This is a genomic window from Gordonia jinhuaensis (genome assembly GCF_014639795.1).
Taxonomy (GTDB): domain Bacteria; phylum Actinomycetota; class Actinomycetes; order Mycobacteriales; family Mycobacteriaceae; genus Gordonia_B; species Gordonia_B jinhuaensis.
Genome location: NZ_BMGC01000016.1, coordinates 1 through 56,395 on the forward strand (window position 1 = coordinate 1; position 56,395 = coordinate 56,395).

55 protein-coding genes and 2 pseudogenes (1 of these 57 cut by a window edge) are annotated in these 56,395 nt (G+C 67.3%); 28 read left to right on the forward strand and 29 right to left on the reverse strand.

The window, feature by feature from the left end:
• Positions 1–107 precede the first annotated feature (107 nt).
• A pseudogene (locus IEW22_RS11740) lies at positions 108–917 on the forward strand (MFS transporter); the annotation flags it as partial.
• Between the two features lie 12 nt (positions 918–929).
• Here the strand turns inward: IEW22_RS11740 and IEW22_RS11745 are convergent.
• Together IEW22_RS11745 and IEW22_RS11750 are read right to left on the reverse strand one after the other, a co-directional pair.
• The gene (locus IEW22_RS11745; protein WP_373284179.1) at positions 930–2,297 is read right to left on the reverse strand and encodes a DUF4185 domain-containing protein; all 1,368 of its coding nucleotides are present in this window, start codon (positions 2,295–2,297) and stop codon (positions 930–932) included.
• Between the two features lie 77 nt (positions 2,298–2,374).
• Positions 2,375–3,445, reverse strand: coding sequence for a DUF4185 domain-containing protein (locus IEW22_RS11750; RefSeq protein WP_229742522.1), 1,071 nt, complete (start codon positions 3,443–3,445; stop codon positions 2,375–2,377).
• Here IEW22_RS11750 and IEW22_RS20105 point away from each other — a divergent pair.
• Positions 3,444–3,680 carry a hypothetical protein gene (locus tag IEW22_RS20105; RefSeq protein WP_229742524.1) on the forward strand — a complete coding sequence of 79 codons (237 nt, stop codon included), beginning with the start codon at positions 3,444–3,446 and terminating at the stop codon, positions 3,678–3,680. The genes IEW22_RS11750 and IEW22_RS20105 overlap by 2 nt on opposite strands.
• Positions 3,681–3,966: 286 nt before the next feature.
• On the opposite strand, the gene IEW22_RS11755 is transcribed toward IEW22_RS20105, so the two are convergent.
• Both IEW22_RS11755 and IEW22_RS11760 read right to left on the reverse strand, forming a co-directional pair.
• Positions 3,967–4,731, reverse strand: a complete 765-nt coding sequence (locus tag IEW22_RS11755) for an HAD-IIA family hydrolase (protein ID WP_229742546.1) — start codon at positions 4,729–4,731, stop codon at positions 3,967–3,969.
• 156 nt (positions 4,732–4,887) lie between these two features.
• Positions 4,888–5,715 (reverse strand): alpha/beta fold hydrolase, encoded by an 828-nt coding sequence (locus IEW22_RS11760; RefSeq protein ID WP_229742526.1) that lies wholly within the window; start codon positions 5,713–5,715, stop codon positions 4,888–4,890.
• Between the two features lie 106 nt (positions 5,716–5,821).
• On the opposite strand from IEW22_RS11760, the gene IEW22_RS11765 reads away from it, so the two are divergent.
• Together IEW22_RS11765 and IEW22_RS11770 are read left to right on the forward strand one after the other, a co-directional pair.
• Complete coding sequence (locus IEW22_RS11765; protein WP_188586801.1) at positions 5,822–7,558, forward strand: ABC transporter ATP-binding protein; 1,737 nt, start codon at positions 5,822–5,824, stop codon at positions 7,556–7,558.
• Positions 7,555–9,546, forward strand: coding sequence for an ABC transporter ATP-binding protein (locus IEW22_RS11770; RefSeq protein ID WP_188586802.1), 1,992 nt, complete (start codon positions 7,555–7,557; stop codon positions 9,544–9,546). The genes IEW22_RS11765 and IEW22_RS11770 overlap by 4 nt, the downstream gene beginning before the upstream one ends.
• On the opposite strand, the gene IEW22_RS11775 is transcribed toward IEW22_RS11770, so the two are convergent.
• From IEW22_RS11775 to IEW22_RS11790, 4 genes are all read right to left on the reverse strand, one after another.
• On the reverse strand, positions 9,536–10,396 hold the full coding sequence (locus tag IEW22_RS11775) for a DMT family transporter (RefSeq protein ID WP_188586803.1): 861 nt from the start codon (positions 10,394–10,396) through the stop codon (positions 9,536–9,538). The genes IEW22_RS11770 and IEW22_RS11775 overlap by 11 nt on opposite strands.
• Entirely contained in the window at positions 10,396–11,352 is a 957-nt protein-coding gene (locus IEW22_RS11780; protein WP_229742527.1) for a MurR/RpiR family transcriptional regulator, read from the reverse strand. Before IEW22_RS11780 ends, IEW22_RS11775 begins: the two co-directional genes overlap by 1 nt.
• Positions 11,353–11,394: 42 nt before the next feature.
• A complete protein-coding gene (locus IEW22_RS11785; protein ID WP_188586804.1) occupies positions 11,395–11,844 on the reverse strand; it encodes a hypothetical protein in 450 nt (149 codons plus the stop codon).
• A 148-nt stretch (positions 11,845–11,992) separates the two neighbouring features.
• Complete coding sequence (locus IEW22_RS11790; protein ID WP_188586805.1) at positions 11,993–12,601, reverse strand: MarR family winged helix-turn-helix transcriptional regulator; 609 nt, start codon at positions 12,599–12,601, stop codon at positions 11,993–11,995.
• 54 nt (positions 12,602–12,655) lie between these two features.
• Between IEW22_RS11790 and IEW22_RS11795 the strand changes: the two genes are divergently transcribed.
• Together IEW22_RS11795 and IEW22_RS11800 are read left to right on the forward strand one after the other, a co-directional pair.
• On the forward strand, positions 12,656–13,810 hold the full coding sequence (locus IEW22_RS11795; protein ID WP_229742529.1) for an FUSC family protein: 1,155 nt from the start codon (positions 12,656–12,658) through the stop codon (positions 13,808–13,810).
• Between the two features lie 90 nt (positions 13,811–13,900).
• Positions 13,901–14,665 carry a DUF2127 domain-containing protein gene (locus IEW22_RS11800; protein WP_188586806.1) on the forward strand — a complete coding sequence of 255 codons (765 nt, stop codon included), beginning with the start codon at positions 13,901–13,903 and terminating at the stop codon, positions 14,663–14,665.
• Between the two features lie 59 nt (positions 14,666–14,724).
• Here IEW22_RS11800 and IEW22_RS11805 read toward each other — a convergent pair whose 3' ends face one another.
• The 5 genes from IEW22_RS11805 to IEW22_RS11825 form a co-directional block, all read right to left on the reverse strand.
• Positions 14,725–16,365, reverse strand: coding sequence for an AMP-binding protein (locus IEW22_RS11805; protein WP_188586872.1), 1,641 nt, complete (start codon positions 16,363–16,365; stop codon positions 14,725–14,727).
• A 104-nt stretch (positions 16,366–16,469) separates the two neighbouring features.
• Complete coding sequence (locus tag IEW22_RS11810; RefSeq protein WP_188586807.1) at positions 16,470–17,258, reverse strand: sulfite exporter TauE/SafE family protein; 789 nt, start codon at positions 17,256–17,258, stop codon at positions 16,470–16,472.
• Positions 17,255–17,791, reverse strand: a complete 537-nt coding sequence (locus tag IEW22_RS11815; RefSeq protein ID WP_188586808.1) for an SRPBCC family protein — start codon at positions 17,789–17,791, stop codon at positions 17,255–17,257. Before IEW22_RS11815 ends, IEW22_RS11810 begins: the two co-directional genes overlap by 4 nt.
• Positions 17,788–18,291 carry a DUF5709 domain-containing protein gene (locus IEW22_RS11820; protein WP_188586809.1) on the reverse strand — a complete coding sequence of 168 codons (504 nt, stop codon included), beginning with the start codon at positions 18,289–18,291 and terminating at the stop codon, positions 17,788–17,790. The genes IEW22_RS11815 and IEW22_RS11820 overlap by 4 nt, the downstream gene beginning before the upstream one ends.
• 88 nt (positions 18,292–18,379) lie before the next feature.
• Complete coding sequence (locus tag IEW22_RS11825; protein ID WP_188586810.1) at positions 18,380–18,865, reverse strand: NUDIX hydrolase; 486 nt, start codon at positions 18,863–18,865, stop codon at positions 18,380–18,382.
• A gap of 336 nt (positions 18,866–19,201) precedes the next feature.
• On the opposite strand from IEW22_RS11825, the gene IEW22_RS11830 reads away from it, so the two are divergent.
• On the forward strand, positions 19,202–20,158 hold the full coding sequence (locus tag IEW22_RS11830; RefSeq protein ID WP_188586811.1) for an alpha/beta hydrolase: 957 nt from the start codon (positions 19,202–19,204) through the stop codon (positions 20,156–20,158).
• 131 nt (positions 20,159–20,289) lie between these two features.
• Here IEW22_RS11830 and IEW22_RS11835 read toward each other — a convergent pair whose 3' ends face one another.
• Entirely contained in the window at positions 20,290–20,646 is a 357-nt protein-coding gene (locus tag IEW22_RS11835) for a hypothetical protein (protein WP_188586812.1), read from the reverse strand.
• Between the two features lie 225 nt (positions 20,647–20,871).
• Positions 20,872–21,015 carry a hypothetical protein gene (locus IEW22_RS11840; protein ID WP_188586813.1) on the reverse strand — a complete coding sequence of 48 codons (144 nt, stop codon included), beginning with the start codon at positions 21,013–21,015 and terminating at the stop codon, positions 20,872–20,874.
• 552 nt (positions 21,016–21,567) lie between these two features.
• Here IEW22_RS11840 and IEW22_RS11845 point away from each other — a divergent pair.
• Both IEW22_RS11845 and IEW22_RS11850 read left to right on the forward strand, forming a co-directional pair.
• A complete protein-coding gene (locus IEW22_RS11845) occupies positions 21,568–22,317 on the forward strand; it encodes a DsbA family protein (protein WP_188586814.1) in 750 nt (249 codons plus the stop codon).
• Between the two features lie 26 nt (positions 22,318–22,343).
• Positions 22,344–23,036 (forward strand): vitamin K epoxide reductase family protein, encoded by a 693-nt coding sequence (locus IEW22_RS11850; protein ID WP_188586815.1) that lies wholly within the window; start codon positions 22,344–22,346, stop codon positions 23,034–23,036.
• A 23-nt stretch (positions 23,037–23,059) separates the two neighbouring features.
• On the opposite strand, the gene sigC is transcribed toward IEW22_RS11850, so the two are convergent.
• Positions 23,060–23,614 carry an RNA polymerase sigma factor SigC gene (sigC, locus tag IEW22_RS11855; RefSeq protein WP_188586816.1) on the reverse strand — a complete coding sequence of 185 codons (555 nt, stop codon included), beginning with the start codon at positions 23,612–23,614 and terminating at the stop codon, positions 23,060–23,062.
• 124 nt (positions 23,615–23,738) lie between these two features.
• Between sigC and IEW22_RS11860 the strand changes: the two genes are divergently transcribed.
• Together IEW22_RS11860 and IEW22_RS11865 are read left to right on the forward strand one after the other, a co-directional pair.
• The gene (locus IEW22_RS11860) at positions 23,739–26,114 is read left to right on the forward strand and encodes a heavy metal translocating P-type ATPase (protein ID WP_188586817.1); all 2,376 of its coding nucleotides are present in this window, start codon (positions 23,739–23,741) and stop codon (positions 26,112–26,114) included.
• A 44-nt stretch (positions 26,115–26,158) separates the two neighbouring features.
• Positions 26,159–26,623 (forward strand): hypothetical protein, encoded by a 465-nt coding sequence (locus IEW22_RS11865; RefSeq protein ID WP_188586818.1) that lies wholly within the window; start codon positions 26,159–26,161, stop codon positions 26,621–26,623.
• A 53-nt stretch (positions 26,624–26,676) separates the two neighbouring features.
• Here IEW22_RS11865 and IEW22_RS11870 read toward each other — a convergent pair whose 3' ends face one another.
• Together IEW22_RS11870 and IEW22_RS11875 are read right to left on the reverse strand one after the other, a co-directional pair.
• Positions 26,677–28,872, reverse strand: coding sequence for a cytochrome c oxidase assembly protein (locus IEW22_RS11870; RefSeq protein WP_188586819.1), 2,196 nt, complete (start codon positions 28,870–28,872; stop codon positions 26,677–26,679).
• A 49-nt stretch (positions 28,873–28,921) separates the two neighbouring features.
• Positions 28,922–29,731 (reverse strand): zf-HC2 domain-containing protein, encoded by an 810-nt coding sequence (locus tag IEW22_RS11875; RefSeq protein WP_188586820.1) that lies wholly within the window; start codon positions 29,729–29,731, stop codon positions 28,922–28,924.
• 290 nt (positions 29,732–30,021) lie between these two features.
• Here IEW22_RS11875 and IEW22_RS20110 point away from each other — a divergent pair.
• The 5 genes and pseudogenes from IEW22_RS20110 to IEW22_RS11895 all read left to right on the forward strand — a co-directional run.
• A pseudogene (locus IEW22_RS20110) lies at positions 30,022–31,059 on the forward strand (glutamate-cysteine ligase family protein); the annotation flags it as partial.
• A gap of 282 nt (positions 31,060–31,341) precedes the next feature.
• Positions 31,342–32,718, forward strand: coding sequence for an ergothioneine biosynthesis protein EgtB (gene egtB / locus IEW22_RS20115; RefSeq protein ID WP_229742548.1), 1,377 nt, complete (start codon positions 31,342–31,344; stop codon positions 32,716–32,718).
• A gap of 1 nt (position 32,719) precedes the next feature.
• Positions 32,720–33,475 carry an ergothioneine biosynthesis protein EgtC gene (egtC, locus tag IEW22_RS11885; RefSeq protein ID WP_188586822.1) on the forward strand — a complete coding sequence of 252 codons (756 nt, stop codon included), beginning with the start codon at positions 32,720–32,722 and terminating at the stop codon, positions 33,473–33,475.
• A 43-nt stretch (positions 33,476–33,518) separates the two neighbouring features.
• Positions 33,519–34,490, forward strand: coding sequence for an L-histidine N(alpha)-methyltransferase (gene egtD / locus IEW22_RS11890; RefSeq protein WP_188586823.1), 972 nt, complete (start codon positions 33,519–33,521; stop codon positions 34,488–34,490).
• Positions 34,491–34,560: 70 nt separating this feature from the next.
• Positions 34,561–35,517, forward strand: a complete 957-nt coding sequence (locus IEW22_RS11895) for an NADP-dependent oxidoreductase (RefSeq protein ID WP_229742531.1) — start codon at positions 34,561–34,563, stop codon at positions 35,515–35,517.
• Between the two features lie 18 nt (positions 35,518–35,535).
• Here IEW22_RS11895 and IEW22_RS11900 read toward each other — a convergent pair whose 3' ends face one another.
• A complete protein-coding gene (locus IEW22_RS11900) occupies positions 35,536–36,909 on the reverse strand; it encodes an NADP-dependent succinic semialdehyde dehydrogenase (RefSeq protein WP_188586824.1) in 1,374 nt (457 codons plus the stop codon).
• 265 nt (positions 36,910–37,174) lie between these two features.
• Here IEW22_RS11900 and IEW22_RS11905 point away from each other — a divergent pair, with 265 nt between their 5' ends.
• The 3 genes from IEW22_RS11905 (at position 37,175) to IEW22_RS11915 (ending at position 41,429) form a co-directional block, all read left to right on the forward strand.
• The gene (locus IEW22_RS11905) at positions 37,175–39,424 is read left to right on the forward strand and encodes a heavy metal translocating P-type ATPase (RefSeq protein ID WP_373284176.1); all 2,250 of its coding nucleotides are present in this window, start codon (positions 37,175–37,177) and stop codon (positions 39,422–39,424) included.
• The gene (locus IEW22_RS11910; protein ID WP_188586825.1) at positions 39,421–39,666 is read left to right on the forward strand and encodes a DUF2630 family protein; all 246 of its coding nucleotides are present in this window, start codon (positions 39,421–39,423) and stop codon (positions 39,664–39,666) included. The genes IEW22_RS11905 and IEW22_RS11910 overlap by 4 nt, the downstream gene beginning before the upstream one ends.
• Positions 39,667–39,788: 122 nt before the next feature.
• Entirely contained in the window at positions 39,789–41,429 is a 1,641-nt protein-coding gene (locus IEW22_RS11915) for an L-aspartate oxidase (protein ID WP_229742532.1), read from the forward strand.
• Here IEW22_RS11915 and IEW22_RS11920 read toward each other — a convergent pair.
• Positions 41,400–42,947 carry an ABC1 kinase family protein gene (locus tag IEW22_RS11920; RefSeq protein WP_188586826.1) on the reverse strand — a complete coding sequence of 516 codons (1,548 nt, stop codon included), beginning with the start codon at positions 42,945–42,947 and terminating at the stop codon, positions 41,400–41,402. The genes IEW22_RS11915 and IEW22_RS11920 overlap by 30 nt on opposite strands.
• Positions 42,948–43,239: 292 nt before the next feature.
• Here IEW22_RS11920 and IEW22_RS11925 point away from each other — a divergent pair, with 292 nt between their 5' ends.
• On the forward strand, positions 43,240–44,130 hold the full coding sequence (locus IEW22_RS11925; protein ID WP_188586827.1) for a hypothetical protein: 891 nt from the start codon (positions 43,240–43,242) through the stop codon (positions 44,128–44,130).
• A gap of 11 nt (positions 44,131–44,141) precedes the next feature.
• Here IEW22_RS11925 and IEW22_RS11930 read toward each other — a convergent pair whose 3' ends face one another.
• A complete protein-coding gene (locus tag IEW22_RS11930; RefSeq protein ID WP_188586828.1) occupies positions 44,142–45,224 on the reverse strand; it encodes a threonine aldolase family protein in 1,083 nt (360 codons plus the stop codon).
• Between the two features lie 180 nt (positions 45,225–45,404).
• On the opposite strand from IEW22_RS11930, the gene IEW22_RS11935 reads away from it, so the two are divergent.
• From IEW22_RS11935 to IEW22_RS11945, 3 genes are all read left to right on the forward strand, one after another.
• Entirely contained in the window at positions 45,405–45,746 is a 342-nt protein-coding gene (locus IEW22_RS11935) for a metal-sensitive transcriptional regulator (RefSeq protein ID WP_188586829.1), read from the forward strand.
• Between the two features lie 72 nt (positions 45,747–45,818).
• Entirely contained in the window at positions 45,819–46,025 is a 207-nt protein-coding gene (locus IEW22_RS11940) for a heavy-metal-associated domain-containing protein (RefSeq protein ID WP_188586830.1), read from the forward strand.
• The gene (locus tag IEW22_RS11945; RefSeq protein ID WP_188586831.1) at positions 46,025–48,310 is read left to right on the forward strand and encodes a heavy metal translocating P-type ATPase; all 2,286 of its coding nucleotides are present in this window, start codon (positions 46,025–46,027) and stop codon (positions 48,308–48,310) included. Before IEW22_RS11940 ends, IEW22_RS11945 begins: the two co-directional genes overlap by 1 nt.
• 5 nt (positions 48,311–48,315) lie before the next feature.
• Here the strand turns inward: IEW22_RS11945 and IEW22_RS11950 are convergent, their stop codons facing one another.
• The 7 genes from IEW22_RS11950 to IEW22_RS11980 all read right to left on the reverse strand — a co-directional run bounded on the left by IEW22_RS11950 (position 48,316) and on the right by IEW22_RS11980 (position 51,588).
• Complete coding sequence (locus tag IEW22_RS11950) at positions 48,316–48,891, reverse strand: Asp23/Gls24 family envelope stress response protein (protein ID WP_188586832.1); 576 nt, start codon at positions 48,889–48,891, stop codon at positions 48,316–48,318.
• Positions 48,888–49,523 carry a DUF6286 domain-containing protein gene (locus IEW22_RS11955; protein ID WP_188586833.1) on the reverse strand — a complete coding sequence of 212 codons (636 nt, stop codon included), beginning with the start codon at positions 49,521–49,523 and terminating at the stop codon, positions 48,888–48,890. Before IEW22_RS11955 ends, IEW22_RS11950 begins: the two co-directional genes overlap by 4 nt.
• Positions 49,524–49,635: 112 nt before the next feature.
• Positions 49,636–50,037, reverse strand: coding sequence for an Asp23/Gls24 family envelope stress response protein (locus IEW22_RS11960; protein ID WP_188586834.1), 402 nt, complete (start codon positions 50,035–50,037; stop codon positions 49,636–49,638).
• Entirely contained in the window at positions 50,030–50,209 is a 180-nt protein-coding gene (locus IEW22_RS11965; RefSeq protein ID WP_373284177.1) for a DUF2273 domain-containing protein, read from the reverse strand. The genes IEW22_RS11960 and IEW22_RS11965 overlap by 8 nt, the downstream gene beginning before the upstream one ends.
• A 71-nt stretch (positions 50,210–50,280) precedes the next feature.
• On the reverse strand, positions 50,281–50,646 hold the full coding sequence (locus IEW22_RS11970) for a hypothetical protein (RefSeq protein WP_188586835.1): 366 nt from the start codon (positions 50,644–50,646) through the stop codon (positions 50,281–50,283).
• Entirely contained in the window at positions 50,643–51,044 is a 402-nt protein-coding gene (locus IEW22_RS11975) for a hypothetical protein (RefSeq protein WP_229742534.1), read from the reverse strand. Before IEW22_RS11975 ends, IEW22_RS11970 begins: the two co-directional genes overlap by 4 nt.
• Before the next feature lie 10 nt (positions 51,045–51,054).
• Entirely contained in the window at positions 51,055–51,588 is a 534-nt protein-coding gene (locus IEW22_RS11980) for an Asp23/Gls24 family envelope stress response protein (RefSeq protein WP_188586836.1), read from the reverse strand.
• Between the two features lie 239 nt (positions 51,589–51,827).
• Here IEW22_RS11980 and IEW22_RS11985 point away from each other — a divergent pair, with 239 nt between their 5' ends.
• Positions 51,828–52,631, forward strand: a complete 804-nt coding sequence (locus IEW22_RS11985; RefSeq protein WP_229742536.1) for an RNA polymerase sigma factor — start codon at positions 51,828–51,830, stop codon at positions 52,629–52,631.
• Positions 52,628–53,119 carry a hypothetical protein gene (locus IEW22_RS11990; protein WP_188586837.1) on the forward strand — a complete coding sequence of 164 codons (492 nt, stop codon included), beginning with the start codon at positions 52,628–52,630 and terminating at the stop codon, positions 53,117–53,119. The genes IEW22_RS11985 and IEW22_RS11990 overlap by 4 nt, the downstream gene beginning before the upstream one ends.
• 28 nt (positions 53,120–53,147) lie before the next feature.
• Here the strand turns inward: IEW22_RS11990 and aqpZ are convergent, their stop codons facing one another.
• Positions 53,148–53,891 (reverse strand): aquaporin Z, encoded by a 744-nt coding sequence (gene aqpZ / locus IEW22_RS11995; protein ID WP_188586866.1) that lies wholly within the window; start codon positions 53,889–53,891, stop codon positions 53,148–53,150.
• A gap of 179 nt (positions 53,892–54,070) precedes the next feature.
• On the opposite strand from aqpZ, the gene IEW22_RS12000 reads away from it, so the two are divergent.
• The 3 genes from IEW22_RS12000 to IEW22_RS12010 all read left to right on the forward strand — a co-directional run.
• Positions 54,071–54,817, forward strand: coding sequence for a hypothetical protein (locus tag IEW22_RS12000; RefSeq protein ID WP_188586838.1), 747 nt, complete (start codon positions 54,071–54,073; stop codon positions 54,815–54,817).
• Between the two features lie 254 nt (positions 54,818–55,071).
• The gene (gene sigK, locus IEW22_RS12005) at positions 55,072–55,602 is read left to right on the forward strand and encodes an ECF RNA polymerase sigma factor SigK (RefSeq protein ID WP_229742550.1); all 531 of its coding nucleotides are present in this window, start codon (positions 55,072–55,074) and stop codon (positions 55,600–55,602) included.
• A protein-coding gene (locus IEW22_RS12010; protein WP_188586840.1) for an anti-sigma factor crosses the window boundary here: on the forward strand, positions 55,595–56,395 show its 5' portion. Its footprint extends 108 nt past the window's final position; 801 of the gene's 909 nt are visible here — the first part of the coding sequence; the start codon lies at positions 55,595–55,597; the stop codon falls past the right edge of the window. The genes sigK and IEW22_RS12010 overlap by 8 nt, the downstream gene beginning before the upstream one ends.

Genomic DNA, 56,395 nt, shown 5'->3' on the forward strand with positions numbered 1-56,395 from the left:
CCCACTGCCGGCGGGCACCCACCGGCGCCTGGCGTGTCTGCTTGTTGCTGCGTCCCATCGCACACCTCCGTCATCGAGGTGTTGCGACGACCGATTGAATCCACCCGGTGTTCCTCGGTCAGTACTTCCAGATCGCCCGCGGGTACTCCCCGACGGCGGCCGGTCTGCTGACGCTGCCGATGATCATCGGCTCGATGCTCGCCGCCACCGTGTCGGGTGCGCTCATCACCCGGTTCGGCCGGTGGAAGGGCTTCCTGGTCGCCGGTGGCGTGCTGATGACCGTCGGATTCTTCCTGCTGTCGACCATCGACGCGCACACCGACATGGTGATCATCGGGGTGTTCCTGTTCATCCTGGGTCTGGGCATGGGTATGACCATGCAGAACCTGGTGATGGCCGCCCAGAACAACGTCGCCCCCGATGACCTCGGTGCCGCGACGTCGACGGTCACGTTCTTCCGCTCCCTCGGCGGTGCGGCCGGTGTGTCGGTGCTTGGCGCGGTGCTGGCCAGCCACGTCACCGACCTGATCTCCAAGGGACTGAGCGCTGCCGGGGTCGATCCGGCGCAGAGCGGCGGCTCGGGTGCCGGATTGTCCAACCTCAAGGATCTGCCGGGGCCGATCGCCGAGATCGTCCGCAGTGCCTACGGCGACGGGATCGCCCGCATCTTCTTCATCGCCGGGGTGATGGCCGCGATCAGCCTGGTGGCCATCCTGTTCATCCACGAGGTCGCGCTGAAGACGCAGAGCTTCGACGAGCAGCGATTCGCCGCCGCATCTGCAGCTGAGGCAGAACCGGCTGACGAATCGGTTCCCGACACGAGTGAGGTGGTCGTCGGCGCGGCCGAAGCGATCGCCGGGGTACCTGATGTGACCGGCGGTATCGACACCTCCGAGTCGGGTGATCACCGAAAGTGATGTGTTCTCTGGCTATGTCAGATGCAGCTTCGACAGATCGCTGCCGAGCAACATCACGTTGTAGTCCGACCACCGAGACGCGTTGAAGTACAGCTCGTTTCCGGTGCCGAGTAGTGCCGGCGAGGTCGGCTGCATCATCGGGCCGTACAACACGATCGCGCCCGGCGGCACGAGATAGACCGGCGCACTCCACGGTCCGGTGGGGGTGGTCGCGGTGCGCAGCCGGATCCCGTTGTCGCCGTCGAGCATGACGAACTTGCCGAGCTTGCGGCTGTAGGCCACCGACAGTTCGGTCACCGGTTGGTTGATCACGCGCGCCGACCCGTCGTCGGGGATCGCGTCGATGGTGTCGGACCACACCTTGCCGGTCCAGTACTGGTATTTGGTGAAGTCCATGATGTCCCCGGGCCGGAATCGCGCGAGGTAGGCGGCGCCGAAACGTCCGTTGGGGGTACCGAACTGGTAGATGTACCCGTCGGCCGGATCTTCCACGTAGGCGCTCTGCTGGAACTTGCCGTCGTTGTAGTGCACAGACGGCAGTCCGGTGGGCGTGGGGATGGTGATCCCCGCGTTGACCCGGATCGTGTTGAGATTGGTGGCATCCCACGTCTGACCGTTGTCGTGTGATGTCGCGATGCCCGAGAAATTGGTGACCCAGTTGCCGGCCGATCCCCAGGACCGCACCGACATGTAGTTGATGTACTGGGTGTCGCCGATCGAGATCGCCGCGGTGGGGATGTCGGTGACCTCGACCTGGGCGATGCCCAGCGACGGGATCAACTGCTGAGCGAAGTTCGGGCGCCCGGCGATGACGGTGCCTGACGTCGTGTCGCCCTCGACACCGTCGGGGACAGAGATGCCATCGGCGAGGTTGGTGTCATTGCTGCGCAGCAGGACGTTGTGTCGCCACTCCTGGCCGCTCACACTGCAATTGCCGAAGGTGTCGCCGAACGCCATCAGCGTCTGGCCGGAGGAGTTGAGCCAGCTGATGCCCAGATCGGTACCGGAGATACCGAACCGGCTGAACGTGGCGTTGGGGCTCTGGGGACCGGTCACCCACGCGATGGTGTGGGTGCCGTTCGCGTTGAACCCCGGCAACGGACCCTGCGGTCCGGTGGCGGGTGAGGACCCACTGGACCCGCTCGAGCCCGAGCTACCGCTGGAGCCTGAGCTGCCGCTGGAGCCTGAGCTGCCGCTGGAGCCTGAGCTGCCGAACAGTGATCCCAGGCCGCTCGAACCGAACGGGTCGTTGCGCCCGCAGGGTGACGCCGTGGCCGGACCGGCGAGCACAGTGGCGGTGGTGTAGGCGGTGACGACCAGTGTCGCCGCCAGAACCGGTCCGAACAGCCGAGGACAGACATGTGTTGCCGTGCGTGACACCTTCACGGAGAACCCCCGAAGTATGTGACTGGTGTGACGGATGTGACTAATGAGACCACATCATCGCCACTCCGGGGTCACGAAACGGGGATTCGTGCCAGATTCGTGTGCAGCAGCATCACGTTGTAGTCGCCCCAACTCGAGGCGGTGAAGTACAGGTTCGGGCCGCTCGCGTTCGGATAGATGAACGGTGCGTAGATCCCGACGATCGCGTTGGGCGGCACCAGTGTGCGCGGCGGGCTCCAGGGACCCCACGGGTTCTTCGCGGTGTTCATCACGATGGTGTTCCCGTCGCCCACACCGTGCAGCATGATGTAGCGCCCCAGGTAGGAGTTCCAGGCGACCGACAGCTCACCGATCGGCGGAAGGACGATCATGCCCCGGTCGCTCACCTCGTCGACCTTGTTCGTCCACGGCTTCTTGGGGTCGCCGGTCCAGTACTGGTACTTGGTCGCGTCGAGGATGTCGGCCGGCTGGAACCGTGCGAGGAACACGCCGCCGTAACGGCCGTTCGGCGTGCCGTACTGATACACCCAGCCGTCGGTGCCCTGGGCGTAGGCGTTCTGCTGGAACTTGCCGTTACCGCCCGCGTTGAGGCGGATCGACTTCGGATCGGCATGCCAGGTCTGGCCGTTGTCTCCCGAGACGGCGATACCAGAGAAGTTGGTCTGCCAGCGGCCGGGTCCGACACCCCACGTGCGCACCGACATGTAGTTGATGAACTGGTTGGGTCCCAGCGCGATGGCCGCGGTCGGGATGGTGGTGATCTCCACCGAGTTCAGCCCGAGCGAGGGGATCATGTTCTGTGCGTAGTTCGGTGCGAACCCCGAGATCGACGCACCCGAGGTGATCGATCCCGGTACGCCATTACCGATGGTGATGCCGTTGGCAGGCGAGGTGTCATTGGAACGAAGCAGCACGTTGTGGCGCCATTGCTGATCGCCGGCGCCGCAGAAACCGTAGGTGTCGCCGAAGGCCATGAGCGTCTGTCCGCGTCCGTTGTCCCAGGCGATGCCCAGGTCGGTTCCCGAAATACCGAAGCGGTTGAACGTCGAATTGGGGCTCAGTGGGCCGGTCACCCACGAGACGGTGTTGGTGTTGGCGCCGCTGAACCTGGGCAGCGGCCCCTGGGTTCCGATGGGTCGCATGGTGGATCCGCTGTTGGAGCCTGCTGATCCGCTCGATCCCGTCGAGCCCACGCCGATGGCCGAGAGAAGGCTCGATCCGGTGCCGCCGTTGCCGCACGGTGATGCCTGCGCGGTGCCTGTCGCTGCGATGAGACCGGCTGCAGCCATCGAGATCACGGTGGCCGCAGTGGATGCGGATCTGAACAGGCGCATATGGGACAACTCCGTTGTATCGACAGAAATCTCGCTGGCATGAACCCGGGACCCCCGTACCCATCACGAATCGTGACCCATATGAAAAGTATTTGCAACGGCAACCATTGGCTATGTCGCGATCGAATTGTAATATCCGACTGTGTAATTGGACATCTCCGACACAAAAGACACTGACATGAAAGAGGATTCGAGTCCGTGTCCGAACGGCGCGTACCAAACAATTCGGGCCCGCCTGCCAGGCGGGCCCGAATTGTGTTCAGTTGTCTGAGTGCAGTTGCCTGTATGGCTGCAGTTGCCTGAGTACCTGCACGCAGTCGAATTACGTGTCAGTCGTCGAAGGGATGCTGGGTGCGGCCGACGAGGCCGGCGATCGAGTTCATGACGGTCGTCGGCCGGTACGGGTAGGTCTCGATCGATTCCTTGGTCGAGATGCCCGTGAGTACGAGCACCGTCTTCATCCCCGATTCGAGGCCGCCGATGATGTCGGTGTCCATCCGGTCACCGATCATGACCGTATGCCCCGAATGCGCGCCGATCTTGCGTAATGCCGTGCGCATCATCAGTGGATTCGGTTTGCCTACGAAGTACGGATCCTTCTCGGTGGCGTTGGAGATGAGCGCACAGACCGATCCGGTGGCCGGCAGCGGCCCGTTCGGGGAGGGGCCGCTCGCATCGGGGTTGGTCGCGATGAATCGCGATCCCTTGGCGATCAGCTGGATGGCCTTGGTGATCGCCTCGAAGGAGTACATCCGGGTCTCGCCGACCACGACGTAGTCGGGATCGCTCTCGGTGAGGATGTATCCGGCCTCGTGCAGCGCCGAGGTGAGCCCGGATTCGCCGACGGTGTAGGCGGTTCCGCCGGGGCGCTGATCGGAGAGGAAGGTCGCGGTCGCCAGACCCGAGGTCCAGATCGACTCCTCGGGGATGTCGAGGCCGATGGCCAGCATCCGCGCACGCAGATCGCGCGGCGTGCGGATCGAGTTGTTGGTGATGACTGCGAACGGCGTGTTGTTCGACTTCAATTCCTCGATGAACTCGTCGGCACCCGGAACGATCGAATCCTCGTATACGAGAACGCCGTCCATGTCCATGAGGTAGCACCACTGACCGTCTTCGGTCGTGATGGCATCCGGTGTCGGATCGCCCGGTTGTGTGGTCGCCGGTGTTGTGTCCATCGCCCGTCTTTCTCGTCGACTTGCCCGTGCACTCGATCCCCCGTCATCCGATTATGCGTGTGTCCGCGGTGATCATGTGTCGAGATGGGCGTCTTGTCCGGACTCGGTTGCCGGAGAGCGCCGGATGCCTCGCGATGACCGGTGTTGCCGGTGGGCTGACAGGAAAGCCGCCACGGTGTCGCCGAACGCTCGTGGCTGGTCGCGATGCACGCTGTGACCTGCGGCGATCTCGACGAAGGCGCCGTTGCGCAGATGGTCGGTGAGCGTGCGCAGATGGTGCGGCGGAAGGAAACTCGCCGATCCGCCGGAAATGACCAGTGTGGGGCGGTTGACCGCTTCGAGCGTTTCCCACCAGGCCGGATCGGCCACCTCGAACTGTTCGCCGACCTCGGGACCGACCGCACGGTCGTAGCGCAGCAACGGTCCGGGGTTGGCGGCGATGGCCAGCAATCCGCGCGCGGCCGCGCCGAAGGACTGTGACGGCGCGATCTTCTCGTCGAGGTCGGACTGATCGCGGGGCATCGGTGGGACCTCTTCGAGGACAATCGAATTCAGTCGATCCGGATACTCCATCGCATAACGCAGAGCGGTGTGTGCGCCGAGGGAATGGCCGATCAGGTCGAAGTCGTCGAGGCCCAACTGGTCGACCACAAACGCCAGGTCATCGCGGAATCCGTTGAGCGGGTAGTGATCCGAATGTCCGCTGTGCCCGTGGCCGCGCAGATCGACGGCGATCACCGGACGTCCGGTCGAGGCGAGTCGGCGGCTCAGTCGACGCCAGGTGTGGTGGTCGTTACCCATCCCGTGCACCATCACCGCTGGGCGTTCGCGCCGGCCCTCGGTACACCGGGCGGCGAGGGTGAGTCGTCCGCCCTCGTGGTCGCGCGAGAAGTATTCCACTGGGGTGACAATACTGACGGGCGCAGCCCCCTCTGGCGTTGCTACCGTCGACAGGTGCGCGAGGTGCGGAAGTGAATCGGTCAATGGCCGCGATGAGCGGGACGCCATGCTGATCCGGCTGTTGCGCACCTACCTCGGTGCCTACCGGCTAGAGCTGGCCGCGGTCGTGATCCTGCAGGTGGGCGCCACCATCGCGATGCTCTACCTGCCATCGCTGAACGCCGACATCATCGACAACGGGGTGGCCCGCGGCGACACCGGCTACATCGTCGGCACGGGCGTGTGGATGCTCGTCGTGTCGGTGCTGCAGGTGATCGCGACGATCATCGCGCTGTTCTTCGGTGCACGGGCGGCGATGGGTGCCGGCCGCGACATCCGCCGCGACCTGCTGCGCCGCGTCGACGAGTTCTCCGCGCGCGAGGTCGGTTACTTCGGTGCCCCCTCGCTGATCACCCGCACCACCAACGACGTCCAGCAGATCCAGATGCTCGCGGTGATGGCCACGACGATCCTGGTGATGGCACCGATCATGTGTGTCGGCGGCATCGTGATGGGTATCCGCGTGGGTGGTCAGCTCGCCTGGGTGCTGGCGATCGCGGTCCCGCTGCTCGCCGGGGGAATGGCGGTGCTGATCAGCCGGATGATCCCGGGGTTTCGCGCGATGCAGAAGCGCATCGACACGGTCAACCGCATCCTGCGTGAACAGATCACCGGCATCCGGGTGGTGCGTGCCTTCGTCCGTGAGGACTTCGAACGAGCCCGGTTCGGCCGTGCCAACGACGAGCTGACCGACGCCTCGCTGCGTGTCGGCCGCTACATGGCGGTGATGTTCCCGCTGGTGCTGGGCCTGTCGAATCTGGCGATCGTGGCGATCATCTGGTTCGGCGGACACCTGATCGCCGACGGCAAGACCCAGATCGGCGCGCTCACGGCGATGATCGCCTACGTCATGCAGATCATGATGTCGGTGATGATGGCCTCGTTCCTGGCGATGATGGCGCCGCGGGCCAGCGTGTGCGCCGAGCGGATCTGCGAGGTGTTCGACACGCACACCTCGGTGGTCCCGCCCGCCACGCCCAAGCCGTTCACCACCACGCCCGGCCACGTCGAGCTGCGTGACGTCGAGTTCCGCTACCCGGGCGCCGACCGTTGCGTGCTCTCGGGAGTCGCTTTCACCGCACGTCCGGGCACCACCACCGCGATCGTCGGATCGACCGGATCGGGCAAGACCACGCTGCTGTCGGTGATCCCGCGGCTGATCGACGTGACCGACGGTTCGGTGACCGTGGGCGGTACGGATGTGCGCGATCTGGACTTCGACACGCTGCGGTCGCAGATCGGTCTCGTTCCGCAGAAGCCGTACCTGTTCGCCGGGACCGTCGAGTCGAATCTGCGTTTCGGCAAGGACGACGCGACCGAGGAACAGATGTGGGAGGCGTTGCGGATCGCGCAGGCTGCCGACTTCGTCGCCGAGATGCCCGACGGCCTGGCGACCCCGATCGGACAGGGCGGCACCACGGTCTCGGGTGGTCAGCGGCAGCGCCTGGCGATCGCCCGTGCGGTGATCCGCCGCCCGTCGATCTATCTGTTCGACGACTCGTTCTCCGCACTCGACCTGGAAACCGACGCCCGGCTGCGGGCCGCACTGGAACCGGTGACCGCTGACGCCTGTGTGGTGATCGTGGCCCAGCGCATCTCCACCATCCGTGACGCCGAGCAGATCGTGGTGCTCGACCGGGGCGAGGTGGTGGGGCTGGGCACGCATGACGAGCTGATGGACTCCTGCGAGACCTACATCGAGATCGCGCAGTCGCAGTTGTCGGCGGCCGAGGGGGCACGGTGAGTCGCGGCGGCGGGCCGGCGGCCGCGGCGGGGCGCGGCGGTTCGGCCGGCCGGGCGCCGGGTGAACGGGCGCGCAACTTCGGTCCGTCGGTCAAGCGGATCGTGACCCTGCTCGGCGAGCACCGGCTGGCGATCGTCGCGGTGTTCGTCTTCGCACTCGCCTCGGTGGTGCTGACCGCATTCGGCCCCAGGGTTCTCGGCCATGCCACGAACCTGATCTTCGAGGGGGTCGTGGGATCGCAACTGCCCGCCGGCCAGACCAAACAGCAGGCGGTCGACGCGCTGCGTGAGCAGGGCCACGGCACCTTCGCCGACATGGTGTCGTCGATGAACGTGACCCCCGGGCGCGGTATCGACTTCCATGCTATCGGTATGACCCTGCTGCTCGTGGTGGTGCTCTATGCCGCGTCGGCGTTGCTCAGCTGGTTCGTGGGTCTGGTGCTCAACCGGGTCACCCAGGCGACCGTCCGCACGTTGCGTACCCAGGTGGAGGACAAGATCCATCGCCTGCCGCTGAGCTACTTCAACCGCACCGAACGCGGTGAGCTGCTCAGCCGCGTCACCAACGACCTCGACAATCTGTCGCAGAGCATGCAGCAGACCATCTCCCAGCTGGTGAACTCGGTGTTCACCGTGATCGCGATCCTGGTGATGATGCTGACGATCTCGCCGCTGCTGTCGCTGGTCGCGCTGGCGACGATCCCGCTCGCGGTGATCGCCACGGCACTGGTGGCCAAGCGGTCGCGCCCCCATTTCATGGCGCAGTGGGCGGCGACCGGATCGCTCAACGCCCAGGTGGAAGAGGCCTACACCGGGCACGAACTGGTGAAGGCGTTCAGTCGCCAGCACGCTGTCGAGACGCGCTTCGACGATCAGAACGAGAAGCTCTACGCGGCGAGCTGGCGAGCCCAGTTCACCTCGGGCATCGTGATGCCGACGATCATGTTCCTCGGCAACGTGAACTACGTGCTGGTGGCGATGGTCGGCGGACTGCAGGTGGCCTCGGGATCGCTGAGTCTGGGGTCGGTGCAGGCGTTCATCCAGTACTCGCGGCAGTTCACCCAGCCGCTCACCCAGATCGGGTCGATGTTCAACCTGATGCAAAGCGGTGTGGCCTCGGCCGAGCGGATCTTCGACATCCTCGACGCCGACGAACAGAGTCCCGACGCCGACCCGGCGCGCACCCCCGACACCGACAGCGGCCGGATCGTCTTCGACCATGTGGCCTTCAGTTACACCTCGAAACGCCCGCTGATCACCGACCTGTCGCTGGTCGCCGAGCCGGGCAACATGGTGGCCATCGTCGGACCCACCGGGGCGGGGAAGACCACGCTGGTGAACCTGATCATGCGGTTCTACGAGATCGACAGCGGGACCATCACCCTCGATGGCGTGGACACATCGCAGATGACGCGGTCGGATCTGCGTGAACGCACCGGCATGGTGTTGCAGGATTCATGGCTGTTCGGGGGCACCATCCGCGACAACATCGCCTACGGGGACCCGACAGCGACCCCGGAGCAGATCCTCGAGGCCGCGCAGGTCAGCCATGTCGACGATTTCGTGCGGGTGCTGCCTGATGGATACGACACCGTGATCGACGAGGAGGGTGGGGGTGTCAGTGCCGGGGAGAAGCAGCTCATCACGATCGCCCGCGCATTCCTCGCCCGGCCCACGGTGCTGATCCTCGACGAGGCGACCAGTTCGGTGGACACCCGCACCGAGTTGCTGATCCAGAAGGCGATGGCGAATCTGCGCACCGACCGGACGAGTTTCGTGATCGCACACCGGCTGTCGACTGTCCGAGATGCCGACACGATTCTGGTGATGGAACACGGCGACATCGTGGAGCAGGGCACACACGACGAACTGCTCGCCATGCACGGCGCCTACTACCGGCTCTACATCAGTCAGTTCGCCGGACCTGCCGACACCGACGACGAGACGGGCCTCGCGGAGGGGATCAACTCCGGTGGAGTCAGAAGCTGATTGCCGCGATGCCGGTGAGGACGACTGCGGCTCCGACGATGCGCCGGGGCAGATGGGATTCGCCGAACAGCCGCCACGCGAGGAGAGAGCCGATGACGATGGACGATTCGCGCAGTGGCGCGACCAGCGCGACCGGTGCGTGCTGCATGGCGACCAGCACCAGGATGTAGGCGATCGGCGAGAGGACCGCGATGGTCGCGATCGGCGCGGTGTTGTCGCGGAGCACCGGTGCGATCTCGCTGCGCCGCCGCAGGGCCCCGGGTGTGAGGATCAGCGCTTCGAGCAACATGGTGGCCGCGTAGTAGGTGAACGGCGACAGATGCAGCGTGGTCACGCAGTAGCTGTCCCAGAGGGTGTACGAGGCGATGGCGATGCCGGTGGTCATCCCCCAGGCAACTCCCCGGGCTGGTTGATTCTTGTTGCCGCCGAACGGATTCCCGGTGCCGACCATGATCCCGGCGACGACCACGAGGGCGCCGATGACCGCCGCGGCGGTGAGATGTTCGCCGAGTAGAACGATGGCCGCCACCATCGTGAGCACCGGTCCGATGCCGCGTGCCACCGGGTAGACCACACCGAGTTCGGAGGCGTCGTAGCCGGCTTGTAGTGACAGCGAGTACGCCACGTGCAGCACCGCCGAGACGACTGCGCCGATCGCCAGATGCCCACTGAGGGTGTCGTTTCCGACCACCATGACCACGATGCCGATCGGCACGAACAGCAGCGCCGACGCAGCCGAATAGGCCCAGACGAACACCACCGTGTCGCCTCGCTTGTACTTGGACACGGTGTTCCACACCGCATGTGCGGCTGCTGCGATCAGCACGATCGCGATGGCGGCGGCCGGCATCAGCCGATGTCGGGCAGGTCGATACCTGCCCGTTCCGCGCGGGTGTCGTGCTGTGGATCGCGTAGGGCCAGAGCCGTTGCGAGAGAATCGATCACGACAAGGTGTGCCAATCGGCTCCCCGCGGCGGCCATCTGGGTGGGCAGCGGGGAGCCGCCGACCACCAGGGCGATGTCGGCGAGGGTGGCCAGCGGGGTGTCGTACTGGTCGGTGATCGCTATCAGTGTCGCGCCCGCCGAGGACGCGGCGTCGGCGACGTCGAGTGTGGAGGTGGTGCGGCCGGTCGCGCTGACCGCGACCACCACGTCGTCGTTGTCGAGCAGGCGCGCGGCGATCATCGCCGATTCGTGGTCGGTGATGTGGAATGCTCTGGCGCCCAACACACGTAGTCGGAATGCGGCATCGGCGGCGATCGCCGACGAGGTGCCGGCCCCGACGCTGAGTACCTGGCCGGCACCGCGTACGGCGTCGACGGCCTCGTCGAGAGCGCCGAGGTCGATGGCGCCGGCGATCGCGGTGAGCGCGTCGGTGCCGGTACGGATCGACGCCTCCACGATGGTCGCCGCAGACGCATCGGCGGTGAGTGCCGTCGGGGGAGCGAAGAACTCGGTGGTGCCGCGCGCACGGGCGATCTCGAGCTTCAGCTCGGTGAACCCGGTGAACCCGATGGCGCGTGCCGCGCGGACCACGCTCGGAGCCGACACCCCGGCGCGCGCGGCGACCTGCGCGGTGGTGGCCGCGCCGACGAACAGCGGGTCGGTCAGGATCAGATGGACGACCTTGGCCTCGCTGGCGGCCAAGTCGCTGCTGCGGGCCTGTAGCGCGCCGAGCCATCGGGTCAGTGCACTGTCCCCCGAGGAGGCACTGTCCCCTGAGGAGGCACTGTCCCCTGAGGAGGCACTGTCCCCTGAAGGCCCGTCGCCGGCACCCGTAATGGAATTACCGTCAGTATCTTCCACACGTAACAGAGTAACGCCCCGGGGTGGAGCGGACGGTGCCGGTCACCGTTGGCTGAAAGCCTCCGGCGCCGACGCGGCCGCGCGCCGCAAGAGCTGCGGGTCGTCGGAGGCGCCGAGGACTGCGGTCAGCCGGGTCTCGGCGGATTCCCGCTGCTTCACCACGCGCTTCTTGCCCTCGGAGCCGAACCAGAATCCCATCAGCACGGTGATGAACGGCAGGATCAGCTGCGCGAGATCGACCGCTCGCCGGTACTGGTCGACGATGACCGTGCCGTGCGCGTCGATCACCGGCGGCGTCGCCAGCGAGTTCCAGGCCGCGACGAATGCGTAGACGAGCAGTCCGCACAGGGCCAGCGACAGCAGTGCGCGGATCACGGTCGCGGAGTCGAGCGCGGTCAGCCGGTCCCAGGACGTCGATGTCGCGCCGGGAGTCGACGTGGCCGCGGATTGCGCGACCGGTGTCGAGGCGGTCGGGGGTGTCGTTGCGGTCATGGTGACTCCTCGAGTGTGGCAGTGGCGAAGATGCCGCGGTCGCGATCCATGGTCGTGACCGTGCCGAGGTGTCACATGCGTAGTCGACTACCCGAAAAGTGCGCGGCGCCCGGTGGTACGCCCCTCGAGAGTTGCTGCGAGGGCGGACTCAGTGCAGGCGATCGGCGCCGTCGAGGTCGCGGGTGATCTTGGTCAGCAGTGCGGTGAGCTGGTCGCGTTCGGGACCGGTCAACGCGGACAGGACGTCGTTGTCGCCGGCGAGGCGGCGGGGGAGCACCCGGTCGATCAGCGCCCTGCCGTCGTCGGTCGCGGCGAGTAGGACCACCCGTCCGTCGTGTTCGGAACGGCGGCGTTCGATCAGTCCTCGAGCGGCCAGCGCCTCGGTGAGCTTGGTGATGGACGCGCCGGAGAGCATCGTCGTCGACACCACGTCGCTGGCGCGCAGCGGTCGCTGTGCGCGGACCAGCGCGCCGAGGACCTCGAACTCCGACCGCGAGATGCCGTGTTCGTCGAGGTTGCGGTCGAGGCGATGGGTGACCACCGACGAGATCCGCTGGATACGCCCGAGGATGGCGATGGGGGTGGTGTCCAGATCGGGGTGGCTGCGCTGCCACTCGGCGTGGATCCGGGCCACCACATCGGTGCCGGGTTCGCCGCTGCCGGCCACAAAAGCCTCTTCGGCGGCGGCCTGACCGGCGGCGACCTGACCTGCGTCGCCGTGTGCGGTCGGCGGCGTCGGGTCGTCGAGTGTGTTCATGATCGCAGTCTACCGCTATATGTTTTACTGGTGAAGCAGTTGTAAACTGTTCATGTGCGTAGTTCTCCCACCATCGATCGTGACGACCTCGTCCTCCACACGCGGCACCGCGTCAACGCCCTGCATCATGCTGTCCGGCCGTCGACGTGGCTCGATGCGCTGCGCCTGAACGCTGCCGACACGAGCACCGCAGCTGCCCTGCGCGTGGGTGTGGCGGTGGCCGTGGTGCTGGTGATCGGCGGACTGGCCGGTCAGTATTCGGTGGCGGGAATCGCCTCGCTCGGCGCGATCGTGTCCGCGTTCTGTCGCCCCGACCCCTATCGGGTGCGGATGCCCCGGCTGGTGTTCGTCGCGGTGATGCTGTGGACCTCGGTGGCCGTCGGCGGACTGCTCGCGGTTCTGCACGCCCCGATCGCAGTCCAGATCGTGGTGATGGCGCTGCTCGGCGGCGTGGGAGCACTGGTCGTCGCCGCGCTGCACCTGGTGGGGCCCGGAGCAGTGGTGATGGTCTTCGCGGCGAACGCGGCGCTCGGCTCGGTCGCCGACTGGCGTGGGCTGGTCACCGCGATGGTGTCGGTCATGATCGGCACGGCGGTCGGATTCGTCGCTGCCATCGCACCCTGGATCTGGGTGCAGGTGGCGAGGGCGTTCGGTCGCGACGTGACACTCGTCGAACCCGCTGCGGGAGTCGCATACGACTCGATCGCGCGATCGCTGGTGCGCGTCACCGATCGCCGGCATCTCGAACTGGCCGGACGGGTGGTGGTCGCATCGGCGCTGGCCGCAGGGGTCGCGGTGGCGCTGGGGCTGCAGCACCCGATGTGGGCCGCGATGGGCGCCCTGGCGGCACTGGTCGGCGTGCAGTACCACAACTCCGTCCGCCGCGGCGTGCAGCGACTGCTCGGCAACGTGGGCGGTGCCGCGATCGCCGCAGTACTGCTGATGATCCCGCTCGGCTTCTGGTGGTCGGTGGTGTTCGTGGTCATCTTCCAGACGATCGCCGAGATCATGGCACCGCGTAACTACGGCATCACCTCGCTGGTGGTGACGCCGATGGCACTGCTGATGACCGCACTGGGTGCGGGCCTGAGTTCCGGTGTGGCGTTGACCCGCGTGTTCGACACCTTCGTCGGTGTGGTGATCGGCATCGTGATCGCCGCGGTGACGATCACCCGAGACGACCGGGTCGGCGACCCGAGCCGCTCGTAGCGCCGGTGAACCCGTGGCGCCGGTGAACCCGTCGCGCCGGTGAACCCGTCGCGCCGGTGAAGCGGGCTTCGGCGGCCTAATCTCGCGGGAGTGGACTGGTCGTTGCAGGCGTGTTCGTTACGCGGACATGCAACCTACCGCCCCGATGAGGCGGACCTCGCTGATCGACTGCATGTGGTGACGGTGGCGGGTACGGCGTGGCGATGTCTGCGCTGCGGCGATTTCGTCCCGGGCGATCCGGCGGGATCGGGCCCGGCCGACGAGGCGCCCGACGTCCTGCGTGGGAAGTCGTTGCGCGATGCGGTGATCCTCCGGTTGCTGGCCATCGAGCGACTCTTGCGTGCTGTCGTCATGGTCGCCGCCGCCTATGTGGTGCTGAAATTCCGTAACACCGAGGATGCCGTGCACCGATCGTTCGAGGGCGATCTCCCGGAGTGGCGCGATCTCGCTCGACAGGTGGGCTGGAACATCGACGACTCGCGGATACTGCGGCTGATCGAGAAGGCGTTCTCGCTGTCGCCGACGGTGCTCATGTGGGTGGGGATCGCACTGATAGCACTCGGCGTGCTGTCACTGGCCGAGTCGGTGGGTCTGTGGCTGATGAAGCGTTGGGGCGAATACCTCGCCGTGATCGCCACCAGTGTGTTCCTCCCGTTCGAGATCTACGAACTCACCGAGAACGCCACCTGGACCAAGATTCTGGTGTTCTTCATCAACGTGGCCGCCGTGGTGTATCTGGTGTGGAGCAAGCGCCTGTTCGGTGCGCGCGGTGGCGAGAGGGCATTCCGCGCGGAACACGAATCGCAGAGTCTGCTCTCGGTGGAGCGCGCCGCACTCGAAGACGGCTCCGACTAGTCCGCTGGGTCCACACACCCGGGCGGACCGGGTGATCGGCTGCCCTGCCGCGAGAACGGTCAGCCCTGGATGCGCGTGGTCGCGTCGCCCCATTCCTTCTCCCGCAGTTCGTGTTTGCGGACCTTGCCGGTCGAGGTCTTGGGCAACTGCACGAGGAAGTCGACGTCGCGCGGCGCCTTGTACCCGGCGATCTTCGCTTTCACGTGGGCGATGAGATCGGCCTCGGTGACCGTCGCACCCTCCACCAGCACGACGAACGCCTTCGGTCGTTCACCCCACTTCTCGTCCGGCACCCCGATCACCGCCACGTCGATCACCTCGGGGTGGGCGAACAGGGCCTGCTCCACCTCGACGGTGGAGATGTTCTCGCCCCCGGAGATCACCACGTCCTTGGCCCGGTCGAGAAGTGCGACATAGCCATCGGTGTGCATCACACCGAGGTCGCCGGAGTGGAACCAGCCGCCGGCGAACGCCTTCTCGGTGCCTTCGGGGTCGTCGAGGTAGCCCTTCATCACGTTGTTGCCGCGCATCACGATCTCGCCCATCTCCATCCCGTCGGGGGTGACGTCGATGAGTTGGCCGTCGGGTCCGGACTCGGCGCGCACCACGCGCAGCGGTTCGGCGGTGAGGAAGCCGACGCCCTGACGTGCCATCAGCCGTGAGCGTTCCTCCGCGCCGAGTCGGTCCCAGGCCGGTTGCGGCTCGCAGATCGAATACGGGCCGTAGGTCTCGGTGAGACCGTAGACATGCACCAATTCGGCACCCAGGTCGGCGATCTTGCCGATGATGGTCGGGCTCGGCGGCGCGCCGGCGGTGACGATCGTGAGCGGATGGTCGAGCACATGCGCCTGTTCGGCGGTCACCAGTGTCGACAGCACCGTCGGGGCTCCGCACATGTGGTCGATGCCCACCGAGTCGATGAGTTCCCACATCGCCTCCCCGCGGACCGCACGCAGACAGTGATGGGTACCCGCAGCCGCGGTCACCGCCCAGGTGGTGCACCAGCCGTTGCAGTGGAACATCGGCAGTGACCACAGATACTGGGTGTCGACGTCGAAGCCCTGGTGGTGAACCTCGCCGAGAGCGTTGAGATAGGCGCCGCGGTGGGTGTACATCACGCCCTTGGGTCGTCCGGTGGTGCCCGAGGTGTAGTTGATGGTGATGGTCGCGGTCTCGTCTTCGGTCTCCCAGCGCGCGGGGGCCTCGGCGTCGCCGGTGGCCAGCAGGTCGCCGTAGCGCCGTGCGGAGGCGAAGTGCGCCTCGTCGAGCGCTGGTTCGCTGCCGTCTGCCTCGGGCAGTACCACCACCTGCGCCACCTCGGCGGTGGCATCCCCGGCGGCGAGAATCGGTGCGAGCAGCGCGGATTCGCCCATGAAGATCTTCACCGAGGAGTGCCGGAGGATGTAGGCGACCTCCTCGGGTGACAGCCGGGTGTTGATGGCCACCAACGCCGCACCGACCAGCGGGACCGCGAAATGGGCGATGAGCAGTTCTGCGCTGTTGGAGGCGAGGTAGGCCACTCGATCCCCCGGTCGGACGCCGGTGCGACGCAGGGCGTCGGCGAGCCGGACCGTGTCGCGGGCGAACTGCGCGTAATCCCACGATCGCGGCCCGTCGACGATCGCGGTCTTGTCCGGGTGGACCTCGGCGGCACGGCCGAGGAAACGCAGAGGGGTCAGTGGGACGTCGAGACCGGACACGGCAGTCAGCCCTTTCGTGGCGCAGAGGTCGCCGGATGTGTGGCGAAGCACAATTCTACGATCGTGGTGGCGGTGATCACCATCGCAGGGGGCCGTACTGCCGGTCAGCTGGTCGGGGAGAAGGCCAGCCAGGCGGCCAGACCGAAGCCGGCGATGGCGACCGCGGTGCGCAGCGGAGCCTCGGGCAGTCGTCGGACCACGGGCGGTCCGAGCCAACCACCGATCAGACATCCCGCACCCATGATCACCGCGGCGGCCCAGTGCACCGGACCGGTCAGTGCGAAGTAGACGGCGGCGACGAGATTCGCGACACCGAGTACCACCGACTTGAGAAGTGTTGCACGCCAGAGTGGTTCGGTGCTCATGAGCAATGTCGTCGCCAACATGATGACGCCCGCACCGGCGCCGAAGTATCCGCCGTAGATCGAGATCACGCCGACGACCACCACGAAGGCAACCGGATGCGGAATCGGATTCGGTTGGCGCAGAACCGATCCGCCCACCTCGGCGCGGCTGCGGGAGAACCGGCGGACCAGCGGCTGGCACAGCAATGCCAGTGAGGCGAGCACGATGAGCCAGGGGACCACAGCGCCGAACACGCTGTGCGGCAGTCGAAGGAGTAGGATCGCCCCGATCGTGCCACCGATCGCAGCGGCGCCAATCAACCACCAGAGCAGACGTCCGTGATGGATCAGTGACCGACCGGATTTCGCGGTCGAGCCGACCCCCACGGCGACCAGTGCCAGGGTGTTGGTCACATTGGCGGCCACCGGCGACAATCCGACCGCCAGCAGCGCGGGGTAAGAGACCAGTGACGCCAGTCCGGTGATGTACCCGACAAGTCCGGCACCGAAGCCCGCGGCGAGCAGGATCGCCGCGTCGGCGATCGTCATTCGGCGGTGGCTGTGCCGGCCGGCTCCATCGGGGTTGCGTAGGTGTATCCGCGTCGTGCGGTGCGGTCGAGTATCCCCAGGGTGCCCTTGAGTGCGGACTCCGAGATCACCGGGAAGATGCCACGGGCACGCCAGACGTCATCGATCTGCGACCAGTCGTAGTACGAGGTGGCCAGCGTCGCCGCGCCGTCGTCGACCGGCTCGAGTCGATAGCCGTAGACGTGGCCGATCTGTGGGCGGATGGTGCCCAGGATCGTCCAGGCGATCTCGCGACCAGGGGTGAAGTCGGTGATGGTGACCTCGACGTCGTATTCGCCCATCGGAAGGTCACCGAGCGCCTCACGGTCCATGTGCACGGTGAAGGTGTCGCCGGCGGCGGTGACCCGCTCGCCGCTCGCATCCATCAGCATGCCGGTCGAGTCGATGGCCACATGACCCTGCGGGTCGGTGAGCACGGCGAACACCTGATCCGCCGGCACCGGGATCCGTCGGCTCACCTCGATGCGCTCAGCGGTGCCCCCTGGTTCGCTCATGCCGGCGGCTGGTCGTCGTCCACCACGTGGACGGCAGCCTCCTCGGCGGATGCCGCACCGCCGTCGATGCCGGCGTCCTCGGCGATCTCCTCCTGATCGAAGCTGGCCTCGACCCCGAAGTCGTCGTCGGTGTAGAGCCGGCCCGACCTGCGGTCGCCCACCTCATCGTCCTCGGGGAATTCCGGGCTCGAGTCGGCCTCCTCGGGACGCCACTGGTCGGGGTCATCCGACGGCAGCTCGTCCTCGTCGGCGTAGGCACGCGCGGCCGGATCGGGGACCTCCTCGCGCGTGTACTGCTCGATACCCTCCCCGTGTTCCTGATCCTCTGCGGTGACGCCGTAGTTCGCTGAGGCGGGGAAGCGGTCGGGCGGCGAATAACCCTCGTCGAGTGCGTCCTCGACGCCGATGTCCACGAGGCTGTCCTCGGGCTGGAGCTGATTGTCCGGATCGGTGTCGTAAACCGACCCGTTTTCGCTGATGCCCTCGTCGTCGGTGCTCATGACCTCACGGTAGACGCCGATCAGGCGATCGTCACCACTGCCTGCGAGTGCCGGCGCAGGTCGAGGCCACAGCTCCGCAAGGCCTGGTTCACGCCTCGCGGAAGCGGGCCGGGCCCGGTTCGGCGAGCGCGGAGGAGATGCGTTCGGCCATCGACTCCGAGACCGGTGGCAGTGCGTCGGCGGGGAACCAGCCGGTGTCCACACTCTCGTCGTCGTTGACCACCGGCTCGCCGCTGTGCCACTGCATCCGGAACACCAGGTCGAGGTAGCGGGTGCGGTCGCCGTTGGGGTAGACCACCTCGGGGATCACATGAACCAGTGTCAGCGCCTGGGCGGTGGCGATGACCGAGGTCTCCTCGGCTACCTCGCGCGCGGCGGCGACGGCGGGTTCCTCACCAGGGTCGATGATTCCGGTGACCGGCGTCCATTCGTGATTGTCGGCGCGACGGACCATCAGTATTTCGGGGATGTCGGTATCTCCCTCGCGCACCACGACCGCGGTCACCCCGGACAGCCACAGCGGTGCATGACCGACCTTCTCGCGCAGTTCGAGGATGAATTCTGGGGTCGCCACGTGGTCGATCGTAGGGCTGCCGGAGACCGCGGGTGAGATGGAGGTGAGGTGGTACCCCGAGATCTCACCTCTGTTACGAATGATGCATAAGTGACTAGAGTGACTTAATCTCGTGGGGTCACTGTCGACGCGGTGATTGTCTGCAGTGGTGTCGGGCAAACAGGTGTCGGGTAAACAATTACCACTGTGGAAGTAACGGCGCCACAACAGTTTTCATGCAGAACCTGTCGTCCAGTGCATTCTGTGCTCATATCGGCGACTGTGCTGCCGAGCTGTTATCGGCCTGTTACTCTCTCGAAGGTCAATCGAACGAAGAGCGAAACCAGAGGTTGTCGAATGTCGATCCGCCGAGTCAAGACCCGCCTGCTCGCGGGCGTTCTCGCGGCTGTCGCCGCGGTGTCGTCCGCAGTGGTCGCCGGCACCAGTCCTGCCGCGGCGGACTCCGCGCTCGTCTACGTCCACTCGACGTCGATGAACAAGAACATCCCGGTGAAGATCCTCAAGGCCGCCGGCGGCGGTCCTGCACCGACGCTTTATCTGCTCGACGGTCTGCGGGCGCCGGACGACAACAACGGCTGGCTGATCAACACCGACGTGGTGAAGTTCTTCGCGAACAAGCACGTCAACGTCGTGATCCCGTTCGGTGGCGGCGGCACCTTCTACTCCGACTGGGAGCGTGACGACCCCAAACTGGGCCACGTGCGCTGGGAGACCTTCCTGACGCGTGAGCTGCCCGCGTACATGCGTGGCCAGGGCAGCGACGGCGTCCACAACGCGATCGCGGGTCTGTCGATGAGCGGCACCTCGGCGCTGAACCTCGCCGCCCACAATCCGAACTTCTATCAGGGGGTGGCCTCCTACAGCGGCTACCCGACCGCCAGCACTCCGGGTTTCGCGCAGGGCATCCAGGTGTCGGTGGCGCAGATGGGCGGCAACCCGCTCAACATGTGGGGCGTCTGGCCGTCGCCGAGCTGGTTCCGCAACGACCCGTCGCTCAACGCGGGTGCGCTGCGCGGCAAGCGCGTCTACCTCTCGGCCGGTGACGGCCGGTCGGTGGACCCGACGGTCAACCCGCTCAGCGGCAACTTCAACCCGATGTGGTTCACCCAGATGGTGCCGCTCGAGGTCGCCTCGGGGATCAGCACCGACCTGTTCATCCCGATCGCACAGGCCAACGGCGCGATCCTGACCACGCACACCAATGAGGACGGCTACCACTGGTGGAGCTACTGGCAGGCGCGTCTGCACGAATCGTGGCGGACCACGCTGGGCCCGGCCCTCGGGGTGCGCTGAGCGAACACAACGACACCAACACGAACACCGACGCCGCCGATCGACGAGATCGGCGGCGTCGGTGTCTGTCGGGTCGGTGGTATGGGTCAACGACCCGGTCAGGTCACCCTCGGGTGTGAGGGATCGGGCGATCAGGCGCCGTCGACGGTTCCTGAACTCCCGCCGACCGCCTGGTTGCGGTGGTTGCGCGGCGCGCGTTGGGCAGCGTCGTAGGCCTCGCGTTCCTCTTTGATGCGGGGCGTCTCGCCGATCGCAGCAGCATCGTCGTAGGCGAACGGACTGGGTCCCGACGGGGCGCCCTCGTCGAAATCGCCGTCGGCGGCCGGGTCGGGATCGGCGTCGGGCTCGGCCAACTCGTGACGCCAGCCGTCGTAGACGGCTTCCTGCCTGCGCAGTTCGGGAGTGCGGCCGACCTCGGGATCACCGTCGAATGCGAACGGGCTCGGACCCGGTGAGCTGCCTTGATCGGGATCGATGGGTTCGGTCATCGTCACTCCTGCCGCGGCTGGTGGGCTGGGTTTTCCACTGTGGTTCTCCGAGGTGTCGGAGACGTCGTACCCAACGGTACGGCGATCAGGTCGTCGGGGCAGGCGTCATGGAGATGCAGAAGGGCCGGCAACCCCTCGGTGTGCCGGCCCTGTCGTGTGTGCGGAGTGCGAACGCTGGATGACGCTGTTCACCAGCGTCATGGTCGCCTCTGCGTCAGCGGTGTGTCACCGCAGCGAATCCTCGTGACGCTGAGCGATCACCAGCAGCTCGTCGCGAACGGACGGGTCGCGCACCGCATTGATCCGCGCGTACATACGCCGCCGGCTGTTGGCTCGACGGACATTCGCGCGAAGCTCCGCGAAGGACATTGCTGGTCACTCTCCTCATGATTCGATCCCGGATGGATCGTTCGGCTATTTCTCGTTCGGTGTCGCACGGTCGGATGCCCCAGGCATTGGATGTCCTGTTCATTCGATGCCCAGTCATGCCTGACAGGGCTCGTTCGATCCGGTGACGACACACACCGAGAATCCATGTTACTTCTGCGTTAACGGGCGCGTCTACGCAGATCATCCCGGTTGAGTGTGAGTTTGTTAACAGGCGATTAACATGTGCATACCGACGAGTAGCCCCGGCTGCACGTGCCGGCAGTGACCACCCGGAGAAGGCGATCGGTCAAGCGCGGCCCACCAGAGAAGTTCGTCTGATTCGCCTGATTCCCAAAGTCCCCGAAAAGTCATCGTCTTCGCAGGTCAGGGTGAGGGAATGGGGGTGCCCGCGGCGTTTCGGTACAGTGGGCTGCGGCCTCGACCCGGCCAGGTTGGCAGCAGGGCTGTACTGCATCACAGCTGCACTCGGTTCCGGGCCGGCGGGTGCACGGGCAGAATCGGCGCGAGACAAGCGGAGACCACGGAAAACCAATGGCAAGCAACAAGGGCAAGTCGGCGAAGAAGCCGTCGGTTCTCGATCCTCGGGCCGCAGAACGTCGCCGCACGATCCTGTTCCGGGTGGGTGCGACCGCCATCGTCGTGATCCTCGCGGTCGCGATCGGTGCGTGGATCATCATCTCCAAGGACTCGACCTCCCAGAGCGCTGCGCCGGTTGATGACAAGGACGCGTTCCGTGTCTCGGGTACGGCCAACGACAAGGCGATCCTCAGCCTTTACGAGGACTTCCAGTGCCCCGTCTGCCGATCCTTCGAGGCGAACTTCGGGGATGCGATCGCCACGTTGCGCAAGACACCCAACGTCTCGGTTGAGTACCACCCCATCGCGTTCCTCAACAGTGAGAACAACCGGAACTACTCGACGCGGTCGGCCAACGCGTCTGCGTGCGTTGTCGACGCCACCGATGCGGAGAGAACCGGCAACTACGATGTGTGGCTCAATTTCCACAAGATCCTCTACGACCAGCAGCCGGCCGAGGGTGGCAGCGGCCTCGACGACAACACGTTGAAGGCACTCGCCAAACAAGCTGGTGCGCCAGCGACCGTCGACGCCTGCATTGACAACCAGACGCATTCCGCGGTCATCGACAGTCAGACCAAGGCGATCCTGAACTCCGGCTGGTTCAAGGGCACTCCGACGGTGAACCTCAACGGCAAGCCCGTCGACTGGAATTCGATGACACCGGATGAGTTCGTAGAGAAAGTAAAGTCGGCTGCTTCGTAGCTGCCGCACAAAGTCGAAAGCACGTCATGAAATCTCACGAAGCCGTCGAGGCTGAATCAACCGTGGGCGCGGATACGGCAACCACATCCGACGCAGTGGCCTCTGCCAGGGGCGACCAGGGCGCCCCTCCCGCCGACGATCGGTCCACCGGCTACCGCCCGGGGATCGTCACCTCCGCATTCATCCTGGTGATGGGGGTGATCGGACTCGCATGCGCGTGGATCATCACCGTGGAGAAGATCGACCTGCTCGAGGACCCGAGCTACAAGCCCAGCTGCAGCATCAACCCGATCATCTCGTGCGGGTCGGTCATGCAGTCGTGGCAAGCTGAAGTCTTCGGCTTCCCCAACCCGCTACTCGGGCTGATCGGCTTCACCGTGGTGATCGTCACCGGTGTGCTGGCACTCTCGCGAGTGGATCTGCCGCTCTGGTATTGGATCGGTCTGTTCGTCGGACTGCTCGCCGGAATGGCCTTCGTCTTCTTCCTGATCTACTCGGCGCTCTACCGCATCAACGCCCTGTGCCCGTACTGCATCGTTGTGTGGATCATGACCGCAGCGCTGCTGGTGACGGTGCTCAACGTGATCGCCAAGAAGGTGGACAGTCCGCGGCTGCGGACGTTCGCCAGCTGGATGTGGACCGTCCTCGCGCTGTTCTACGTTGCCGTGTTCCTGATGATCATGGAGCACTTCTGGTACTACTGGAAAACCCTGATCTGAGGTTCGCTGATCCGGGGATTTCCTCAGATCGCGCGATCATCCGCGCGTGCGGCGGCCTGCAGCTCGTCACGGGCCCGCGCGACGCGTGAACGGATGGTGCCCACCGGGCAGCCGCACACCTGGGCAGCCTCGGTGTAGGTGAGTCCCAGGATCTGGGTGAGCAGCAGCGCTTCACGCCGTTCGGCGTCCAGGCCCGCTATCAGCATCTCCCACTCGACGCGCTCGGCATGGCCATGCGTACCGGAGGGATGTGCCGTCGCCGCGGCCTCCACGTCGTCGTGGGCGACGCGCGGGCGGCTGGTCTCGCGACGGATGTCGTCGACCACCACTCGCCGCGCGATCGACAGCAGCCAGGTGCGTGCGGTCGATCGACCGGAGAATCGGGGCAACGACCGCAGCGCGCGGATGAATGTCTCCTGGGTGAGGTCGTCGGCGCGGCCGGCGTCGGAGAGGTAGCAGATGAACCGCCACACATCGGCCTGCGTCGCGCGGATGAACGACTCCATCGCGCCGCGGTCACCCCGGCCGGCGGCAAAAGCCCATTCGGTGACGAGGTGGTCGTCGCCGGAGGTGCTCACGAACCGAAACGATAGCGTGAAGGGAGCGGGAACTGTTCGCCGACCCGGTACGACCACTGTTCGACGGGATCAGCAGGACACGGCTGCGTGGTGAGTCCTGCGGTGTGGTGAGGTCTGGAGAGAGATGAGTGTTGCCGATACGGCTTCCGATCAGGCGCAGCGGCGCGTCGAGTTCGACGTCTCGGGGATGACCTGCGCGGCCTGCGCCTCGCGCGTCGAACGCAAGCTCAACAAGGTCGACGGCGTGCGCGCCTCGGTGAACTATGCGACGCGGGTCGCGACCGCATCGGTGCCTGCCGACACCACCGACGACGAGCTGTGCGCCGTCGTCGAGAACGCCGGGTACCACGCGCAGCCGCGGACCGACTCGGCGCAGGCGCCGCGCGACCACGACTCCGACCGCGCCCGTGACCTCTTCCGCCGGCTGGTGGTGTGTCTGGTGCTGTTCGTCCCGCTCGCCGATCTGTCGGTGACCTTCGCGGTGGTGCCGGCGACCCGGTTCACCGGCTGGCAGTGGCTGCTGCTGGTGCTGGCACTGCCCATCGTCACCTGGGGCGCCTGGCCGTTCTACCGCGCCGCGGTCAACGCCGCGCGCCACCGCACCACCACGATGGACACCCTGATCTCACTGGGCGCGATCGCGGCGACGGTGTGGTCGGTGATCACGATGTTCGGCAGTGGCGCCCACACCCGCGATGACGACCGCGGCGTGTGGCATGCGCTGTTCGCCGCCGACTCGATCTACCTCGAGGTCGCCGCCGGGGTGGTGGTGTTCGTGCTGGCCGGGCGCTACTTCGAGGCCAAGGCCACCTCACGTGCCGGCGGGGCGTTGCGCGCGCTGGCCGCGCTGAGCGCCAAGGATGTCGCGGTGCTCTTCCCCGACGGCGGCGAACTACGGATCCCGGTCGCCGAACTCAAGGAAGAGCAGCGCTTCGTCGTGCGGCCTGGCGAAACCGTGGCCGCCGACGGCCTGGTGATCGACGGGCGCGCCGCGATCGACATGTCCACTATGACCGGCGAGTCCACCCCGGTGCAGGTCGAACCCGGCCAGAAGGTGGTCGGCGGCACCGTGGTGATCGGCGGACGTCTGATCGTGGAAGCGGCCGCAGTGGGCCCCGACACCCAGTTCGCCGCGATGGTGCGACTGGTGGAGGAGGCGCAGGCCGACAAGGCCGGTGCGCAGCGCCTCGCCGACCGCATCGCCGGCATCTTCGTGCCGACGGTGATCGGCCTGTCGTTGATCACCCTGGTCGCGTGGCTGGCGGCAGGTGAGCCGGTCGGACGCGCAGCAGCGGCAGCACTGGCCGTGCTGATCATCGCCTGCCCGTGCGCGCTCGGGCTGGCCACGCCGATGGCCCTGATGGTGGCCTCCGGACGCGGCGCTCAGCTCGGCATCTTCCTCAAGGGGCACCGGGCGCTGGAAGTGTCGCGACAGATCGACACCGTGGTGTTCGACAAGACCGGCACCATCACCACCGGTGAGCTGTCGGTGATCGACATGACGATCGACCCGGCATGCGGTCGCGACCGCGACGAGATCGCCGCGCTGGCCGCGTCTGTCGAATCGTCGTCGGAGCATGCGATCGGCGCGGCACTGGCCCGTGCTGTCCCCGACGCCTCGGTGACCGACGTCGAGGACTTCACCGCTGTCCCCGGCTGCGGTGTGACCGGGCGCGTCGGCGGGGTCGAGGTGATGGTCGGCAGTCCCCGGTGGGTGGGCGATGCCCGGCAGGTCGACCCGGCGCTGGTCGCCACGCGCCGCGACGAGCAGCGACGCGGACGCACCGTGGTCTACGTAGCCCTCGAGGGGCGGGTGTGTGCGGCGGTGGTGGTCGCCGACGCGGTCAAGGACTCCGCGGCCGACGCGATCGCCGAACTGCACCGGCAGGGGTTGCGCACGCTGATGGTGACCGGCGACAACGCTGTGGCCGCGCAGATCATCGCCGACGAGGTGGGGATCGGTGAGGTGATCGCCGAAGTGCTGCCCGACGGCAAGGTCGACGTGGTCGCACAGTTGCAGGCGCAGGGATGTGCGGTCGCGATGGTCGGCGACGGGATCAACGACGCACCGGCGTTGGCCACCGCCGACCTCGGGCTGGCCATCGGCCGCGGTACCGACGTTGCCATCGGAGCTGCCGACATCATCCTCGTCCGACACAGTCTGCACACCGTTCCCGAGGCGCTCGGTCTGGCTCGCGAGACCTGGAAGACCATACGCACCAACATGATCTGGGCCTTCGGCTACAACGTGGCCGCGATCCCGATCGCAGCCGCCGGGCTGCTCAACCCGTTGATCGCCGGCGCGGCGATGGCGCTGTCGTCGCTGTTCGTGGTGTCGAACAGTCTGCGGCTCAAGCGATTCGGTACATCCACCAGGTCGTCGACGGTATCGCGAACGCCTGCATTGCCGGCAGAACTCGATGTGGCACAGGGCGATCCCGAAGCCGGGCACCACACCCGAGGCGATCGCGCAGATCGCGCTGTGGTGCGGTCGCTGTGACACCGCTGCCCGGCGGCGATGCACCCGACGTGCATACTTCCCCCATGACCACTTCTGCGGTACCACGCCTGCGCCCCCGTCGCACCAGGATCGCATTCGCGTGCGCGGCCGCGGTCATCGCGGCCGGTTCGATCGGAGCGTGTTCGTCGAGTGATCGCAAGGATGCCTCGGCGGGACGGGAGAGCAACGCGGCAGCCGTTGGCGGACAACTCAATCCGGCTTCTGTCGACCTGATCGCCGACCGGGTGGAGAAAGACGGTCTGGCCATGCCCAATCGGCGCAACGTCACCAGCACCGAATGTCCGAAGATCGGGTGTTCGGGCAAGGTGGCCAGCGACACGGTGAGCATCACCAAATTCCCGACCACCGGCAAGACCGAGATTTATTACAGCAAGACCGATCCGGGCACCGGTTTCCAGATCGGCAACGTGGTGGCCGGGTTCGCCTCGTCGCTGTCGGACGACCAGCGGCAGTCCTACGAGGGCGCGATCACCCAGGCCTCGCGCTGAGGTAGGGGCCGCCGATCTCCTGGCCCCGACGATCTCCTAGCGCCGCCGATGTCCTAGCGCCGTGACTTCGACAACTCGTCGAGCATCGCGTTGTAGGCGTCGAGCTCGTCGTCGGCGTACTTGTCGACCCGTCGATCCGACGAATTCGCCTCGCTACGGTCCGATCTCGCCCACTGCACCGCGAGTGCGAGCACCACGATGAGCAGCGGGACCTCTGATGCGCCCCAGGCGATCGCGCCGCCGACGAACTGGTCGTGGCGCTGATCGGTGACCCAGGGGAGTCCGACATAGGTGTAGAAGGTGTGTCCGATGACCGACTGCATCGTCATCGTGGCGATGCCGAAGAAGGCGTGGAAGGGCATCACCGCCAGCAGCAGACCCAGCCGCGCGAAGTAGGGAAGCCGTTTCGGCCCGGGGTCGAGTCCGATGATCGCCCAGTAGAACAGGTAGCCGGTGATGAGGAAGTGCACGCTCATCAGCTCGTGGCCCCAGTGGTAGCGGTCCAGGACGTCGAACAGCGGGGTGAAGTACACCGCGTAGAGCGACCCGACGAAGATTGCCAGCGCGACCAGCGGGTTGCTGATCACCGCCACGAACCGGGAGTGCACCATCCACACGATCCATTCGCGCGGCCCGGGCAGCGCCCCGCGTTCGGCGGTCGGGAATGCGCGCAGCCCCAGGGTCACCGGGGCGCCCAGGATCAGCAGAACCGGCACGAACATGTTGAGCACCATGTGTTCGGCCATGTGCACCGAGAACATCGCCATCCCGTAGGCGCGGACACCTGAGCTGGTCACGAACAGCAGTGCCGCACAACCCAGCAGCCACGACAGTGTCCGCCAGCCCGACCAGTTCACCCCGTCGCGGCGCAGGCGTAGCACCCCCACCACGTAGGCCACCGCGAGCACGATCGCACCGAGTCCGAGGAACAGATCGAATCGCCAGGTCCCCAGCAGCGTCGACACCGACGGCGGTGAGTCCAGGTGATAGCCGAGGAACACGTCCCAGATGGTGAACTTGTGGGCGAGTAACGCCGGTGAGAACCGGGTCTCCATCGCCGCGATCGCAGCCAGGGCCGCGATGCCGGCACCGGCGCCGACGGTGGTCACCACGGTGATCATCCGGCGGCTCGTGGCGCGGGTGAGTCCGATGGCCGGTGCCGCGGTGGCCACGGCCAGCGCGATCGCCGCGACCACACCCCAGCGGCCGTAGGCGGTGGTGAAGGCGTAGCGCGCCGGGATCAGCAGAGCGCCCAGCACCGCACCGAACACCAGGGTGAGCACCCCGAGGCCGGTTGCGGTGGCGAAGACGCGGCGGGAGGACTGTCGCAGGTCGTGGTCGGAGGTGTCGGTCGGCTGGGTCAGTCCGGTGGCGGCCAGCAGTCCGACCAGGGCGGTCAGGGCGACCGAGAACACGATCACCGCGCTGGTGCCGTAGTCGTGGTTGGGGCCCTGCCCGGCATTGCCGGTCACGGCGAGTGCGAGCACACCCGCGCAGGCGGGGATGAGCAGCACCACATGGCTGGTCCAGCGCAGCAGCATCCGCGCGCAGACGGCGACCACTGCTGCGCAGCATGCGCTCACCAGCCAGCCCAGTGACTGCTCGGAGGCGTCGATCAGCGGCCACCAGACGTTCGGGTCGGTGGCCTTCGACAGCGGGACGCCGGCGGCGTTGGCCGCCGAGACCCAGGTCATGAGCAGCGCGACCACCGCCCACGTCGCCCCGGCCCGCTCGGCGATCCGGTGTGCGCGGTAGACCTGCGGGTCGATCACGTTGTGGTCGTCAGGGCGGGCGCACAGGACCACGTATGCCAGCGCACCGAGTGTGGCGGTGGCCGTGAGGGCGCCGAGGAAATAGCCGGCGGTGGCCACCATCGAGGTGAACAGCCCGGGGAAGTTGTCGCCGGTCTCGTCGTAGCGGGTGGCGCCCGACACCCCGCAGTAGGCCAGCAGTGCGGCCACACCCGCGATCACCAGTACCGGCAGCCACGTCCGGATGGTCGGGATGCGTCCCTCGTCGTCAGAGTCCTGAACAGCGTCGTCGGGGTCCTGAGAGTCCTGAACAGCGTCGTCAGTGTCCTGAACCGCGTCGTCGGAGTCCTGAACTGCCGGGTTCGGCCCGGCGGCGCCGTCCGATCCAGCCGACTCGGCCGGGCTCGAATCCGCGGCGGTGGGGGTCGTGTCGTCAGCGTCGACGGTGCCGTCGTCGGACACAGTGCTCTCGTCGCGCACCGCAGGTTCCTCACTCATCGCTACTCACAGGCACTCTCGCCAACGACACGCCCACGATCGGCGTGGGTCACGCCGCCGAATCGTCGGTCGGTCGCAGATGCGTGCGCCTTTTACCAAGCCTTGCATGTGCGGGCACCTCCACGCGGGGCGGGGTCGCGGCACGTTGATCGGGAGCGGTATCGCGTTCGGTGCGCCAGGCGAGTAATGCGGCCACCGCGCCGATCACCACCGGCAGGTGGCTGGCCACCCGGGCTGCGGTGAGCACACAGGCCACGGCGTCGGCGATCACGAATCCGATCAGGAACACCGCGAAGGTGCCCGCGATCACGGCCACACCGGGCAGGACCTGTCGCCACAGTGCGGCCACCACCATCGCCGCCGCGAGCGACAGTTGCGCGGCCACCGACTCGTGCATCAGGTGCTCGCCGTCCATCGCCGGACTCGCCATCGCGCCGGGATGCCCGTCGACCATGCCGAAGGTCACCCCCGCCAACTGGGTCAGGGCCACCACGAGCGTGGCCACACCGGCCACGAGGAGTACGGCCGAGGCCCGGTGCGAGGAGATCCAGCCCACCGCGAGGCGTTGCGGGGACGTGTTCTGCCGCGCGAGCGAGGCGGTCACCAGCGTCCGGTCGGACAGGGCCGGATCGGACAGCGCCGGATCCGACAGGGCGCCGAGGAGATCGTCGGTGAGATCGGGCATCGCCGACTCGGCCTCCCGCAGCCGCAGTCGCCGCGAGTGGTTCTGGGCGCGCACATACCAACTGCAGCACTGCGCGCATCCGTCGAGATGTTCGTCGACGCGCGCGGCCGGCACCGGCTCACGCTCGCCGTCGATACGCGCGGACAAGGCCTCGCGCGCCACCTCACACTGCATGGCATCCATTGTCGCCTATCAGCCCCACCCCGCATCAACCCGTCACGTATCGACCTGCCGCTGGCACGGTGTCGTCGCGTGGCCCTCAGCCGGCGAAATACGGGAATCGGGTAATGCGGGCAACCCATGTGCCCGAGGGCGCGGTTTCCGTAGCATCGGGACCGGTGCGGCGCTCGCGCCGCGCGGACCCGGAGCCGGCGACCGGATGCAGCACAGCGTCCCCTCTGCCCACCGAGGCCCCAACGCCGAACGTGTGAACCCCGCATCATGCCAGGGGGGTACCAGGGCATATGACGAGCACAGACCCCGTACGAGACCGGTGCGTCACATCCGCGGCGGCGGTCGGAACCGATCCCGAGGTCGAGGTCGACTCCAGGGCTGCCGCACTCGCCTGGATCGCCGACACCTGCTTATCCCTCCGAACGCCCAGACTCGTCGGCGCCGAGGTGGAATGGTTCACCGATGATCGCGACGGGCACAGGCCGTCCGTGCCGGCGCTGGCCGCCGCACTCGGTGACGCAGCTCCGCAGACCATCGCACCGCACTCGCCGCACCGGCCGTTACCCGGCGGTAGCCGCGTCACCGTGGAACCGGGCGGTCAGCTCGAACTGTCCAGCGCACCCGCATCCGGCGCCGCTGACCTGATCGCCGCCCTGCGCGCCGACGAGCGGCACCTCCGCGACCTCGTGGGTGCGTACGGACTGACCCTGCGCGCGGGAGCACACGATCGCAGCCGTCCGGCCGAACGAGTGCTCGATTCGCGGCGGTACGCGTTGATGGCGCAGCACTTCGCGCGGATCGGCCCGCACGGCATCGACATGATGACCAACACCGCGGCCGTGCAGGTGAGTATCGACGCTGGCTCCTCGGCCGACCAGGTGCGCCAGCGATGGCGCGCCGCGCACCTCATCGGACCCGCGCTGGTCGCCGCATTCGCCGACACCTCCGGCACTGACTGGTCTTCGACGCGCTTGCGCGCGTGGGCCAATCTCGACGGACCCCGCACCGGCCTCGACGGCTCCGGCGTCGGTGCCCACCACGATCCGTTCGTCGACTACCCGAAGTGGGCACTGCAGGCGCCGATGCTGTGTCTGCGCACCCTGGATGCGGGAATGATCGCGCCGCCGGCCGGAGCGAGCTTCGATGACTGGCTCAGCGGGGGTCTCGACCATCTGGTCGGGCGCCGACCGACCTTCGCCGACCTGCGCTACCACCTCACCACCCTGTTCCCCATGGTGCGTCCGCAGGGGCATCTGGAGCTGCGGTATCTCGACGCCCCGGCGTCGGGCCGATGGGATGTACCCGTTGCCGTGGTGTGTGCGCTGTTCGCCGACCCTCAGGTCACGGCACAGGCGTCGGCGATCGGTGCCGCACTCGACGTCGATTGGGTCACCGCTGCCAGGGTCGGCCTCACCGATCCGCTGATCGCTTCTGCCGCAGCACAACTGCTCGATCTGGCCACCGCTCCCACCGCCAGCGCGGTGACCCCGTTGCACATCCCACACCGCACGACCTCAGGAGGCGTCGCAGTGACCACCACCCCAGCCGACCGTTCGGACCCCGAACGCCCAGCCCCTGCTGCGCAGCCATCGGGCAGTGAGACAGAACAGATGCGCACGATGATGTTCCACGTGCTCTCGCAGGCGCGGGAGCGCACGCGCGGACTCACCGAGTCGGTCGACGACCGCGACCTCGTCGCGCAGCACTCGCCGATCATGAGTCCGCTGGTGTGGGATCTCGCGCATATCGGCAACCAGGAGGAGCTGTGGCTGGTCCGCGACGTCGGCGGTCACGACGCGGTGCGCCGTGACATCGACGACCTTTACGACGCCTTCAAACACCCGCGCAACACGCGACCGGCGCTGCCGCTGCTGCGCCCCGACGAGGCGCGCTCCTACGTCGACTCGGTACGGGACAAGGCATTCGACGTACTCGGATCTAGTGCGCTGTCGGGTTCGAGACTCCTCGAGGGAGGCTTTGCCTTCTCGATGATCGCCCAACACGAACAGCAGCATGACGAGACCATGCTCGCCACACATCAACTCCGTGCGGGTGAGCGGGTGCTCGCTGATGAGCCGACCCCGTCGGCGTCGGCGACCGACCATCCCCACCTCTCGGCGCATGAGCGGGACGAGGTGATCGTCCCGGCCGGGCCGTTCACCATGGGAACCTCCACACACCTGTGGGCCCTGGACAACGAGCGCCCCGCCCATCAGGTCGACGTCGAGGCGTTCGCCATCGACCGCTACCCGGTGACCAACGGCGACTTCCTCGAATTCATGGACGACGGCGGATACGAACGCGCACAACTGTGGACCTCCCGTGGGTGGCGCCACCGCAGCGAGAACTCCCTGCGTGCACCGAAGTTCTGGGAATACGACTCCGGAATAGGCTGGTACACGAGGATTTTCGGCGAACTGAGCCCGGTCGAGTACGACCGGCCGGTGGTCCATGTCAGCTGGTTCGAGGCCGACGCCTATGCGCGCTGGGCGGGCCGGCGGCTCCCCACCGAGCCCGAGTGGGAGAAGGCGGCCTGCTACGACCCCGCGACCGACACCTCCTGGGTGTATCCGTGGGGGGATACCGCGCCGTCGCTGTTCTCGCCGAACTCATTGTGCGAGTACGCCAACCTCGGGCAGCGACATCTGCAGCCCGCGGCGGTGGGTGCTTATCCGCGTGGCGCCTCCCCGCTCGGCGTACATCAGATGCTCGGCGACGTGTGGGAATGGACGTCGTCGGACTTCCTGCCCTATCCGGGATTCGCGGCCTTTCCGTATGCGGAGTATTCCGAGGTCTTCTTCGGCGGGGATTACAAGGTGTTACGGGGCGGTTCGTTCGGCACGTCGCCCACCGCGATCCGCAACACCTTCCGCAACTGGGATCACCCGATCCGGCGACAGATCTTCTCCGGGTTCCGGTGCGCACGAACCGTCCACGACGAACAATCGAGTGCGTCGGTGTACTCCGAACGATCGGAGCGCCCCTGAGATGTGCCGCCATCTGGCCTATCTCGGCGCACCGAGATCGGTCTCGCATGCGCTCACCGACGGCACACACTCGCTGTTCGAACAATCGTGGGCACCGACGGATATGCGCTGTGACGCGGTCATGAACGCCGACGGGTGGGGTGTGGCGTGGTGGCCGCAGGCCTCGTCGGCGCATGCCGCCGCCGGACCCGACGCGTACCGCGACGAACACCCCATCTGGTCGGATCCGGCGGTGCGTCACACGCTGACGCATGTGCGCGCGACCGCGATCGTCGCCGCAGTGCGGTCGGCGACCGTCGGCATGCCGATCTCGGCGCAGGCGTGCGCCCCGTTCACCGACGACGGCTGGGCGTTCAGTCACAATGGCGTGATCGCCGGCTGGCCGCAGACGTTGGCGCGACTGGCCCCGGATGTGCCGGTCACCGAGTGGATGCGCACATCCGCCCCGACGGATTCGGCGACCCTGTGGACCTATGTGCGTCACGAGCTGGCGGCGGGTGCCGACCCGGCGACGCTGCTGAGCCGGGTCGTGACCGAACTGTGCGCTCAGGCGCCCGGATCGCGGCTGAATCTGCTGCTGTCCGACGGTGATTCGGTGCTCGCCACCACATGCGGTCATTCACTGTCGGTACGCCACGACGCGGACGGCGTGCTCATCGCCTCCGAGCCGACCGATGGCGACCCCCGGTGGCAGCCGATCGACGATCATCATCTCGTGGTGGCCACGAGCGCACGCGTCGAGATCACGGCGCTGTGATCGACAACATCCACCGCACAACACCACCGGCGAAAGGGTGGAAGTGTCCACACCTGTACTGGAGATCATGCTGACCGATGCCGACGTCGAGGCGGCACTGCGCGCCGACGTTGCCGCCGGGTTGACCGGCACACCGAAGACGTTGCCGCCGAGGTGGTTCTACGATGCAGCGGGAAGTGAGCTGTTCGAGCAGATCACCCGGCTCCCCGAGTATTACCCCACCCGCACCGAGCGTGGTCTGCTCGCCGAGGCCGCCGACGAGATCGTCGCAGCAGCGCATGCGGGCACGATCATCGAACTCGGCTCGGGCTCCTCGGAGAAGACGCAACTTCTGCTCGACGCGGGGGTGCGCGCACAGACTGTGAAAGAATATGTACCGCAGGATGTCTCGGTGTCGGCACTCACCGATGCCGTAGGTCAGCTCTCCGCGCGGTATCCGAGCCTGCGGGTGCACGGGATGGTCAGCGACTTCACCACCGCCGTCGCAGATCTGCCTGCGGGTGAGCAACGCATGGTGGTCTTCCTCGGCGGTACCCTCGGGAACTTCACCCCCGACGAACGGGCCGCCTTCCTCGCCGACCTCGCCGCATCGCTGACCACCGGTGAGACCCTGTTGCTGGGTGTGGGACTCATCACCGATCCGGCGGTGATGGTCGCGGCCTACGACGATTCCGCCGGTGTGACAGCCCGCTTCAATCGCAACGTGCTCTCGGTGCTCGACCGGGATCTCCACGCCGACTTCGCCGTAGGGGATTTCGATCATGTGGCGCTGTGGGATCCGGTCAACGAATGGATCGAGATGCGGCTGCGGGCACGCCGCTCCATGACCGTCACCGTCGGTGACCTGGGCTTGACCGTGGAGTTCGCGCAGGGGGAGCAGATGCGCACCGAGATCTCGGCGAAGTTCCGGCTGGAGTCGATCAGCGGCGAACTCGAGGCCGCGGGGCTGCCGCCCGAGCAGGTGTGGGTCGACGAACAGTCCCGTTTCGCGGTGATCCTGGCGCGTCGCAGCTGACGCGCCGTCACCGAACGGGGTGCGCCCGCGGTGTGCAGGCTGTGGTGTGCCGCGGGAGCATCATGGAGATATGAGCACCGAAGCGCAGTCCACCGGTCAGCAGATGAGGGCGGTGACATTCGCCGCGTATGGCGACAGTGACGTCCTCGAAGTCAGTGAGGTCCCCCGACCATCGGTGGGCGCCGGCGAGATCGGCGTGAAGGTGATCCTCGCCGGCGTCAACCCCTTCGACGTGAAGGTGCGCAGCGGGGCGATGGCAGATGTGATGGCGCTGCCTCTCCCGGCGATTCCCGGCCTGGAATTCGCGGGTGTGGTCGACGAGGTCGGGGACGGCGTCGGCGACGTGGAGATCGGTGCCCGGGTGGTCGGGTGGGGAGCCGGGCATCACGGAACCTACGCGGAGTTCAGCGTCGCCCGCGTCTACGTGCCGATCCCCGATGACCTCTCCTATCAGGAAGCGGTGACCGTGCCGGTCGCCGGTGACGCCGCGGCCAGAGCCGTCGGCGAGGTCGAGGTCGTCTCCGACGACGTGGTGGTGATCCACGGCGCGAGCGGCGGCGTCGGATCGATCGCGGTCGGACTGGCACTCGACGCCGGCGCCACGGTGATCGGTACCGCCAGTGCCCGTAACCAGGACTTCGTCGCCTCACTCGGCGCGATCCCGGTGCTCAACGGCGAGGGGATGATCGACCGCATCCGTGCGGCGACGCCGCGACCGGTCACCGCCGCCTGCGATCTGGTCGGCAACGGGGTGCTGCCGCAACTGGTGGCGCTGTGCGGATCGGCACGACGGGTGGTGACCATCGCCGACCCCGGCGCCTCGGATCTGGGCGTCACGTTCTCGGGCAGTCAGGACGAGAAATCGCGCCGGGAGACGCTCGCGCGCAACCTCGAACTGCTCGAGGAGGGCACGATCATCACCCGGGTCGCCGATGTCTACGAACTCGACGAGGCTGCCAACGCGCAGGACCTCAGCAGTTCCGGCCATGCGGGCGGCAAGGTCCTCATCACACCGATCTCGTTGTGATCGCCGCGGGCGGGTCGCTCACGCGATCCACACGGTCTTCACGTTGCAGAACTCGGCGATCCCATGCCTGGTGAGTTCGCGCCCGTGGCCGCTGTCCTTGACGCCCCCGAATGCCAGCTCGGGATAGGAGGTGGTCATCCCGTTGACGAAGACCTGCCCGGCGGCGATGTCGCGGATCGCGGTGTCGGCCTCGGCCTCGTCGGTGGTCCAGATGTTGGAACCCAGGCCGAATGAGGTGTCATTGGCCAGTGTGATGGCCTCGTCGAGGCTGCTCACCCGGTAGACCGCGGCCACCGGGCCGAACACCTCGGCGCCGTAGATGTCCATCTCGGGTGTGATGTCGGTGAGCACGGTCGCCGGGTAGAACCAGCCAGGACCGCCGGGAACATGCCCGCCGAGTGCGACCTTCGCGCCGTGTGACACCGCGTCGTCGACGAGTTCGGTCACGTCCGTGCGGCCCTGTTCGGTGGCCAGCGGACCGATGTCGGTGTCGGGGTCGGTGGGGTCGCCCAACTTCTGGGCGCCCATCTCGGCGACGAAGGCGTCGAGGAATTCGTCGTAGACGTCGTCATGGATGATGAACCGTTTTGCCGCGATGCAGGACTGGCCGTTGTTCTGGACGCGGGCGGTGGTCGCGACCGATGCGGCACGGGCGATGTCGGCAGAGGGCATGACGATGAACGGATCCGAACCGCCGAGTTCGAGGACCACCTTCTTGAGTGCGCCGCCGGCGATACCGCCGACCGAGCGGCCCGCACCCTCACTGCCGGTGAGGGTCGCCGCGGCGACGGACGGATCCTCCAGGATCGACTCGATCTGTGACGACGACACCAGCAGGGTCTGGAAAACGTTGTCGGGCAATCCCGCCCGTCGGAACAGGTCGCCGAGGTAGAGGGCCGTCTGCGGCACATTCGAGGCGTGTTTGAGCAGCCCCACGTTGCCGGCCATCAGCGCGGGCGCTGCGAACCGGATCACCTGCCACAGCGGGAAGTTCCAGGGCATCACCGCGAGTATCACGCCGAGGGGCTGATAGCGGTGAAATGCCTTCGAGGCGTTCACCGCACCGGCGTCGGCGGGCTCGTCGGCCAGCAGGTCGGCGGCGTGGTCTGCGTAGTAACGCAGTCCGCGTGCACATTTGGCGATCTCGGCCTTCGCGGCGGTGAGCGTCTTGCCCATCTCCGCGGTCATCGTCGCGGCGAGAGTGTCGGATTCGGCGTCGAGGATGTCTGCCGCGGCGCGCAGACCACGAGCCCGCTCGTCGAAACCGGTGAGACGGTAGTGCTGGGCGGCCGTGTGGGCCGCCGCGATCCTGGTCTCGATCTCGGCGTCGTCGAGCGCGTCGAAACGGGCGAATTCCTCGCCGGTTGTCGGGTTGATGGATGCGATGGCCATATCGTGCCTCCTGACGCACCGGTGCCGATCGACTCGATCGACCGGTGCCTACTGCGCGGGCGGCTGCCCTGCCTGGTTGGAGCTGCACTGCCTGTGACGAACAGCGCGCCCGCCCCACGTGCCGGTGGCCCGTGCTCGACCACCCCTCAACACGACTGTAGACCGCCAGTCCAAACGTGACGGGTGTATACCTAGAGGGGGTATACGTCGACCAGCCGGGACGGTGAGTCATCAGATGCACGAGCACGAGCACCCAGATTACGACATGAGCGATCACGACATGAGTGGTCACGACATGAGTGGTCACGACATGAGTGGTCACGACATGAGTGGTCACGACATGAACGGGCACGGGGGATCCGGCCATATGGGTCATGCGGCCCATCACGCCGTGATGTTTCGAAATCTGTTCGTGGTCATGGTGGTACTCGCCATCCCCACAGTCGCCGCCAGCCCGGGATTTGCCGATCTGCTGGGTTATTCGGTGCCCGACCACGGTTGGGTCACCTGGATCTCGCCGGTGTTCGGCACGATCATGTACATCTGGGGCGGACGGCCCTTCCTCACCGGAGCAGTCAGCGAGATACGTTCTCGCACACCGGGAATGATGCTCCTCATCGCACTGGGTATCACTGTGGCGTTCCTCGCCTCCTGGGCGGCGAGACTGGGGCTGATCGACCGGTCGATGGATTACTGGTGGGAGCTGGCACTTCTCATCGTCATCATGCTGCTCGGCCACTGGATCGAGATGCGTTCGCTGGCGCAGAGCAGCTCGGCCCTGGATTCACTGGCCTCACTGCTGCCGGATACGGCCGAACGTGTGGTGGGTGCTGACGACGACGGCAACGGGGGGCACACCGAATCCGTCGCACCAGGCGATCTGCGTGTCGGCGATCTCGTGGCAGTTCGCCCCGGCGGGCGGGTACCCGCCGACGGCGTGATCGTCACCGGCGCCGCCGATGTCGACGAATCGATGATCACCGGCGAATCCACCCCGGTGCGTCGCGCGCAGGGAGACCACGTTGTCGGTGCCACCATCGCCACCGACAACGCGATCCGTGTCCGGGTGCAGGCCGTCGGCGAGGACACCACGCTGGCCGGTATCTCCCGGATGGTCGAGCAGGCGCAGAACTCGTCCACGCGCACACAGCGTTTCGCCGACCGCGCCGCTGCGCTGCTGTTCTGGTACGCCGTCATCGCCGCACTGCTGACGATCATCATCTGGGCCGCCATCGGTGAGCCCTACGACGGGCTGACCCACGCCATCACGGTGCTGGTGATCGCGTGTCCGCACGCGCTGGGACTGGCGATCCCGCTGGTGGTGGCCATCGCCACCGAACGAGCCGCCAAGATGGGGATGCTCGTGAAAGATCGCGCCGCGCTGGAATCGTTGCGGTCGGTCGACACCATCGTGTTCGACAAGACCGGAACCCTCACCACCGGCCACCCGGCCGTGGTGGGTGTGGTCCCAGCCGACCCGGCTGACACAGCCGACCAGATCCTCGCGACTGCGGCTGCCGTGGAGTCCTCGAGCGAGCATCCGCTGGCCCGCGCGATCGTGGAGGCAGCCTCTCGCCGCGGGCTCACCGTCCCCCCGGTGTCGGACTTCTCCGCCGACATCGGGTCCGGGGTCCGTGCCCGCGTCGAGATGTCCGGTGACGGGCACACGGGCTCCCACGATGTCGCAGTCGGCGGTCCGGGCATGCTCGCCGACCTCGATCTCGACGGGCATGAGGTGGACACCGACGACTGGTCGCGTCATGGATACACCGTGCTCTACGTGGTCGCCGACCGACACGTGCGTGGGGCGATCGCGCTGACCGACGAGATCCGTCCGCAGTCGCGGGATGCGGTCGACGCCCTGCACGCGCGGGGTGTGTCGGTGGTGATGTTGACCGGCGACGCCGAGTCGGTGGCCGAGGCGGTAGGCGAGGAACTGGGTATCGATCAGGTGGTGGCCGGAGTGCGTCCCGACGGCAAGGCACAGGCGGTGGCGTCCTTGCAGGCCGATGGCCACCATGTGGCGATGGTGGGCGACGGCGTGAACGACGCACCCGCGCTGGCCACCGCCGACGTGGGTATCGCCATCGGCGCGGGCACCGACGTGGCCATCGACTCCGCGGGGTTGATCCTGGCCGGTAACGACCCCCGCACCGTGGTCTCGGCGATGGAACTCTCCGATGCCGCTCGGCGCAAGATGGTCCAGAACCTCTGGTGGGCAGCCGGTTACAACCTCATCGCGGTGCCGTTGGCGGCGGGTCTGCTCGCGCCGATCGGATTCGTGATGCCGATGGAGGTGGGCGCCATCCTGATGTCGATATCGACGGTGGTGGTCGCACTGAATGCCCAGCTGCTGCGGCGCACACACTTCACCTTCCAGGACAGTCAGGAGCCTGGAGATTCGGGCCATTCCGGCCATTCCGACCCGGATGGTTCTGGCCACGAGCATCAGGGTCACCGGTCTCACCGTGATCGGTCGGCCGATCCGGCATCGCCCGTAGACTCGCAGTCATGAGCGACAAGTCGATTCACGCCCACATCACCGACCTCATCGAGGAGGAGCGCGACCTGCGCGGCAGCCTCTCCCGCGGCGAGATCTCCCGCGAGGACGAGAACGGCCGGCTCGGGGAGATCGAGGTCCAGCTCGACCAGTGCTGGGATCTGCTGCGTCAGCGGCAGGCGCTGCGGGATGCCGGCCGAGACCCCTCCGACGCGCAGGTGCGCGGCGCCGACGTGGTGGAGAAGTACAAGAGCTGAGCCCGGCGAGGCCCCCGGCGCATGGCCGGGGCTGGCGCGCGGTCTCACGTCGGCGTAGCTTTCGTCTGGAGATGGTTTTCGTCTGAGAGTCGAAAACTGGTCGGATGAGTCGGAGGTGCGCGATGGGAGTGGCTGGGCGCGGGATGGATGAGGGGTGGTCGAGCGACGTCGTCGTGATCGGCGGTGGCGCGGGCGGCCTCACCGCTGCGCTGGTTGCTGCCGAGCGGGGCGCCACCGTGGCGATCGTGGTCAAGTCGCCGGAGACGGTCACGGCACCCGATTCCCCCCCGACCGCCACCGCCTACGCGCAGGGCGGGATCGCCGCGGTCGATCCGAGCGATCCCGATGACTCCTTCGGCGCGCACGTGCACGACACCGTCATCGCCGGCGCCGGATGTACCGATCCGGTGGCCGCGGCGAGCATCATCGGCGACGGCCCCGCGGCGATAGCCCGACTCGTCGGGTGGGGGATGCGTTTCGACGGTGTCGATTCAGACGGGATCGGTGCGGGTACCCCGCACCGGACGAGGGAGGGCGGCCACCGGGTCGCGCGGATCCTGCATGCCGGCGGTGACGCGACCGGTGCGCGCATGCAGGAGGTGCTCGAGCGGCGTGTCGCCGACCATGTGGCGTCGGGTCGGATCCGCATCCGCCACGGCGCGCCGGTACGTCAATTGGCCACGGCCGCAGGGCGAGTGGTGGGCGCGTGGATAGAACCGGTCGACGTCACCGATCGCGGCGGGGAGCCCGAACTGCTGGCCGCCCCCGTCACCATCCTCGCCACCGGCGGCAGCGGCCAGCTCTACTCGGCCACCACCAATCCGCTCGGCTCCACCGGAGACGGTCTGGCGCTGGCGATGTCGGTCGGTGCCCGGATCGCCGATCTGCAGTTCATCCAGTTCCACCCGACGATGCTGTTCACCCCCGGAGCCCGCGGACGATGCCCGCTGATCTCCGAAGCGGTGCGTGGTGAGGGCGGCATCCTGCGTGACATCCACGGACGTCCGGTGATGGCGGGCGTGCACCCGTCCGGCGACCTCGCCCCGCGAGATGTGGTGGCGCGTGCGGTGACGGAGGCGATGGCACGCACCGGCGCCGACCACGTCCTCCTCGACACCGCACTGGTCGACGACTTCGCCCAGCGGTTCCCGATGATCGCCGCCGCGGTCACCGGACGAGGACTCGACATGCGGCTGATCCCGGTCGTCCCCGGTGCCCACTATCAGTGCGGCGGCGTGGTCACCGACACCCGTGCGCGCACGAGCGTCGGGGGGCTGCTCGCGGTCGGTGAGGTGGCGCGCACCGGCCTGCACGGTGCGAATCGGTTGGCGTCCAACAGCCTTCTGGAAGCGGTGGTGATGGGGATCCGGGCGGGTGAGGCTGTTCCGGTCGGATCGGGAGCACCCGGCGGTGACGTCGGTGGGGATCTCGGTGGGGGCCTCGGCGAGGTCGACCCGCCGCGATCGACGCCGGTGCCGATCGCCGATCGCGACTGGCTCCAGGACCTGATGTCGACCAACGCGGGAATCGTCCGCGACGGTGCAGGGCTCGCTGCCGCCGCCCGAGCACTCGACGGGCTGACACCCCGGATCCCGTGCTCACCGCGCGAGCTCGAGGATGCCGCGCTGACGGCGGTGGCACGTGCGGTCATCGCCGCGGCGACTGCCGACACGGTCTCGCGTGGCGCGCATATGCGTTCGGATGCACCGCAATCGGACGCGGACGCCGTGGGCTCAGCGTGTCCGGATGTCGCGGTGATCTGAGCGGCTGCCGCTGCTGGCCCCGCCACCGCTGCTGTTCCCATCACCGCTGTTGCCGGCGTCCTGCTCGTCGGCGTGGGTGTCCTCGTTGATGATGCGGGCCATGAGTTCGAGTACGGCACGGTCGGCGAACGCCCGCCATCGCGGTGCGAGCAGCTTCATGTACTTCTCCACGTAGAGAAGCTGTTTGCCGATCAGTACGAGTTCGCGTGGCAGGCGCACGTCGTAGACCGCGGCCAGCTCGGTGAGTCGCCGTCCGAGATCACCGTAGGAGACGTCGGAGAGGTTCTTACCGGCCAGCGGGGCGGCGAACCGCCGGAGATCCTTGGCGCCCTCGCGTGTGGAGGATCCGGGCCGCCGGACCGCACCCAGTTCCACGAGGACACGGCCGGCCGACTCATAGTCGTTGCGCACCAGCAGATCTCCGAACAGTCCACGGACCAGTCGACGGGTGCGCTCGTCGAAACGTCCGACGATGCCGAAGTCGAGCAGCACGATCCGTCCCGACGAGTCGACGAGTACATTTCCGGCGTGCAGATCGCCGTGGAACAGTCCGCCGTGCAGCGCCGACTCCAGGAAGGTCAGCAGCAGGGTCCGTACGAGTGCGGTGCCGTCGTGTCCGGCGCGCCGGATGGCAGCGACGTCGTCGATACGGACCGCGTCGGTGATGCGTTCCATCGTCAGCACGCGACGGGTGGTGTGCGCGTGATCGACGCGTGCGGTCCGGACGAGATCGGCGTACGGGGTGGTGGCCAGTTGTGCGGAGAACTCCTCCATCGCCGCGGCCTCGGTGCGGAAGTCGAGTTCGGCGTCGAGGCTCTCGGCGAAGTCGGCGATGATGCCACGGGCGCCTGCCATCCGGCCGTAGCGCGAGAGCTCTGCCACGCGGGCGGTCGCCGAGAGGATCTCCACGTCGGCGGCGAGACGCCCCGCGATGTCCGGTCGCTGCACCTTCACCACCACCGACTCGCCTGCCATCGATTCGCCTGCCATCGACTCGCTGCTGTGCAGACGGGCGGTGTGCACCTGCGCGATGGAGGCCGAGGCGATGGGCGTCTCGTCGAAGCCGGCGAAGGCAGCGGAGACCGGTTGGCCCAATTCCTCGGCGATGATCGCGGCGACGGTGTCCGGTGATGCCGGCGCCACCCGATCGAGCAGTGACTCGAACTCACCCGACAGCGTCGGTGTGAACACGCCCGGACTCGACGCGATGAGCTGACCGAGTTTGACGTAGGTGGGGCCGAGTCGTTCGAACACGGTGCGCACCTGGCGGGCGGCGCGGCGTGGTGACAGCTCGCGCGTGGCGACACTCCCGATGGTGAACTCGGCCACCCCGAGGGTCGTCTGCACTGCGGTGGCCGCGACGCGCTGCGCGGTCGAGACGGCAGAGGTCGCCGGCAGCCCACTGTGCGCTGTGCGGTCGGTTGGCCCTGGCGGCTGCGCGTCGGAGTCGGATGTACTCGGCGGCTCCGGCGCGTCCGGCCGCGGGCTCGGTGTGGAAATATCGCTTCTATCAGGCATGACGGTGAAAAATGTGTGATCGTCCCAACGTCGGACCGGGGTGGTTCGGGTTCCCGAACGCAGCGCCGACGGGTGTTGTCTTGTCCCTGTTCAGTTGCTGTGATGTACCGGGAGCGACCGCCGATGTGGCGGTTGTCGCCCGAAACGACGCTACTCCGGCACATGCGGAGGCCGGTTCGTGCGCCGCGAAACCGGACACGGATTTCCCCTCGAACCGGTCTACTCTGTAACGACCGGCGGGATCGGCAAGGGGTGACGACGATGAATTGTGGGCAGATGGGGGAGTGCGACCGTGTCGAGTGATGGCTGCTGGTCGACGATCATCTGCACCGGTTCCGAGCGTGCCGCGCTCGGCGACACCAGCGATCCCGGATGGGTGCTCGGATGTCGGCTCGGACTCGGTCATCGCGGCAACCACGCCACCGATGCCGAGGTGGTGCCGCGCTACGACCGCCGTCGCTGGCTGGAATGGAATGACGTCGATGATCACGCGCTCTCCCTGATCGAGCGCAACCCGTGCCCGGTGACCAACACAGCGGGCACATCGTGCATGCTCTTCGCCGACCACCCGGGCGTGCACTGGTTCGCCCGCACCAACGGCCACGCACCCGCCCCCGCGATGCCGCCGCAGCCGCGTATCGACACCATGCCGCGCCTGTCGGTGCCGCACACCGCGATGCTCACCGAGAACCCGGCAGTGGTGGAGGAGAGCGCTGGGCGCGAGGATGCTGAACCGGAGAATGCCGCGCGGGAGAACGTCGGATCCGAGGACGCGTCACCCGAACAGCAGGCTGCGCCGGCCACCGATCCCGATGCTCCCGACACGCGTCCGTTCCGGAGTCTGGCCGGTCGTGCGTCACCTGTCGACCGGCCGGCGCAACGCCGGCGCCCGGACGCCTCGCGCCACGAGGCGCCGGCGGAGCGGCCCGACGGGTTGCGGGCGCGGCCCGAGGGCGGGCGACGGTACAAACCCGACGTCGACGCCGAGTCAGCCCCGGCTGTCGGATCGCATGAGGCGAGCGCCGGAGACCTGGTCGCGGTGACGGGAAGCCGTCATGCGCGACCCGGCGCCGCCGAGGAGAGCGTCGGACCGGAGCCGGGGAACCGGGCCGAACTCGGTGCTGCTCTCGACGCGCTGGCCGCGGCTCTGACCCAGCTGGCCCAGGCCATCCGCAAGATGTGAGATCGCGCTGCTCAACCGGCCAGTGCGGTGGTCGAGCGCGCGATGGCCGCGACGAAGGCGTCCACGTCGGAGTCGGTGGTGTCGAAACTGCACATCCAGCGCACCTCGCCGGTCGCACTGTTCCAGTCGTAGAAGTGGAAGTCGCGGCGTAGCTCGTCGGCGACACCCGGGGGCAGCGTCGCGAACACGGCGTTGACCTGCGTCGGCTGTGTGAACGTGACCCCCTGGATGGATCCATCGGCCAGCCCGGCCTCGACACCCGCGCGCAGCCGAGCGGCCGCCGCATTCGCCGCGCGGGCATTGCGCAGGAACAACTCATCGGTGAGCAGTGCGGTCAGTTGCGCGGAGACGAAGCGCATCTTCGAGGCGAGCTGCATACGGTGTTTGCGCAGATAGGGCAGCCCCGTGGCGGCCTGCGGGTCGAGCACCACGATCGCCTCGGCGCCCAGGGCGCCGTTCTTGGTGCCACCGAAACTCACCACGTCCACACCGACGTCGCGGGTGAATGCCCGCAACGGGAGGTCCAGGGCGGCGGCCGCATTCGCCAGGCGTGCGCCGTCGACGTACACCCGCATCCCGGCGGCGTGGCTGTACTGGGTGATCGCCGCGATCTCCTCGGGGGTGTAGAGCGTCCCGAGTTCGCTCGACTGGGTGAGGTAGACCGCGAGCGGCTGGGCACGGTGTTCATCGCCGTATCCCCACGCCTGGGTGGCGATCAGCTCGGGTGTGAGCTTGCCGTCGGGGGTGGGCACGGTCAGCAGTTTGATACCGGCCTTCTCCGGTGCGCCGCCCTCGTCGGTGTGGATGTGGGCGGTCGCCGAGCAGATCACCGCGCCCCACGGCGGCAGCATCGACAACAGGCCCACCACGTTCGCGCCGGTGCCGTTGAACACCGGGAACGCCGTCGCGCCGGTCCCGAAGTGTTCGGCGACCAGCGTCTGCAGCCGCTGCGTCTCCGAGTCGGCGCCGTAGGCCCGGTCGTGACCGACGTTGACTGCCGCGAGGGCGGCGAGGATCTCGGGTGAAGCTCCTGAATAGTTGTCCGAGGCAAAGGTGTGGGGCCCGGTGAACTCGGTGGCGACGCGATCACTCATATCCGTAATCCTGCTCGCCGCCTATCCTCGCCGCGTCATGTGGGTGCGCGTTGTCGTTGCCCACCACATTCGGCTGAGCACATACCCTACCGGGGTAGGATTTATCGACGCGCCGTGCTATACCAGATGGGGGTATGCGGGAAGGTACCGCGACACGAGTATCAGACAGGGGCGAGGGCCATGGCCGATCCGGATGAGCAGGATGTGACCGCAGCGGTGACGCCGGACGAGGCGCATGCGCCGCACGGATACATCCACCGCAAGGACGACTATCTCAAACGGCTGCGGCGTATCGAAGGACAGGCGCGCGGCCTGCAGCGGATGGTCGACGAAGAGGCCTACTGCATCGACATCCTCACCCAGGTCACCGCGATGACCAAGGCGCTGCAGGCTGTGAGCATCGGTCTGCTCGAGGAGCACATGAACCACTGCGTGGTCCACGCCGCTCAGGAGAGTGACGAAGCCGGCCAGCTCAAGGTCAAAGAAGCCATGGACGCCATCGCGCGCCTGGTGAAGTCCTGACCGCAGCCTTCTCGTCGAACGACACGTGCCATCCGCACCCTTATCAATGAAGACAATTCAGGAGGTTCGATCGTGAGCGCCACCGCCACATTCACCGTCACCGGTATGACCTGTAGCCATTGCGTCGCCTCGGTCACCGAAGAGGTGTCCGAGATCCCCGGCGTCGAGAAGGTCGACGTCGACCTCGACACCGGTGCGGTGTCGATCGCCTCCGCCGAGCCGCTGGAGCGTGCCGCGGTCGAGTCCGCTGTGCGTGAGGCGGGTTACGAGCTGGTCTGATGAGCGCCACACCGGTGGTGCCCGATGCCGCCGACACCGCGACCGTCGATGCCGTCGATCTCGACATCACTGGCATGACATGTGCCTCGTGTGCGTCGCGAATCGAGCGCAAACTCAACAAGATCGACGGCGCGCAGGCCACGGTGAACTATGCGACCGAGCGCGCGCATGTGCGGCTGTCGCGTGGTGACTTGTCGCCGTCGGAGTTGATCGCCACGGTCCGCGCGGCCGGCTATGACGCCGCGGTGGCTCACCGCGCCGACGCCGCCTCCGATGAGACCGCGGCGACACGCGACGCTGAACTCGCCTCGATGCGTAGTCGGCTGATCGTCGCAGTCGCCCTTGCCATCCCGGTCATCGTGCTCGCGATGGTGCCGGCATGGCAGTTCGACGGCTGGCAGTGGGTGAGTCTGGTCCTGACGATCCCGGTGGTCTTCTGGTGCGGAGCCGGATTCCACCGCGCCGCCGCGGTGAACCTGCGCCACGGTGCGGCGACGATGGACACGCTCATCTCGGTGGGCACCATGGCCGCGTTCTGGTGGTCGGTGTACGCGTTGGTCGTCGGCGACGCCGGGATGATCGGGATGCGGCATTCACTGGAATGGGTCTCGTCCTCCGGCGGTGCCGACGCGATCTACCTGGAAGCGGCCGCCGGTGTCACCGCATTCGTCCTGGCGGGTCGGTACTTCGAACTGCGCTCCAGGCGCAACGCCGGCGCAGCTCTGCGGTCGCTGATGTCGTTGGGAGCCAAGGACGTCAGCATTCTCGACCCGGATGCGCAGCGTGAGCGTCGGATCAGTGTGTCGGACTTGTCGGTCGGTGATCTCATGGTGGTACGCCCTGGTGAGACGATCGCCACCGACGGCACGGTGACCCAGGGACGTTCGGCAGTGGACGCCTCGATGATCACCGGTGAGTCGGTCCCGGTGGAGACCGCACCCGGCGACCGGGTGGTGGGCGGGACCGTCAACACGTCGGGCCGGATGATCGTGCGCGCCGATCGTGTGGGATCGGATACGCAGATGGCGCAGATGGCGCGCATGGTCGCGCAGGCGCAGAACGACAAGGCGCATGTCGCGCGACTGGCCGACCGCATCTCCGGCTATTTCGTGCCTGCGGTGATCGTGATCGCGATCATCACCGCTGTCGCGTGGATCGCGTCGGGAGCGGATGCGGTATCGGCCTTCACCGCTGCGGTCGCGGTGCTCATCATCGCCTGCCCGTGTGCGCTGGGCTTGGCTACGCCGACCGCGCTGATGATCGGCACCGCTCGTGGCGCCCGCGCCGGGATCCTCATCAAAGGCCCTGCCGCGCTGGAATCCTCGGGTCCGATCGACACCGTCGTCTTCGACAAGACGGGGACCCTGACCACCGGCCACATGACGGTCGAGCGCGTGACCACGCGCACCGGCGGCGGTAGTGAATCCCCCGAGGGCAGGCGCGTGCTGCGGATGGCCGCAGCCGTGGAGAACGCCTCCGAACACCCGATCGCCCGCGCGATCGTGCGGGCGGCGGCCGAGCACGGACCGATCGCTGATGTGGACGACTTCGTGGCCACCCCCGGCTTCGGTGCGAGCGGTGTGGTCGACGGATGCGAGGCCAGCGTGGGTCGAACCGACCGGTGCGACCTACCCGACGCCCTGCACGCGGCCGTCGAGGATGCCCTCGCATCCGGCGCCGACAGTGCGGTCACCGTGGTGAGCGTTGTCGTGGACGGCCGGGTCGAGGCCGTGATCAGTATCTCCGATCCCCCGAAAGAGCATGCGGAGACGGCGATCTCGGAACTACACCGCTCCGGAATAAGGACCGTCCTGCTCACCGGCGACCGACAGGAGGTCGGTGAGCAGGTGGGCGCTGCCGTGGGCGTCGACGAGGTGATCGGCGGAGTCGACCCCGCCGGAAAAGTGGAGGCTGTCAACCGGCTGCGGTCCACCGGTGCCCGCGTGGCGATGGTCGGCGACGGAGTCAACGACGCCGCCGCGATCGCGAGCGCCGATCTGGGTGTGGCGATGGGGGCCGGCAGTGATGTCGCGATCAACGCCGGCGACCTGACCGTGGTCGGTGACGATCCGCGCGGCGTGGTCGATGCGATCCGCCTCGCGCGCGCGACGTTGCGGGTGATCCACGGAAACCTCTTCTGGGCCTTCGCCTACAACGTGGCAGCGATCCCGTTGGCGGCCGCCGGACTGCTCAATCCGATGATCGCCGGTGCTGCGATGGCCGTGTCGTCGGCGTTCGTTGTGGGTAACAGCCTGCGGCTCACCAGGTTTCGTACGCTGCGCTGATCTGCTCAGCGCACGCGGGAGGCGCTGTCACGCGCTCCGTCCAGGTGGACCAGGAACCGTGGCCGCAGCGACTCATCGGGTAGGGCGACACGCAGGTTCTCGGCGGCTTCGCGGAGGCGGGCGATGATGTCGTCGTAGGACACCTCCGGCGCCGCGACGACGGTCACCTGCACGAGTTCACGCTTGCGGTCGTCGAGGGCGCGGGCCTTCGCCGAGGTGATCTCCGGAGCCGCTGCGATCTCGTCGGCGATGGCGTCGGCCACCTTGTTCGGCGCGAGAGTGAGCTTGCCGCCGGCATTGGACCCGGGCAACGACAGCGTGCGGGCGCGCTGCGGACGAACGTTCACCGCGAGCAGCCAGATTCCCAGAACCACACCGATGACCGCGACCCCGACGAGTGCCCACACCCACCAGCTCGAATCCGGGGCGGTGCGAAACCAGTTGAGGTCCAGTCGCTGCATCCGATCATGGATCCACGACGCGTTGGATTTCCAGCCGATGGCTGCGGCGCCCACGACGATCATGGCCGCGCCGACGATGAACACGATGAGGCGATTGAATGCCGCTGGTCCGTGATTCATGCCGAGACCTCCGTGGTGTGTTCGGTGCCGGTGCCGGTGCCGGTGCTGCTGGTGCCCGTGCTCGTGTCGCTGTCTGACGTACCGTGGTGCGCATCTGTGGTCACCGGGATCACACGGGTCTTCACCGTCACCTTCAACGGTTTCACTGTTCCCGACAGGGCCTGGGTGACCTTCGACGACACCTCGTCGGAGGCGGCGGCGTCGGTGGTGACGATCCGTACGGTGGCGCGGCGCCTGCCGACCACGGTGTGCGCTTTGTGCACCGAGTCGACCGTTCGGGCCACCGCACTCGCGCGCCGGGCGAGGTCACCACGTCGGGTCCAGGTCCACTCGTCGTAGATGCCGACGTGGGTGCGTCGTCGTAGGAGCAGCGAGGAGCACACCAGGATCAGGCCGACAACCACGAGGGCGATGGCAGCTACCCACATCCACGTCGACCAGCTGATGTGGCCGAACCAGCGGAAAGCGGCTGCGTACCACTCGGTTCCCGAGATCCAGCCCGCCTCGATGATGAGATCGTGCACCGCGATGGCGGCCAGGGCGAGAAAGCCGATGGCGATGATCGTGCCGTAGTAGACGGCCGACGGCAGCGCGGTCGGCGTCTTCAGGCTCTTCACGTTCGTCCTACTCATGGTGATGCTCGCTCATTGTGCGCCTCTTTCGACGTCGTCTACCTCGCCGGGGGAGAAGTCCTCGGCGGTGTGGTGTGGCGGATGCAGATCCATGTGGTTGATGAGTGCAGGTCTATTCGGGACCCGTGTGGCTGCGCAGTGAGCTACGCGCGACCAACTCGGCGACGTCCACATCCACGCGAGTGGGGGTGATACCGGTGAGTTCCTGGACGCGTCCGGTCACATGGGCGCGAACGTCGTTGCACACCTTGGTGATCGGCGAGGGCCACAGCACCGCGATGGAGATGGAGAAGGTCGCGGGCTCGTGCATCTCGGCGAGTGCATGCGGTGTACCGCGTCCGCCGAGCAATCCCTGACCGCTGCGCGCGATCACACCGTCGACCTCGAGGGCCGCGGTCTCGGCGATCTTCACCCCGACCCGGTCCTTGTAAGTCAGGGTGCCGCGGTCGCCCGCGACTCTCGGCAGGGTGTCCGCCGCCGACGACGAGTCGCCGTGCGGCGCCGGCTCAGCCACGGTTCCGGCTCCGCAGCAAGGCCATCAGGTCGATCGTCCCGTCGCGCTGCAGACCGATAGCCAGGCCGATGACACCCAGGACGATCGCCAGGATGAAGCCCCCGAAACCCCCGGTGGTCGCTGCGATGGCCAGCAGCAGCCCGACGAACAGACCGATTATTGCGTTGCTCATGATTCCTGCCTCGGATCAGATGTGGTGCACGTGGGTTGGTTTCACGTGGGTTGGTTGTCACGTGGGTTGGGTCAGATGTCGAAATACTTGCGGCCGCCGCGGATACGACGGGCACGTGTGCGTGCGGTGTGAGACCTGCGGACCTTTCTGCTGAGGTCGGCCCTGCGGGCGTCGGCTGCCCGCACCCGGGCGGCGAGTTGCCGCCGCCAGCGGCGAACCGGACCGCCGGCGACGAAGACATCGGGTGCGGGAGCCTCAGCCGGCGGCGATACGACGCCGGAGCGGGTGCCCGGATCGGGATGAAGGGCGTCGAACCGCCGCAGCGCCTCGATCAGCCGATCCGGGTCGCCCCCGTGGTCGGGGTGGTTGGCCTTGATGATCTCGCGGCGCATACGCTTTCGGCGTTCATCCGCGGTCTCCTCGGGCTCCCCGGTCACGACCTCTCGACTCCCACTGCGTTCTCGCCAGCCGTGTTCGGTTCTGCGATGTCCTCGACGACCACATCCATCGGTCGCCCGGCGATTACCTGCGCCACCCCGCGGACCTCGTTGGCCGTCGCGAGGATCGGCCGGGACAGATCCACGTCGATGTGCACCTCACCCTTCTCGTCGGACAGTTTCACACCGACGATGCGGTGTCCGGGCATGTAGGTGGCGACCTCACCGAACCGTCCGCCCGACATGGCCGCGACCCCGTCGACGGCGAGAACCGCCTCGGAGACGTCGCGGGCGATGTCACCGGCGCGCCGGTCAGATCCCGCGTCATCGGCTGTCCCGGCGCCCGATTGCGCCGTGTCCGTTGATGTGATGTCGGATTCCGGTGTCTCAGAGGTCATCACATCACGCTCACTGGACGCGCGGCTCGGACCGATCGGAATCGTCGTTGTCGTCGTCCTCGTCGGCGAAGTGAACGTCGTGAACCATGATGTTCACCTCGGTGACCTCGAGCCCGGTCATGCCGCTGATGGCCCCGATGACGTTCTCGCGCACCGCCTGTGCCAGCTGATGGATCGCCACGCCGTATTCGGCGACCAGTCCGAGATCGACGGCGGCCTGCTTCTCGCCGACCTCCACCGAAACGCCCTGGGTCAGATTCTGTGTGGTGCCGGGAATGACTTCGCGGACTCGGCCGACCATGCGTGATGCGGCACCGCCGAGGTCATGGACGCCATCGATCTCGCGGGCTGCGATGCCGGCGATCTTGGCCACCACCGTGTCGGCGATGGATGTCTTGCCGTGTGCGTCGATCAGTGCGCTGCCCGAATCGCCGACGGCGATCTCGCGTGAGGGATCCGAGCTCGTCGACGCGCTGGATGTGGCCGACGACGAGGAGTTCGCCTTCGTGCTGTCGGTGGTGGCGCCGGTGTCAGGGCTGCTCATGAGAACACTCCTTTGCTGTGAGCGGGCCGTCGGATGGCGACGGTGCTCGTGTGACTCGACCCGAGCACTGCGGCTGTGGTGTGAACCGGCTCGGGCGGGATGAAGCTGCGTACCTCGTACATGTGTTGAGTCGCTCGGCGCGTGCGGATTGCACGCAACGGGTGTGGTGATCCCGCTCACATCAACCTAGTCGCGGATTGGACTTTCGATTTGAGATCGTTCGTGATGGGGTGACACCTGTGAGCGCGAATCGTCGCATCGACGGGCAAAACGCCCGAGTCGGACACGGTGACCGGCAGCGCGTCGTCGTCACCGGATCGACTCCGGGCCAGGCGAATCCGGGCCAATCGAATCCGGGCCAATCGAATCCGGGCCAATCGAGTCTGGGTAGGCGTGAGTCGGGTGAGTGCGAGTCGCATGGGCCGACCGACGAGGAACTGGCCCGTCGCGCCGGACTCGGTGATCGCCGCGCATTCGACGAACTGGTCGGGCGGACGGTGCCGCTGTTGCTGCGGTATGCACGACGGATGCTCTCCGATCCCTCGGTCGCCGACGACGTGGTGCAGGAATCGCTCGTCGCCGTGTGGAAGGGTCTGCCGCGGTTCGGTTTTCGCAGCAGCTATCGCACCTGGGTGTTCTCCATCGCCCACCGCAAGATCGTCGACATCCACCACGATGCGGCACGTCGTGCGGAATACGACGCGGGTGGCGAATCCGACATCGCCGAATTCGTCCAGCCCGGCCCCGGGCCGGCCGAGACCGCCGAAGAGAGTTCACTTCTCGCGGCATTGCGCACCGAACTGGACAATCTCGCCCCCCGATCTCGGGCGGTGTGGTGGCTCCGCGAGATGGAAGGACTCGGACATGGTGAGATCGCCGACGCGCTGGGGATCTCGCCGGGTTCGGTTCGGGGACATCTGCAGCGCGCACGCGCCGACATCGCGCGGCGGATGGAGCCGTGGAGGCCGAAAGCCGTCGGCGAGCGCCCCGGATCGGGAAAGGTGTCGGATGAGGGTGGCGATTCGCGGGAGGAGATCAGATGACGCAGCAGGGCACCGGGACGCAACAGGGCACCGGGACGCAGCAGGGCACCGAGGAGTGGCTGCTCGCGGCGTCGGCGCAGCTCGGTCCCACGCCTGAGGAGTCCGAATCGGTCGGGCGACGGGTACGCGCGGCGACTCGCCGGTTCGCGAGGGCCCGTGTCCCGCTGATGACCGACGTATCCGGCATTGCGGTGACCGACCTGGTGGCGGGCCAGATCGCGGCTGACGCCGTGCGCGCCGTCACCCGTCGCGAGGTCTCGGCGGTGCGGATCGGCACTGCGCCGAGTCCGGCGGGTACCGCACGCCGCATCACCGACATCGGCGTGGACCTCGCCGTCGGATACCGCGACGACATCTCGGCGATGGCCGAACTCGTCCGCGAGACAGTGCGGCTGACGCTGGGCGAGGTCGTGGGACCGGTGACAGCGGACGAGGTCGCCACCCGCATCGACGTGCGGGTGGTCGACCTCGTGGAGCTGCCCGGGTAGGGAAACGCCTGGTACCGGCTGATCCCGGTCAGGCCAGTGCGTCGTCGTTGACCGGTTCGTCGGCGATCTCCTCGCCCTCACCGAACAGGATCGGGTAGAGCACGCCGGCGATGATCGCCCCCACCAGCGGGGCAACCCAGAACACCCAGAGCTGTCCGGGCGCGCCGTTGCCGTTGAAGAACGCCACACCGGTGGAGCGGGCGGGGTTGACCGACGTGTTCGACACCGTGATGGAGATCAGGTGGATCAGGGTGAGTGTGAGGCCGATCGCGATGCCGGCGAAACCTGCTGGTGCACGCGGATCGGTCGCGCCCAGGATCACGAAGAGGAAGACCGCGGTGAGGATGATCTCGGCGATGATCACCGACCAGAGTGCGTAGCCGCCCGGCGAATGCGCGCCGTAACCGTTGGCGGCCATGTTCCCGGTCGCATCGAAGCCCTTCTTGCCCTTCGCGATCGCCCACACGACCAGGCCGCCGAGGAGTCCACCCACCACCTGCGCGATCCAGTAGGGGATCACCGCGTCCCACTCGACGCGTCGGGCGATCGCCGCGCCGAGGGTGACTGCGGGGTTGAAATGCCCGCCCGAGAGGGTGCCGAAGGCGTAGACGCCCACGAGAACCGTCAATCCGAAGGCCAGTGCGACACCGAGATGGCCGACACCCACGGAGATGCCGTCGGAGATGAACTTCGCGCCCAGCACCGCGGTGCCGCAACCGCCGAGTACGAGCACGAAGGTGCCGACCAATTCGGCCATGAGGCGGTGGAACATCGGGGGTGGGGTGAGCACAGAGCCTCCTAGAGAGTGGATGGCCAGATGTACCGCTGCAGTTGCAGAGTTTCACAACTGCAACGTTGTGCACAGTGTCGAACCGCATCTTTGCCAAACGGTAATGATCGAGACGGGTTACGGCGGCGCGTGCGCATGTTGTGCACGCAGAAGGGGTTGACGTGGTCCAACCGGCTCTTGACCTGCGGCGTCAGCCGTGGCGCTATCCCGGGCCGTCGGTACGGGCGCCCGGCCTTCTCGCTGATGGGCGGTATGTGCGCTGCGACCACTCGCGCATCCGGGCCATTCTGGACGAATCGGGTCACACGCCACTGGAGCACCGCACCCCGGTGGTGGCGGTCGGTTCCAACGCGTGTGCGGCGGTGATGAGCCACAAGCTCGCCGGACATGACGGGCCCATCGTCTTTCTCGTCGACGTGGTTGCCGGTGTGGCGGTGGGACACAGTGCCCACCGCAGCCGAGCCCACCGCAGCCGGGCTCACCGCAGCCGGCGGTTGCCGGTCGCCGGGTCGATGAGACCGGGCTTCATCCCGGCCGCCCCGTACGCCGACGCCGGCGCACGGGATGCCTTCGTGATCACCATGCTCGACGACGAGCAACTCGCCGTGATCGATGCGACCGAACCCAACTACTTCCGCGATCGGGTGAGCGGTGCGCGGCTGGGTCCGGTGTGGCTGTATCGGTCGCGCTGGGGAGTCCTCGCGCCGCCGGGTGCCAAACCGGTCCCGTTGACTCCCCAGCCGGTCCTCGAACGATTCCTGACCGGCCATCGACTGGGGATCGGGCCTCCGGTCGCCGGTGCATTCGCCGACGTCGCCGGTTTGCGTGAGGCGGGCTGGGCGCGCGCGGACGGACTGGATCGCCGTGCGTCGAGGCCAGGCGGTGAGATGGGGTCGGCAGGTGACTGACGGGTGAGCGTCACGCACGAGCCGACGTGAGGAACGACACCCTCGTTGTTGCGGTTGTTGCGCGACTTCACAGCGATCCGTGCGCCTGTCGGCACCGAACACAGGATGTGAGAAGTTCCGCCGCGCTCGTCCCCGATCGGGCTCCGATTAGTCTCATCGGTGTGGCAGAACGACCGCCGGAGGTCCCGGCACCGGCACCCACCCGCGCCGACGAGGCGGACGACACGCACCGATCGTCTCACCTGGCAGGGCTGATGGCGCGGGTCGCAGAGGGTGATCGGGGCGCGTTCGCCGAGCTCTATGACCAGACGAGTCCGCGGGTGTACGGCCTGATCCTGCGGGTGCTGCGAGATCCCGGTTATGCCGAGGAGACCGCGCAGGAGGTCTACCTGTCGGTGTGGCAGAGCGCGGATCGGTACTCCGCAGAGGCCGGGTCGGTGATCTCGTGGCTGCTCACGATCGCGCATCGCCGTGCGGTTGACCGGGTGCGGTCGGAGGAGGCCGCGGGTCGGCGGACCTTCGAGCGCGGTGTGGCCGCGCTGGTGGTCGACGTCGACGACACCGCCGAACGTCTCGAGCGTGACGACGAGACCGCGCAGGTGCGCAATTGTCTGGGCACGCTCACCGATGTGCAGCGCCAGAGTGTCGAGCTGGCCTACTACGGCGGCCTCACCTATCCGCAGGTCGCGCAGCAACTCGGTGCGGCGCTGCCGACGGTGAAATCACGTATTCGCGACGGTTTGCGTCGTCTTCGTACATGTCTGGAGGTGGGTCGCGATGGCTGACCGGAACGGTTCGGGCGGGGCCGGCCCCGATCGTCGTCTGCTCGACGAATATGTGGAGCTGTATGCGCTCGATGCGCTCGATGCCCAGGAGACTGCTGCCTTCGAGTCGCAGCTCGACCTGGTGCCGGAGTCCGAGCAGCAGCGTCGGCGTGCGCAGATCGCCGACATTCGCGAGACCCTCGCGCAGATGTCCTCGCAGGTGCAGACGGCGCCGCCGAACGGGCTGCGCCTGCGCGTGCTCGCCGCTGCCGACGCGAGCGGACAGGGATATGGCGGGCGCCCAGATGGCGGGCACACAGGCGGCGGGTTCACCGGCGCTACCACCGGCCCCGCAGCGGGCGCGGAGGTGACCGACCTGGCGGCTGCTCGCGCCCGGTCGACACGGATGCGGCGGTGGGCGATCGCCGGCATCGCGGTGGCCGCGGCGGTGATCGTCGCGATCGGTGGCGGCGTGGTCGGTCGGGTGACCTCACCCGATCGCGGTTCCACCACCACGACGACGGTCGCCGAACCGGCGCCGGGCGGCGGATCCTCTACCGGTCAGACGTCCGGTGCGGCTGAACAGATCTCGGCGATCCTGGCCGAGCCCGACGCCCAGGTCAATCGCACCACCATCGGCGGCTCCACCGCCGCGGTGACCGTCGCGTCGTCGAAGTCGCTCAATCAGGCGCTGGTGGTTATCACGTCGGCTCCGCAGCCGCCGGCTGAACACGCCTACCAGCTCTGGGTGATGGGTGCCGATCACAAGCCGCGGTCGGAGGGGACGATGGTCCACATGGATCCCACCGTCACG

Bases quoted from the DNA above. Each gene is read 5' to 3' on its own strand.
- IEW22_RS11865 (WP_188586818.1), top strand. From the start codon at position 26,159: ATGACCACTTCTGCGGTACCACGCCTGCGCCCCCGTCGCACCAGGATC.
- IEW22_RS11965 (WP_373284177.1), bottom strand. From the start codon at position 50,209: ATGAGCAACGCAATAATCGGTCTGTTCGTCGGGCTGCTGCTGGCCATC.
- IEW22_RS11820 (WP_188586809.1), bottom strand. From the start codon at position 18,291: ATGAGCACCGACGACGAGGGCATCAGCGAAAACGGGTCGGTTTACGAC.
- IEW22_RS11840 (WP_188586813.1), bottom strand. From the start codon at position 21,015: ATGTCCTTCGCGGAGCTTCGCGCGAATGTCCGTCGAGCCAACAGCCGG.
- IEW22_RS11815 (WP_188586808.1), bottom strand. From the start codon at position 17,791: ATGAGCGAACCAGGGGGCACCGCTGAGCGCATCGAGGTGAGCCGACGG.
- IEW22_RS11955 (WP_188586833.1), bottom strand. From the start codon at position 49,523: ATGAGTAGGACGAACGTGAAGAGCCTGAAGACGCCGACCGCGCTGCCG.
- IEW22_RS11950 (WP_188586832.1), bottom strand. From the start codon at position 48,891: ATGAATCACGGACCAGCGGCATTCAATCGCCTCATCGTGTTCATCGTC.
- IEW22_RS11750 (WP_229742522.1), bottom strand. From the start codon at position 3,445: ATGCGACCCATCGGAACCCAGGGGCCGCTGCCCAGGTTCAGCGGCGCC.
- IEW22_RS11775 (WP_188586803.1), bottom strand. From the start codon at position 10,396: ATGCCGGCCGCCGCCATCGCGATCGTGCTGATCGCAGCAGCCGCACAT.
- egtB (WP_229742548.1), top strand. From the start codon at position 31,342: ATGCGCACGATGATGTTCCACGTGCTCTCGCAGGCGCGGGAGCGCACG.
- IEW22_RS11910 (WP_188586825.1), top strand. From the start codon at position 39,421: ATGAGCGACAAGTCGATTCACGCCCACATCACCGACCTCATCGAGGAG.
- IEW22_RS11785 (WP_188586804.1), bottom strand. From the start codon at position 11,844: ATGACCGCAACGACACCCCCGACCGCCTCGACACCGGTCGCGCAATCC.
- IEW22_RS11835 (WP_188586812.1), bottom strand. From the start codon at position 20,646: ATGACCGAACCCATCGATCCCGATCAAGGCAGCTCACCGGGTCCGAGC.
- aqpZ (WP_188586866.1), bottom strand. From the start codon at position 53,891: ATGTTCCACCGCCTCATGGCCGAATTGGTCGGCACCTTCGTGCTCGTA.
- IEW22_RS20105 (WP_229742524.1), top strand. From the start codon at position 3,444: ATGGTGGATCCGCTGTTGGAGCCTGCTGATCCGCTCGATCCCGTCGAG.
- IEW22_RS11905 (WP_373284176.1), top strand. From the start codon at position 37,175: ATGAGCGATCACGACATGAGTGGTCACGACATGAGTGGTCACGACATG.
- IEW22_RS11830 (WP_188586811.1), top strand. From the start codon at position 19,202: ATGTCGATCCGCCGAGTCAAGACCCGCCTGCTCGCGGGCGTTCTCGCG.
- egtC (WP_188586822.1), top strand. From the start codon at position 32,720: ATGTGCCGCCATCTGGCCTATCTCGGCGCACCGAGATCGGTCTCGCAT.
- IEW22_RS11990 (WP_188586837.1), top strand. From the start codon at position 52,628: ATGACGCAGCAGGGCACCGGGACGCAACAGGGCACCGGGACGCAGCAG.
- IEW22_RS11900 (WP_188586824.1), bottom strand. From the start codon at position 36,909: ATGGCCATCGCATCCATCAACCCGACAACCGGCGAGGAATTCGCCCGT.
- IEW22_RS11850 (WP_188586815.1), top strand. From the start codon at position 22,344: ATGAAATCTCACGAAGCCGTCGAGGCTGAATCAACCGTGGGCGCGGAT.
- IEW22_RS11860 (WP_188586817.1), top strand. From the start codon at position 23,739: ATGAGTGTTGCCGATACGGCTTCCGATCAGGCGCAGCGGCGCGTCGAG.
- IEW22_RS11790 (WP_188586805.1), bottom strand. From the start codon at position 12,601: ATGAACACACTCGACGACCCGACGCCGCCGACCGCACACGGCGACGCA.
- IEW22_RS11920 (WP_188586826.1), bottom strand. From the start codon at position 42,947: ATGCCTGATAGAAGCGATATTTCCACACCGAGCCCGCGGCCGGACGCG.
- IEW22_RS11915 (WP_229742532.1), top strand. From the start codon at position 39,789: ATGGGAGTGGCTGGGCGCGGGATGGATGAGGGGTGGTCGAGCGACGTC.
- IEW22_RS11810 (WP_188586807.1), bottom strand. From the start codon at position 17,258: ATGACGATCGCCGACGCGGCGATCCTGCTCGCCGCGGGCTTCGGTGCC.
- IEW22_RS11875 (WP_188586820.1), bottom strand. From the start codon at position 29,731: ATGCAGTGTGAGGTGGCGCGCGAGGCCTTGTCCGCGCGTATCGACGGC.
- IEW22_RS11935 (WP_188586829.1), top strand. From the start codon at position 45,405: ATGGCCGATCCGGATGAGCAGGATGTGACCGCAGCGGTGACGCCGGAC.
- IEW22_RS11895 (WP_229742531.1), top strand. From the start codon at position 34,561: ATGAGCACCGAAGCGCAGTCCACCGGTCAGCAGATGAGGGCGGTGACA.
- IEW22_RS11870 (WP_188586819.1), bottom strand. From the start codon at position 28,872: ATGAGTGAGGAACCTGCGGTGCGCGACGAGAGCACTGTGTCCGACGAC.
- IEW22_RS11930 (WP_188586828.1), bottom strand. From the start codon at position 45,224: ATGAGTGATCGCGTCGCCACCGAGTTCACCGGGCCCCACACCTTTGCC.
- IEW22_RS11980 (WP_188586836.1), bottom strand. From the start codon at position 51,588: ATGAGCAGCCCTGACACCGGCGCCACCACCGACAGCACGAAGGCGAAC.
- IEW22_RS11945 (WP_188586831.1), top strand. From the start codon at position 46,025: ATGAGCGCCACACCGGTGGTGCCCGATGCCGCCGACACCGCGACCGTC.
- sigK (WP_229742550.1), top strand. From the start codon at position 55,072: ATGGCGCGGGTCGCAGAGGGTGATCGGGGCGCGTTCGCCGAGCTCTAT.
- IEW22_RS11765 (WP_188586801.1), top strand. From the start codon at position 5,822: ATGCTGATCCGGCTGTTGCGCACCTACCTCGGTGCCTACCGGCTAGAG.
- IEW22_RS11755 (WP_229742546.1), bottom strand. From the start codon at position 4,731: ATGGACATGGACGGCGTTCTCGTATACGAGGATTCGATCGTTCCGGGT.
- IEW22_RS11975 (WP_229742534.1), bottom strand. From the start codon at position 51,044: ATGACCTCTGAGACACCGGAATCCGACATCACATCAACGGACACGGCG.
- IEW22_RS11845 (WP_188586814.1), top strand. From the start codon at position 21,568: ATGGCAAGCAACAAGGGCAAGTCGGCGAAGAAGCCGTCGGTTCTCGAT.